We start from the raw sequence: 53,417 nt of genomic DNA, 5'->3' as shown, positions 1-53,417 counted from the left end.
TCGAGGCTGAGCTCCAGCCCCTGCAGCAGCGGCTCCACCTCCGCCGCCACAGCTGGATTGGCCCCATGGCGCAGTACCCACCAGGTCACAGCCCTGTACATGGCTCCGGTGTCGAGGTAGATGAGGCCGAGGCGACGGGCCAGGTCCCGGGTGACCGTGCTCTTGCCAGCCCCGGCGGGGCCATCGATGGCGACGATCGGAGGGCGGTTCATGAGTACGAGGTGATCGATCAGGCGGCTGGGGCCACAGCGGACGGCGGCAGCCAGCAGCAGCGGCCCCTGAGGCAGGGCGGAAGAATTCAGCGGGCGCAGCCGCCGGGCTTCCACCATCTCCACATACTCCACCGCCAGATCGGCCTGTTCCAGCTCGGCCTGAACCAACCGCTCCAGCCGGGCGGGATCACGCTCACCGCTCTGCCAGGCCCGCCGCCCAATGGCCAGGGCAGCGGGCAGACCGGCCGCCTGCTCTCGCTCAATCTTCGAGAGATAGCGGTTGCGGGAGCTGGCCGCCAGACCATCGCTCTCCCGCCAGGTGGCGCATCCCTGGACCCGCACTGGCAGGGCCAGATCCGCCACGATCCTCCGCAGAATCACGAGCTGCTGCCAGTCCTTTTCGCCGAGCAGCAGGCGATCAGGTTGCACCAGGGCCAGGAGCCTGGCCACCACCGTGGCGACCCCTTCGAAATGGCCCACTCGGGTGCGGGCACAGAGCCCCTGAAGCAGAGAGGGCGGAGGCAGGACCCGGGTCAGCTCGGCGTCGCCGCCGGGGAACAACTCCTCGACAGACGGAGCGAACAGGGCAGTGGCCCCTGCCGCGGCAGCGAGAGTGCCATCAGCAAGGGGATCACGCGGGTAGCGCTCGAAATCCTCCCCGGGGCCGAACTGGAGCGGATTGACGAACACGCTCACCAGCACCCGCGGCGGCGGCCCTGAGGAAGAGAAGGAGGCTGAAGCCCGCTCGATCAGGCTGCGGTGGCCCTGATGCAGTGCACCCATGGTGGGCACGAAGTGAAGGGGCGTGGCCCGCCTGCCAGCGGCGGGCCTGCACCAGCGCCGCAACTCATCACAGGTATGCAGCAACTGCATGGAAGCGACAGAGGAAAGCCCATCCGGCAGATTGCCGGATGGGCCACTCAAGGAGATGGGGTGAATGCCCTCAGGTCTTACTGAACCACTTCCAGACGGACCTGAGCGACGCCACTGGACACCAAGCCGAGGTTCTGGGCAGCTCCATGGGCCAGGTCGATGATGCGGTTGCCGTGGAAAGGACCGCGGTCGTTGATGCGCACAATCGCGCTGCGGCCATTCCAGAGGTTGGTGACCTTCACTTTCGTGCCGAAGGGGAGGGTGCGGTGAGCCGCCGTCATGGTGCCTGGGCGGAAAACCTCGCCGTTGGCTGTGCGGTTGCCGAAGAAACCAGGGCCGTACCAGCTGGCCTCACCGGTGCCGGCCAGCTTGAAGCGGCGAGGAGTGGGGGCCGGAGCAGTGGGAGCGGAAGGAGCATCCACGGCCGGAGTCCCACCGTCTTGCTGGCGAATGGCGACGGGTTGGGAAGGCTGAACCGGCGCCGAAGACTCTGGAGCAGGTGCAAGAGCGGCAGGTCTGGCCATGGCAATGCGTGAATCAGACTCCGTGCGGGCCGAATTGGCGAGCACAGGAACAGCAACTCCGCTACCAGAAAGCAGGAGGGCAAGGGCCCCCAGGGGGAAAGTGCGACGCATAACATTCGAAACCCACCACGAGTAGGCAACGGTCTTCGGATTGAAGGGTCGTTACTTGATGAATCGCGCTGACGATTGGAAAAGCTGAAAGCGCGAAATCAGTGGCGGAATCCCTGAAGAAAAATCACGACCTCGGAAACTTACAGGAACTCCGAGGAAGTGCGATGAGGAGTTTGGGCGCAGGAATTGATCAGAAATAGTCATCGACGCCGAAATCCCTGTCAGCAACAGTGCACAGAAGCGGCTGAAGCATCGATATTGATCAGCGAAGCCAATCAGAGCCATCAGCAGGGCTGATCAAATCTTGTGACAATCGGACAGGCGGCCCAGGCCGGACCGCTGGCATCGGAGGATCAACGGCTGTGAGGATCTGCCCAGCAGGAGCAACGCCATGGATTACCGCACGGCCGGAGTGGATGTGGCCGCCGGCAGGGCCTTTGTCGAGCGGATCCGCTCCAGTGTCGAGAGCACCCGCCGGCCAGAGGTGCTTGGTGGTCTGGGGGGATTCGGTGGGCTGTGCCGTCTGCCAGAGGGGTTGCGGCGCCCACTGCTCGTTGCCGGCAGCGACGGAGTGGGGACAAAGCTGGAGCTGGCCCAGGCCTACGGGCGTCACCACGCCGTGGGCATCGATCTGGTGGCGATGTGCGTCAACGACGTGATCACCAGTGGAGCCGAACCCCTTTTCTTCCTGGATTACATCGCCACCGGCAAGCTCGCGCCCGAGGCCATGGCCCTGGTTGTCGAAGGGATCGCCGACGGCTGCCGCCAGAGCGGCTGCGCCCTGCTGGGGGGCGAGACGGCGGAAATGCCGGGCTTCTATGGCCCTGGCCGCTACGACCTGGCCGGCTTCTGCGTGGCCGTGGTGGAGGAGGAGGAGCTGATCGATGGCCGGCAGGTGCAACCTGGAGACCGGATCCTGGCGGTGGCCAGCAGTGGGGTCCACAGCAATGGTTTCAGCCTGGTGAGGCGGGTTCTCGCGAATAGCGGCACCACAGAGAGCACCCGACTGGGGGGCGAGGACCGGCGGGTGATCGAGGCGCTGCTGGAGCCCACCCGTCTCTACGGCTCCCTGGTGAAGGCACTGCTCCAGCACGCTGTTCCCCTACATGCGATGGCCCATATCACCGGCGGTGGATTGCCAGAAAACCTGCCACGATGCCTGCCGGAAGGAACCCACAGCCGGATCGAGGCCAACAGCTGGGAGCGGCCAGCACTGTTCCGCTGGCTGCAAGACGAAGGCGAGGTGCCGGAAGCCGATCTGTGGAACACGTTCAACCTGGGGGTCGGCTTCTGCCTGGTGGTGCCGGAGCCTGCCGTCTCCCGGGCCCTGGAGGTGTGCACGCTGCTGGGACATCAGGCCTGGCCCCTTGGGGTGGTGGAGGCCGGAGCCCCCGGCGCGGAGTCCCTGGTGGGTTTGCCGTACTGAACGCCCCTTCCCCGCTGCTGGCAGATTGCAACAGGTTTCGCCGACCTTGATCGCTGGCGGCGCATCCGGTAATTCATACGTCCTTAACCATGCACAGCTCCAGTACTCGCATCACCCGACGGCGCAGCTCAGCGGGTCCCGAGCCGACGGCACCACCGCGGCGGCTGAGCACTCCTCCCCAGGGACGAAGCGTGAGTCGGCCCACTTATCTCACCCTGCGCGACCACGGCAAGGTGTTCGTGGCCGACCTGCCCCGTCTCTCCGAGGGACAGCTCTCGCGTGTGGCCTCGGAAGCTCAGGAGGTGCTGGAAAGTCTCAACAGGCGCCTGGAAGAGCTGGAACAGCTGCCCAGTCTCCAGCCAGCTGAGCAGGAGACCCAGATCAGGGCCAGTACCAAGAGGGGCGTCACCGAGCGCTTCCTGCATGCCATTGAGGACGAGCAGAACGAGCGCCGCAACAACCCGGCCCTGCGCGCTGCGGCAGGGGAGTCGCTGGCGAGAGCCTTCCTGGAAATCTCCCGCCACCGCCTGCCCGGGGCCACGTTCGATTCCCTGCTGCAGGAGGCTCTCAGCGCCTGCGACGAGCACAAGCCTGAAGTGGACAGCGGCGACACGACTTCCGGATCAAGCTCCGGGACAGGCTCCAGTCCGGGAGTGAAAACCAGGACCACTGCAGCCCTGAGTGGTGCAACCGCAGAGGTGGTGAGAATCCCCAGGCCTGGCGCCCTTCCGGTGGTGCTCTCCCCCGACCCCACCAGCACCTCTGCAGCGACGGAATCTGCCTGAACCTCCATCCCGTCTGAGTCTTCAGTGGCTGTTCAATCACTGAGGAAGGGGTTGGCCGGCATCCGCACAGGCAGGGCCAGAGCCTGCCGATCAAGGGCGAGGCGTTCCTGCCCGTCCATCTGCCAGGCCAGTGCCGCCGCAGCCGCTTCAGCCTGCTCGGGAGTCCGCAGGCCAGGGATCGGCATGGCTCCGTGGGCCCTGCACCAGTTCAGGGCCACCTCAGACACCCTGGCGCCGTGCTCAGCCGCGATGTCCCGCATCAGGGCCAGCAGCGGCTCGATCCTCGGCCGAAGCCGCCGGAACAGCAGCCCCCGGGGGCCCTTGAGTGCGCCTGGCCCGGCGCCGGGCCGGTCACACAACAGACCCAGGGCCAGGGGGCTGTAAGCGATCAGATCCACCCCCAACTCCCGGCAACAGGCCACCAGCTCCCCGCCGGTCACCGCCTCAGGGGCCAGGAGTGACACCTGAACCTGAAGGCTGACCAGGCGCACCCCCCGCTCGGCCAGCCTCCGCTGCACCTCCCGCAGACGCCGGGGTCCCATGTTCGAGACCCCCAGGCTCTCCACCTCACCCGCGATCACGCGATCCGCCAGCCCCTCCAGCAGTGGCCACTCCTGCCAGGGGGCGTAGCGGGCGGTGCTCCAGTGCAGCTGCACCCGGTCGAGTCGGCCGCCCAGCCGCTGGCGGGAGGCCTGGAGAGCTCGGTCGTAGCCCCGGCGGCCCAGGCGCCAGGGGAAGGGGGCCAGCTTGGTGGCCACACACAGATCGTTGCGCAGCTGGGGGGGCAGGGCCTGGAGGAACCCACCCAGCAACTGCTCACTGCGACCGGTGAAGCGGCCGGTGCCATAGGAGTCGGCAGTATCGAAGAAGTGAAGCCCCAGTGCAACCGCCCGTTTGAACGTGGCCTCCAGGGCGAGGTCATGGAGATCGGGCCGATAGCCCCAGAGGAACTGATTGCCCCAGGCCCAGGTGCCCACGCCGATCGAAACGGACTGCGCCATGGGGTCTCCGGGCTGCAAGCGACCTCGCCATGATCGGAGCATGACGTCTCCACCCACCCAGAGCCCGTGGGCACCGCCTGTGCCGCGGTCAGCAGCAGTGGCGCAGCAGGCCCAGCAGCTGCAGCCAAGCGAACCGGTGCTGTGCAACCACTGCGGCCGCACTGCCACTAATGGCATCCGCTGCGAGGGCTACTGCGTGGCCGATTCGGAGTACTGAGGTCCACTTCCTTCGCCCGTGCGCTACTGGGGCCAGGTGGTTCCACAATGGAATTCCTGAGCGTGGGTTCCCCTTGTCCGTCGGCACCACTCCCAACCCATCCAAAAGCCTCTTCTGTGTGGGGCCAGGCATTCGCCCCGCAGGCCTGCTGCTGGCTGGGGCTCTGGTCAGTCTGCTGATCCCCGGACCAGTCCTGCGGGCGGGTGAACAGCAGCCCACCGACTTCGGGCGGGTGCAACGCGCCACCCGCAGCTGCGAGCGCAACCTGGCCGCGGCCAGCCCTGGCCCGTGCTCGGAGTTGCGCTTCGAGCAGAACCAGCAGGGACTGCTGAACATCCGCTTTGTTGGCAGCGGCAGCGGCGAGATCGCCACCAACCTCGTCACCTTCGTGGGGGTGGTCAAGCAGGGCGGCGCAGGAATGAGCTGCCGCGAAGGACGCTGCCGCCTGGAGGGCCCCCTCAGCACCGAGATCACCAGCGTGAGTGAACTGGGCTTCGACCAGCGGGGGCTGCCCACCAGCCTGCCCAGCGCCTGGCCCGCCGATGGCACCTGCACGGTTGAGAAGCACGACGTGCGCTGCGAAGCCAGAGCCCTCTCAGGCGAGCGTTGGACGGCCACAGCCGAGCTGTGAACGAGCCCACCGGCAGCCCACCGGCAGTAGGGAAATCAGAGGCGGCACCCAGATTCGAACTGGGGGTAAAGGATTTGCAATCCTCTGCCTTACCACTTGGCCATGCCGCCATTTCGGGGGCGAACCCCCTTGCTGCGGATCGTATCAGCCGTCCACGGCAGCCCTGGCTGCTGCTGCTCAGCAATGGCCATGGGGAAGATCTGATCGGTCTGCGCATCCTGCTGGCGCTGCACCAACGGCGCCCGGAATTGCAGCTGCGTGTCCTGCCGCTGGTGGGGGAGGGTGAGACCTTCCGGGAGGCGGAACAGGAAGGCTGGCTGCGGCGGGTAGGCCCCCGCCAGCCGCTGCCCAGCGGGGGCTTCAGCAACCAGAGCCTCTCCGCGCTTTTGCGCGACCTGGGGGCGGGGCTACCTGGCCTCAGCTGGCGTCAGTGGCAACTCGTGCGCCGCTGGGGTGCCAGTGGCGAGCCGATCCTGGCGGTGGGGGATCTGCTGCCCCTGCTGCTGGCCTGGGCCAGCGGCGCGCCCTACGGCTTCCTGGGCACACCCAAAAGCGATTACACCTGGAGGAGCGGACCCGGCAGCAACCCCTTCGCCGACCGGTACCACCGCTGCAAAGGCAGCGAATGGGATCCGTGGGAGTGGGCCCTGATGGCGGATCACCGCGCCCGGCTGGTGGCGGTGCGCGATGGCCTGACAGCCCGGGGGCTGAGGCGCAGGGGGGTGGCGGCGCTGGCGCCACGCAACCCGATGATGGATCAGCTCGATCGGTTGCCCCCGCCCGAGCCACTCAGGCAGCGAAGACGAATCGTGCTGCTCTGCGGTAGCCGTCTGCCGGAAGCCCTCGCCAACGCCAGGCTGCTGCTGGCAAGCCTGGCCTGCCTGCCTGCACGAGAGCCGCAGGTGGTGCTCTGCCCCACCGGCTCCCGCCCCAGCCGCCAGGATCTGGAGCCGATCCTGGCGGCCCATGGCTACCGCGAGGTTGCCCTGCCGCAGGGTTGCGGCGGCGCGGCGGCCTGGCAACTCCAGCAGCGGCTGCTGCTGCTGGGGCCGGGCTGCTTCGAGCGCTGGGCCGGCTGGGGGGAGGTGGGCCTGGCCACCGCCGGCACCGCCACCGAACAACTGGTGGGGCTTGGGGTGCCAGTGCTCTCGCTGCCAGGGCCGGGTCCGCAGTTCAAGCTCGGTTTCGCGCGGCGGCAAAGCCGACTGCTGGGGGGGGCGGTGCGGCCCTGCGGATCAGCGCAGGAGCTGGCCGTCGAACTGGAGCAGCTGCTTGGGGATGCCCAGCTGCGCCAGCACCTAGGCGCCATCGGCAGGCGGCGGATGGGGGACGCGGGAGGCAGCGAGCGGCTGGCAGCCCTGGTGGACCGGCAGCTGCTGGCCCAGCCCCAGGGATGATGGGATCTCACCTCACCCAGGCGCGCCCCCGATGCCAGCACCGATCGACCGGGCCTACGCCACCGTCACCGGTCAGCTGGCCACCCTGCTGGGAGTGAGCATCGCCGCGGCCCGGCGCCGGGTCGACCAGCAGGCTGCCCGGGAAGGAACCCGCTCGCCGGACGAGCGCATCACCATTGCCGAGCGCATGATCCAGGAGGCCCAGGGAGGGGCCAGGGCCCAGGGTCAACTGCTGGATGCGCTTCTGGTCGCCGAAGACGACGAAAGCGGCTTCATGGTCGAGGACTGAGCTCCGGATCCCTCAGCGGGACTGGGAGGCATGCTCGAACACCGAGCCGAAGCGGCTGCGGTCGAGCTCGGCGAAAACCGGCAGGCACTCGAAGCAACGGCGGGCCAGATCGAGGCGTTCCTCCCGTTCAAGGATGGCGGCCAAGGCGTGGCGAGCGGCCAGCAGATAGCGCACGTCGTTGGCGGCATACACCAGCTGGGCTTCGCCGAGGTCCTCGACCCGGCCCCAGTCGCTGCTCTGCGACTGCTTGTCGAGTTCCACCCCCACCAACTCCTGCACCACCTCCTTGAGCCCGTGGCGGGAGCTGTAGGTGCGGGCCAGGCGGCTGGCCACCTTGGTGCAGAAAACCGGCGCCACGGTGATGCCGAGGCCTTCCCCCAGGGCTGCCAGATCGAAGCGGGCGAAGTGGAACACCTTCTCGATCGTCTGACTCTCCATCAGCTCGCACAGACGCGGCGCCTGCTGCTGGCCCCTGGCAATGCGGATGCAGCAGACGTTGTCGAGGTGGTCGGCGATCTGGACCAGGCAGAGGCGGTCGCGGCCATGGACCAGCCCCATCGCCTCGGTGTCGACCGCAAGGGCCGGAGCCTGGGCCAGCAGGCTGAGCCATTCGGCGTCGAGATCCCCCTCGAAGACCGCAAAGCGATGGGGGGTTGAGTCAAGGACCGAGGGCATGAGCGCGGGAGCAACCAACGCCATCGTGCCGAAAGGGGGAGAATGGGTTGCTTCCGCCCTGGATCGCCCGCGTGCCATCGCCCCTGTCCCCCGCCCTGGGCTCAACCCTGCTGCTCACTCTGCTGCTGGCCATCGGCCTGGTTTTCTTCCTGCGGGCGGCCAGCAAGGACCGCACCACGGTGGTGGATGTGCAGTCGCCGCGGCCGGCCCTGGAAGTCTTGGACGGACTCAGCCAGTGGCTGAGGCAGCGGGGCTGGCAGGCGGAAGCAGGGGATCCCGAACGACGGGTGCTGCGCTTCCGCGGCCAGGTGGGAGCCAGCGGCACCCTGGCACTGCTGCTCTCCCTGCTGGGAACGGTCGGCGCGGCCTGCCTGGGCCTGGTGCTGCGCCAGCTGCTGCCGGTGCTGGGCTGGTGGCCGCTGCTGCTCGCCCTGCTCGGTCCACTTGCGGGGCTGATCTACCGGCGGAGAGCCGCTCGCCAGGAACTGGTGGAACTGCGCCTGATCAGCGACGATGACGCTCCCCTCAGCCAGCTGCGACTGCGGGCACACCGCGACGAGCTGATTGCCCTGGAACTTGAGCTGGGGCCCCTGCTGCAACTGGCCAGTGACGGCACCCTGCTGAGTTCCCCCATCTGAACAACCTTAGGAAGATGCGTCAGCTTCACCCGGCCCATACCTCACGCCGCCGCTGGGCACGCCCAAGCCCCCCCAGATGGGCCCTGCTTGCCCTGGCCCTGGTGCTGGTCCTGGGCAGCGCCGCCAAAGCGCCGGCCATGTTCTCCATCGATCCGCTCACCGGCCCGCGCGCGCCACTGAACAAGGACTGGATCGGCCGTAGGTCGCTGGCAGCCGGAACCCCGATTCTGGTGATGGCCGGTCACGCCGATTCCCAGGGCATGGCCGGCGCCGGCACCAGCGGTGAAGCGGTGGATCGCTTCGGAGCCCAGCCGATGGTGGCCGGCATCCGCGATGAGCTCTACTGGAACTGGCTCACCGCCGAGCGGGTCGTGGCCCTGGGACGCCAGCGCGGCCTGCCGATCAGCCTCTACATACCGCCGGAGCGCAGCATCGCCGATGGCGAAGATCCCCGCACCAACTGGAGCGTGGGCAAGGAGCACGTGCGCCGGGGGGGCTACGCCATGGAGATTCACTACGACGCCTATGGACCCGACGGCTTTGGCTCAGGACTGATTCCGCCAATGCACCAGGTCCCCAGCCTGCTCGACGAAAGCCTGGCCGCCGCCTTCGGGGCCTTCCCCTTCCAGTTCCGGGGCGGACTGGGCGCGCCGCGCCGGGGTATCGCGATCCTCGAGATCGGCAAGCTGGAGAGTCCGCTGGAGACGGCGCTGAGAGATCCCAGCAGCCGGGATGCAGCGCTCAACGCGATCGCCGAGCGGGTGGTTCTGGCCCTGGAGCAAGGTCTCAGCCCCCGCTCCAGAAACCTGCCGACCACTTCCTTGGCCAATCCGGCAACCCCCCCCTGAGCAAATAAGGCCCCAGAGTGAGGGGGCAGGGTTCAGTCGTAAGCACCCCGGGCCCGGCAGAGCTCTTCCAGCGCAGCATCACCGAACCAGTCCTGGGGCTTGGTGAACACCTCGGTGACCAGAGCTTCACGACTGCCAGGCTCGGGGCCGTAGCCGTATTCCCAGCGCACAAGCGGTGGCAGCGACATCAGGATTGATTCCGTGCGTCCGTTGGTCTGCAGGCCGAAAATCGTGCCGCGATCGAACACCAGGTTGAACTCCACGTAGCGGCCACGGCGGTAGAGCTGGAATTGGCGCTCCCGCTCCCCGTAGGCGGTGCCATGGCGCTTCTCCACGATCGGCACGTAGCTGGGCAGGAAGGCGTTACCGCAGGCACTCGCCAGCTGGAACAGCTGCTCCCAGCTGCGGGGCGCCGCGCCTGTGGCAGCCGCCACGGCCGCTGCCGGGCCGCTGGGGTCCTGACCTTTGTACAGCACTCCGGAGGGATCCTGGTAGTCGTAGAAGATGCCTCCCACCCCCCTGGTTTCGCCGCGATGCTTCAGGAAGAAGTATTCATCGCACCAGGGCTTGAACACCGGATACAGCGTCGGGTCGACGCTGTCACAGCCTGCCTTGAGGATGCGGTGGAAGTGACGGGCATCCGCCAGGAAGGGGTAGTAGGGGGTGAGGTCGGCGCCACCGCCGAACCACCAGACCGGACCCGCCTCGAAGTAGCGGTAGTTGAGGTGCACCGTGGGCACATAGGGATTGCGGGGGTGGAGCACCATCGATGTGCCGGTGGCGAACCAGCGCTGGCCGGCGGCCTCTGGCCGCTGACTGAGGATTGATGGGGGCAGCTGATCGCCCTCGACCTCGGAAAAATTCACCCCGCCCTGCTCGAAGATCCGGCCGGCCTTCATCACCCGCGAGCGGCCGCCGCCGCCCTCCGGCCGCTCCCAGCTCTCCTCCTGGAACACCCCTTCGCCATCGAGGGCCTGCAGACCGGCACAGATGCTGTCCTGGAGGCCCATCAGCAGGGCGCGAGCACGGGCACGGGAGTCGACAGGCGGACACTCATGCGGTTGAGGCCCTACCTGGCCCTTCTCCCCATCGGCCACGCCCGTCTGTCCCTGCTCCACCACTGACGATCACGCCCCGCCGGACGTCCGAAACCCCTCCACCATTCCAGCCCGTCGAGCCGCTGCACAACCCTTCGAGAGCCTCTGTCATGGGGGCGGCCCCTAGGATCGACCCCAATGACGGCTCCTCTGGATGGCCACCGCTGAACAGGCTCTCGCCGCCCTTGAGCCCCTCTGCGACGCCGGCACCGGCCGCAGTCTGCTCGAAATGGGCTGGATTCAGCAGGTGCGTCCCCAGGGCAGCCGCGTGGTCTTCAGCCTGGCCTTGCCGGGGTACGCCACCAGCCAGCGGGAGCGAATCGCCGCCGAAGCCCGCGCGGCGCTGATGGCCCTTGAAAGCATCGATGAGGTACAGATCGAGCTGGCTCAGCCCAGCGGTGGAGGGCGGCCCGAGGGATCACCGATCGGCGGCGCGGGCCACGGCCCCGGAGGCGGCGGCAACCTGCCCGAGCGCCAGGGCATCCCAGGCGTGGGCCGGATCATCGCCGTCAGCAGCGGCAAGGGCGGCGTGGGCAAGAGCACCGTGGCGGTGAACCTGGCCTGTGCCCTGGCCCAGAGCGGACTGCGGGTCGGCCTGCTGGATGCCGACATCTACGGCCCTAACGCCCCGACCATGCTGGGTGTGGCCGACCGCACCCCGGAGGTGCGCGGCAACGGCAACGAGCAGGTACTGGTGCCGATCGAGACCTGCGGCATCGGCATGGTTTCGATGGGGCTGCTCATCCAGGAGAACCAACCGGTGGTGTGGCGGGGACCGATGCTCAATGGCATCATCCGCCAGTTCCTGTACCAGGCCGACTGGGGTGAACGCGACGTGCTGGTGGTGGACCTGCCGCCCGGCACCGGCGATGCCCAGCTCACCCTGGCCCAGGCGGTGCCGATGGCCGGCGTGGTCATCGTGACCACACCCCAGCGGGTCTCGCTGCAGGACGCCCGCCGCGGCCTGGCGATGTTCCTGCAGATGGGGGTACCCGTGCTCGGCGTTGTCGAAAACATGAGCGTCTTCATCCCCCCCGACCGGCCCGAAGCCAGTTACGCCATCTTCGGCAGTGGCGGCGGGGCCACCCTGGCCGCCGAAGCTGACGTGCCCCTGCTGGCCGAGCTGCCTCTGGAGATGGCGGTGGTGGATGGGGGAGACAGTGGTCAGCCGGTGGTGATCGCCAGACCCGAGTCGGCCACAGCCCGCGCCTTCCAGGCCCTGGCGCAGCGGATCGCGAGCCTCAGTCTGGCCGCAGCCTGATCAAGATGGCCTTGCTGGGCACCCGGCGCAGCATGTTCTCGGCGGCGCGGCCAGCCCGTCGGCGGCCCCTTGAGGGGGTGGATCTGGTGCTGTGGGGCATTCCCCTGGCCATGGTGGCTGTAGCCGGCATCCTGATCGCCAGCACCCAGCGCCAGGCCCCCTATGCGGTCTGGTACCAGCACTGGATCATTGCGGCTGTGGGGATGGGCATCGCCCTGGTCTTGGCCCGGATTCCCCTGGAGCGCTACCAGCCGTTCCGCTGGCTGATCTACGGGGCCATGGTGGCCAGCCTTGTGGCTGTGCGCGTGGTGGGGGTCAGTGCCCTCGGAGCCCAGAGCTGGATCAACATCGCCGGCTTCCACGTGCAGCCTTCGGAGTTCGCCAAGGTGGCGGCGATCCTGCTGCTGGCCGGTGTGCTCGCGCGGTATCCGGTGGAGCGACCGGTGGACCTGATCAGGCCCCTGGCCATGATCAGCTTGCCCTGGCTGCTGGTGTTCGTGCAGCCGGATCTGGGCACCTCGCTTGTGTTCGGTGCAGTGCTGCTGGTGATGATGTTCTGGTCGGGGATGCCAGGCGCCTGGCTGCTGCTGCTGCTCTCGCCGCTGTTCACCGCGATTCTGGCGGGCACCATTCCCTGGGCCCTGGTGGCCTGGGTTCCGGCCATGGGGGTGCTCGCCTGGCGCTCCCTGCCCTGGAAGGCCCTGGCCGCTGCCCTCAGCCTGACGATTCAGGGGTTGTTCGCCCTCGGCACCCCCTGGCTCTGGGCCCATGGTCTGAAAGAGCACCAGCGGGCCAGGCTCACCATGTTTCTCGATCCTTCCCAGGATCCGCTCGGCGGGGGGTATCACCTGCTGCAGAGCACGGTGGGAATCGGTTCAGGAGGGCTCTGGGGCACCGGGCTGATGCAGGGCCACCTCACCCTGTTGCGCTTCATCCCAGAGCAGCACACCGATTTCATCTTCAGCGCACTGGGGGAGGAAACCGGCTTCATCGGCTCCACCCTGGTCGTGGTGGGCTTCGTTCTGCTGATGTGGCGTCTGCTCCAGATCGCCGGGCGGGCCCGCAGCGATTACGAATCCCTGGTGGTGGTGGGGATCGGCGTGATGCTGATGTTTCAGGTGGTGGTGAACATCAACATGACCATCGGGCTGGGCCCGATCACCGGCATTCCCCTGCCCTGGCTGAGCTACGGCCGCTCGGCGATGCTCGTGAATTTCATCGCGCTGGGGCTTTGCGCCTCGGTGTCTCGCCACGGCCGCCCGCCCCAGCGGCGATGGTGAGCCTGGCCGACGTGCGGGCAAGGCTGGCCCAGGGGGTCCCAGCTGGCCGCTGCGACGAAGACTCCGTGAGACGGCAGTGGTGGGGGGCGCTGGCCACACTCCAGGATGATTTCCTGCCGCCACTGCAACCGCTGCGGGGGATCTGGCTGGCCTCGCCGCTGCCGGCGCTTTACGAGCCAGAGCTGCTGAAACCATTGCAAGGCTGGGTCTGGGCACCGCCGCAGATCACCGGCGACCTCAGCCCCTCGGGTCCCCTGCTGCCAGGAGTGGGCTCAGCCAGGACAAGCGATTCCACTGGAGCGGCCAGCCCCTACGAACGCCTGGCCCTTGAGTCCGAAGACGGCACCGACCCCCTGCTGGTCCTGATCACGCCCAAGCTGCAGCTGGCCATGGCCCTGGAGGGCAGTCCACAGCAGCGGCAGCTGGTGCTGCGCTTCGATCCCACCACTCTCTCGGAAACCCTGGCTCTGGTGGACGAGCGACTGCGCACCACGGCCCCCCAGGCCGCCCTGCGCTTGCGCCAGGCCCTGCATGCGCTCGGTCCACTGCGCAGCGAGGAGAACATGGCGCTGCGATTCTGGCCGAGGCTGGCGGAACGGCTTGCGGCGATGGCGCCGAGCCTGACCCTGCAGCCACTGGTCCACGGCCGTGAGGACGACCGGTCGGAGAGCAGCGGCGAACTGGCTCTGCTCGAGGCCCTCACCCACGAGGTGCGCACTCCCCTGGCCACGATCCGCACCCTGATCCGCTCGTTACTGCGGCGCGTTGACCTCCCAGCGGTGGTGCGTCAGCGGCTGGAGCAGATTGATGGGGAGTGCAGCGAACAGATCGACCGTTTCGGTCTGATCTTCCATGCGGCCGAACTGCAGCGGCAGCCGCGGCCCCGCCAGACCCTGGCCCGCACCGACCTGGCCAAGCTGCTCCAGGGCTTTGAGGAGCTCTGGCAACGGCAGCTGGAACGCCGTGGTCTGAAGCTGAAGCTGGAGATCAGCTCTCAGCTGCCGCCGGTACTGAGCGACCCGAACAGGCTGGAGACGATGCTGGGTGGCCTGGTGGATCGCTTCAGCCGCAGCCTGCCATCGGGCAGCACGGTGCTGATCCGGCTGCTGCCGGCAGGTTCACGCCTGAAGCTGCAACTGCGCTGCGCCGAGCTGCCCGGAGGCGAAGCAGCGCTTCCCAGCACCCCTGAGGAAGACGCTGCCGCAGATGTGGGCCCCGTGCTGCGCTGGAATCCGCTAACGGGCAGCCTGCAGCTGAGCCGTCAGGCCACCCAGCGCCTGTTCCACAGCCTGGGTGGACGTTTCACGGAACGGGCCGGGCAAGGACTGACCGTATTCTTTCCCGTGGCAGGCCACGCAACCGACTCCGACACGGACGTTTGTTGACTGGTGTGAAGAGAGCTGCTCCCCTGGGAAGACCCCCCAGATTGCAGTGCTAACTTCCAGCCGACATGGTCCGCCGACTCACTGATGGGTCCGCCGACTCACCATCCCCAACAGCCATGACAGCAACGGCGCTGAGCGGTCAACTTCCCAAGTCCATCGGCAGCACGGGCGGTCTGCTCAACTCCGCCGAAACCGAGGAGAAGTACGCCATCACCTGGACCAGTGCCAAGGATCAGGTGTTCGAGCTTCCCACCGGTGGAGCTGCAGAGATGAATCAAGGTGAGAACATCATGTACTTCTCCCGCAAGGAGCAGTGCCTGGCCCTCGGCACCCAACTGCGCACCAAGTTCAAGCCTCGTATCGAGGATTACAAGATCTACCGCATCTTCCCCGGTGGCGACACTGAATACCTGCACCCGAAAGATGGTGTATTCCCCGAGAAAGTGAACGAAGGCCGCCCGATAGTGGGCCATAACCCCCGCAGCATCGGCCAGAACCCCGATCCTTCAACCCTCAAGTTCTCCGGACGCAACACCTTCGATTCCTGAGTTCAGCTCCTGGGTTCCACCTGGGGCAAGCCTGGAGTTTTCTGCGGGAATCGGCTCCAGGGCGTGATTCCTCCAACCTTTAGAAAGGCGGGGCAGGGTGCCCCGTTTTTTTTGCCTGCCGGTTGCCGTGATGCCCTTTCCCGATCGCGACGCATTCCTCGCCCAGGTGGAGGAGGGCAGCACCTTCATCCCGCTCTGGAAGCGCTGGCCCGCTGATCTGGAGACCCCACTCACCACCTGGCTGAAGGTGGGGGCCGCCAGCAGTCATGGCGTGCTGCTGGAGTCGGTGGAGGGGGGCGAGCGGCTGGGGCGCTGGAGCTTCGTGGTGGCCGATCCTGCCTGGACCCTCACGGTGCGCGGGGAGGACGGCGTGCAGTGCTGGCGTGATGGCCGTCGAGCCCAGTTGCAGGGCAACCCCTTCGAGTTACTGACCAGATGCCTGGCCTCACTTCAGCCCAGCACCATTCCAGACCTGCCGCCTCTGGGGCAACTCTTCGGCTTCTGGGGCTACGAACTGATCCGCTGGATCGAGCCGAGCGTGCCCATCCACCCCAGCGACCCCGGGGGGCCGCCCGACGGTTGCTGGATGTTGGCTGACAGCCTGCTGGTCTTCGATCAGGTGAAGCGGCAGATCACGGCTGTGGCCTATGCCGACCTCAGCGGCGGTGGAGATCCCCTCAGCGCCTACGCCGAGGCCACAGCCCGGATCCAGTCTCTGGAGGAGCGCATGCACGGCCCGCTGCCGGCTGGGGTCACCCCCCTGCGCTGGGACCCTGACCCCAGCATGGAGCTGGAGACCCGCAGCAACCGCAGCCAGGCTGATTTCGAAGCGGCGGTCGTGGCGGCCCGTGAGCACATCGCCGCCGGTGACGTCTTCCAGCTGGTGCTCAGCCAGCGGCTGGAGACCCGCATCCAACGAGATCCCTTTGAGCTGTACCGCAGCCTGCGGATGGTGAATCCATCTCCATACATGGCCTTCTTCAACTTCGGTGGCTGGTATCTGATCGGCTCCAGTCCGGAGGTGATGGTGAAGGCCGAGCCCGTAGCCGGTGGCATACGGGCCTCCCTGCGCCCGATCGCCGGCACTCGCCCACGTGGGACTGATGAAGCCCACGACCTGGCCCTGGAGCAGGAGCTGCTGGCCGATCCCAAGGAACGCGCCGAACACGTGATGCTGGTGGATCTGGGCCGCAACGACCTGGGCCGGGTCTGCCAGCCGGGCACGGTCGAAGTGACCGAGCTGATGGTGGTCGAGCGCTACTCCCACGTGATGCACATCGTCAGTCAGGTGGAGGGCCTGCTTGATGACTCACACGACGTCTGGGATCTGCTCAAGGCCTCCTTCCCGGCCGGCACGGTCAGCGGCGCGCCCAAGATCCGGGCGATGCAGCTGATCCACGACTACGAGCCCGATGCCCGTGGCCCCTATTCCGGCGTTTATGGGGCTGTGGATCTGGCCGGCGCCCTCAACACCGCAATCACGATCCGCACCATGGTGGTGCTCCCCGATGGCGAGGGAGGCTGGCGGGTGCAGGTGCAGGCCGGCGCGGGCCTGGTGGCTGACTCCCAGCCAGCCGCCGAATACCAGGAAACTCTCAACAAAGCCCGCGGTCTGCTCAAGGCCCTGGCCTGCCTGCAAGGGAGCGACAAGTGACCGATCGCCTCCTGCTCAAAGGCTTCGAGGTTGAGCTGTTCACTGGCCGGTCCGATGGCACCGTGGTGGGGGTGGCGGAGCAGGCCGCGGCCCAGCTCCAGGATTTCGTCACCGAACCAGACCATCGCAATCTGGAGTACATCACCCCGCCTGATGCCGACTACTCCCAACAGCTGGAGATGCTGCTCGAGCCGAGACGGCGCCTTCGCCGCTGGCTGGGCGAACGGAGCCTGACCCTGCTCCCGGGCAGCACCCTGAGTCTTGGGGACAGTCGCCGCTTCGAGCGCTCCGACCCCTCGAATCCGTACCACGGCTTCATCGAGGCCACTTATGGCACCAGGGTCGTGACCGCCAGCGTGCACATCAACCTCGGGGTCACTGAGATGGGTGCCCTGTTCGCCGGCTGCCGGCTGTTGCGCTGCGAGGGCGCCCTGCTGCTGGCCCTGAGCGCCAGTTCTCCCTTCCTCGATGGGGTCGCCACGGGAGCCCACTCCCAGCGCTGGCTGCAGTTCCCGCTCACCCCGCCCAGGGTGCCTTTGTTTCTCGATCATCAGCACTACATCCAATGGATGGAGGCCCAGCTGGCGGCGGGAGCCATGCGCAACGTGCGCCATCTCTGGACCTCCGTGCGGCCCAACGGGGAGAAGCGGCCCCACGACCTCAACCGGCTTGAAATCAGGATCTGCGACCTGATCAGCAATCCACGCCAACTTCTGGCCGTCACGGTGTTCGCGGAATTGCGCCTGCTGCAGCTCCTGGAAGACCCGCAGAGTCATGATCCCCTGCTGGCCAGCCGGCTGGGGCATGATCAACTTGCCGAGCTGGCCGACCGCAACGACCGCTCCGCCGCCCGCCAGAGCCTGCGGGCCATGCTCAGCGACTGGCGTACGGGGGAGGAGATCGAGGCCGGTGCCTGGATTCAGCGCGAGTTGGAGCAGGTGGCGCCTCTCGCCGCCAGGCTCGGCCTGAGCCCCTGGCTGGAGCCGCTCCACGCCATCCTGAGCCACGGAAATGAAGCGATGCGCTGGCTGGAGCTGCACGCCGCCGGAGTGCCGCTGCGCGAGATCCTCGCCCAAGGAGCCACGGCCATGCAGCTGGCTGAAGTGGAACCAGCACCACGAAACACAGCGGCTTCGCACCCTTTGGGATGATCATGGAGCCTTCCTCGCCTGCGCCGGCCCCCATGCGGCAGCCCCTGTCCGCCCCATCCGCCGTACTGGCCCAGGCCGCCCAGGCAGTTTCCACGGCTCCAGCCCCCCGTGTCACCCGGCTGCTCGGAGAGCGGCTGGAACTGGTGGAAGATCTCTGGCAAACGGTCCTGCTCAGCGAGTGTCCGCCCGATCAGGCCGAGCGGCTGCTGCGACTCAAGCAGCTGAGCGACCCTTCGGAAGCTGCCGACGGAACGGTCGACACCACGGCCTCCATCGTGCAGCTGATCCGGGAAATGGACCTCTCGGAGGCGATCGCCGCGGCCCGCGCCTTTTCCCTCTACTTCCAGCTGGTGAACATCCTCGAGCAGCACATCGAGGAAGACAGCTACCTGGCCAGTCTGCAGGAGGCGTCCACTCCCTCCAGGCCCGACCCCTTCGCCCCACCGCTGGCCAGCCAGACCGATCCGGCCACCTTCCGGGAGCTGTTCACCCGCCTGCGCGGACTGAACGTTCCACCTGCCCAGATCGAAAACCTGCTGCGGGAACTCGATATCCGGCTGGTGTTCACGGCCCACCCCACGGAGATCGTGCGCCACACCGTGCGCCACAAACAGCGGCGGGTGGCAGCACTGATCCACCGCCTGCAGCAGGACAGCCCATCAGAACTGCATGACGAGCGCAGCCTGCGGCTGCAGCTGGAAGAGGAGATCCGGCTGTGGTGGCGCACCGACGAGCTGCACCAGTTCAAGCCCTCTGTGCTCGATGAGGTCGATTACGCCCTCCACTACTTCCAGCAGGTTCTCTTTGACGCGATGCCGCTGCTGCGCCAGCGCATCCTCAATGCCCTCGCCGCCAGTTACCCGGATGTGGAGGCCCCACGTGACGCCTTCTGCACCTTCGGTTCCTGGGTGGGCTCCGACCGCGATGGCAACCCTTCCGTCACTCCCGACATCACCTGGCGCACCGCCTGCTATCAGCGCCAGCTGATGATCGAGCGCTACATCACGGCGGTGCAGGGCCTGCGCGACCAGCTCAGCATCTCGATGCAGTGGTCCCAGGTGAGCGCCCCCCTGCTGGAGTCCCTGGAGATGGACCGGCTGCGGTTCCCGGAGATCTACGAGGAGCGGGCCGCCCGTTACCGGCTCGAGCCCTACCGCCTCAAGCTCAGCTACATCGTCGAACGGTTGCGCCTCACCCACCAGCGCAACAAGCAGCTGGCAGAAGCCGGCTGGGAATCCCCCTGCGACAGCGCCGGCCCGGCGGTGTTGAGCACGGGCACCGGGCCCATGGCCGCTGCCCCGCCCGAACTGCACTACGGCTCGGTGAACGAGCTTCGCCAAGACCTGGAGCTGCTGCGCGACAGCCTCGAAACCACAGGCCTCAGCTGTGAACCACTGCAGACCCTGCTCAGCCAGGTCCACATCTTCGCCTTCAGTCTGGCCAGCCTCGACATCCGCCAGGAGAGCACCCGACACAGCGATGCCCTCGACGAACTGACCCGCTACCTGCAACTGCCCATTCCCTACGGGGAGATGGAGGAGGAACAGCGGGTTGAGTGGCTGCTGCAGGAACTGCAGACCCGCCGCCCCCTGCTCCCGCCCGCGACCCGATGGAGCCCGGCCACCGACGAAACCTTCGCGGTGTTCCGCATGCTGCAGCGGCTTCAGCAGGAATTCGGTCCCCGCATCTGCCGCACATACATCATCTCGATGGCCCACACGGTCTCCGACCTGCTGGAGGTGATGCTGCTCGCCAAGGAGGCCGGTCTGGTGGACCCCAAGGCGGTGCAGACCCAGTTACTGGTGGTGCCCCTGTTCGAAACGGTGGAGGATCTGCAGCGGGCTCCGGCGGTGATGCAGCGCGTCTTCTCGGAGCCCTTCTACAGGGCGCTGCTGGCCAGCAGCGCCGAATCCGACAAGCCCCTGCAGGAGGTGATGCTCGGCTACTCCGACAGCAACAAGGATTCGGGCTTCCTCTCCAGCAACTGGGAAATTCACAAGGCCCAGATCGCATTGCAGCGACTGGCCTCAGAGCACGATGTGGCCCTGTGCATCTTCCACGGCCGGGGCGGCTCGGTGGGACGGGGCGGGGGCCCTGCTTACCAGGCGATCCTGGCCCAGCCCAGTGGCACCCTCAACGGCCGCATCAAGATCACCGAGCAGGGTGAGGTGCTGGCCTCGAAGTACTCCTTGCCTGAGCTGGCGCTCTACAACCTCGAAACGGTGACCACCGCGGTGCTGCAGAACAGCCTGGTGAGCACCAACGTCGATGACACCCCCACCACGAACGAACTGATGGGCCGCCTGGCAGCCCGCTCCCGGGTGCACTACCGGCGCCTGGTTCATGAAAATCCAGATCTGGTGGCCTTCTTCCAGCAGGTCACACCGATCGAGGAGATCAGCAAACTGCAGATCTCCAGCCGCCCAGCCCGCCGCAAGAGTGGAGCCAAGGATCTCTCCAGCCTGCGGGCGATCCCCTGGGTGTTCGGCTGGACCCAGAGCCGCTTCCTTCTGCCCAGCTGGTTCGGTGTGGGGGCAGCCCTGCAGGAGGAACTCGACGATGATCCCGGCCAGCTGGAGTTGCTGCGTCTGCTCTACCAGCGCTGGCCCTTCTTCCGCATGCTGATCTCCAAAGTGGAGATGACCCTCTCGAAGGTGGATCTCGACCTGGCTCATCACTATGTGCAGGCCCTGGGTCGCCCCAGCCACCGCGAAGCCTTTGAGGAGATCTTCCAGGTGATCGCGGCCGAGTTCGAACTCACTCGGGATCTGGTGCTGATGATCTCCGGTCACGGCCGCCTGCTGGATGGCGATCCAGCCCTGCAGCTCTCGGTCGACCTGCGCAACCAGACGATCGTGCCGCTCGGCTATCTGCAGGTGGCCCTGTTGCGGCGACTGCGCGACCAGAACCGGCAACCGCCGATGAGCGAAGCCAGCAGCGGCGATGGCCAGGATGGCCGCACCTACAGCCGCAGCGAACTGCTGCGCGGCGCCCTGCTCACCATCAACGGCATCGCCGCGGGCATGCGCAACACCGGTTGAACCGCGTTTGATTCCCTTCCGCAGCCAACCGCCCGCCCCACGACTGCCCGAGGGCTATCGAACGGAGGCAGAGCCCCCCCAGCCCGGGGAGTTGAACAGCTTGCTGATGGCCTGCGGCGAGTCGCAGCGTGATGAGCAGCGGCTGGCCCTGGTGCTGGAGCGCAGCGCCTGGCAACTCTGTGTGCGGGATCCGCAGGGACGGTTGGTGGGCTTCGTGCGGGCCACCAGCGATCAGGCCCTCAATGCCAACCTCTGGGATCTCTCGGCCTGGCCGGCGGATCCCCATCGGTCCACGGTGCTGGCGGTGCTGGTGCACGGCGCCCTCAGCCGCCTGCGCCGCGAACTGAGTGGTTGCAGCATTTCAGTGGCAGCTCCACCTGAGGCTCTCTCAGCCCTTCAACAGCATGGCTTCATGGTCGACCCAGGTGGGATCCGCGCCATGGGTCTGGTGCTCACCACAGCCGAGGGTGACACCCAGGGAGCCGAATGAAACGAGCATGGAGGGACTCGAACCCCCGACATTCAGAACCGGAATCTGACGCTCTATCCAACTGAGCTACATGCCCGAGCGGGGAGGTCATCCCTGGCCCGGTGGTCGTAGCTTACCCGCACGCCGCTCCTGACCCATTCGGCTGCATCGCCTGGAGCTGCTCGATTTTCGTAACTACGCCCAGCTCTCCCTTGAGCTCTGCCAGCCACGTCTGCTGGTCATCGGCGCCAACGGGGAGGGCAAGTCGAACCTGCTTGAGGCGGTGGAGCTTCTCGGCAGCCTGCGCTCCCATCGCAGCGGCCACGACCGCGACCTGATCCGCCATGGTCAGAGCCGGGCGCTGGTGCGTGGCTGGTGCGGCGAAGGCGACACCCCTTCAGCACCATTGCCAGCGCCTGGGCTGAATCAACTTGAGCTCGAACTGGAGGTGAGGCGCCAGGGTGGGCGCCAGGCCCGCCGCAATGGCAAGGTCCTGGAGCGCCAGCTTGATCTGGTGGGCCCCCTGCGCTGCGTTGGCTTCAGTGCACTCGACCTGGAGCTGGTGCGGGGGGAGCCCGCCCTGCGGCGCCAGTGGCTCGATCGGGTGGTGCTGCAACTGGAGCCGGTCTACGGGGAACTACTGGCTCGCTATGGCCGATTGCTGCGCCAGCGCAGCCAGTTACTACGCCGCGGCCTGAGCCAGGGGGAACAGCAGCTGCACTCGCTCCTCGACGCCTTCGATCAGCAGATGGCCCTGATCGGTACACGCCTGCACCGCCGCCGACGCCGTGCCCTGGCTCGCCTGCAACCCCTGGCCGCAGCCTGGCAGGTCCAGCTCAGTGGCGGTCGTGAGCGTCTTGAGTTGCGCTATCAGGCTGGCAGCCAGCTGGAGGGGGAGGAAGCGGAGCTCCCCTGGCGGGAGGCCCTGCTGGAGCAACTACGGCGGCAGCGCCCGGAAGAGCGCCGACTGGGAGCCTGCCAGGTGGGCCCACACCGCGATGAGGTGGCGATGCTGCTGGGGGACGAGCCTGCCCGCCGGTTCGGATCCGCCGGCCAGCAGCGCACCCTTGTGCTGGCCCTGAAACTGGCGGAACTGGAGCTGGTGCAGCAGCTCTGGGGTGAGCCGCCCCTGCTGCTGCTCGACGACGTGCTGGCAGAACTCGACCCGCGCCGCCAGGAGTTGCTTCTGGAGGTGGTTGGCACAGGACACCAGTGCCTGGTGAGCGCCACCCACCTGACGTCGTTCAGCGCCAACTGGCAGGGGGGCGACTCCCAGGTGGTGCAGATCTGCGGGGGGGAGATTGTCGATTCGGCCGGGCAACCGTAAGAAACCTGAAGGGATGCGTAGGATGATCTCTTGCTTGCACGCATTCGATGACCCAGAGCCTGCCCTGCCTCCACCCCAACCCGGGATGGAGTGGAGCCCAAAGCACCCCGAGCTTTCAAAGCCAACCCCCCACGACCAGCGACATGGTGGGGAAACATTGCATCCTTGAGCTTTACAACTGCGATTCAAAAAAGCTCAACGACGAAGCTTTTCTCAGAGACGCCATCACGACTGCAGCGAAACGTGCCGGCGCCACTTTGCTCAATCTGATCACCCACCGCTTTGAACCGCAGGGTGTCACAGGTCTGGCCCTGCTGGCTGAATCTCACATCTCAATCCACACCTGGCCTGAGTCGGGCTATGCAGCGGTGGACGTGTTCACCTGCGGTGACCACACCATGCCCGAGCGTGCTTGTCAGGTGCTTGCTGATGAGCTTGAGGCGGCCAGCCGCAATCTCAAGAGTTTCCGCCGGGAAACTCCTGACTCGATCAGCGAGCAGATCAGGGAACCTCTGGATCTGGCTGCCTGAGGCCGGTTGAAGCCAGTGGCCCCGGAGCTGCTGGCTTCATGCTCGCCTCACGGTTGAGCTTGCCGCTGATCAATCCCTCAAGATCCAGGCTGACAGCGGCGAAACCAAGCGATCTGAACGCCTCCACCAGGTCCTGGCGCGGCAACCAGCTGAGCAGACAGTCAAGTTGGTCGGCGGGAACCTCCACACGGGCAGTCGCCCCCTGACAGCGCACCCGCAGCTGCTGAACTCCTCGCTGGCGCAGCCAGTCTTCTGCAGCGGCAACACGCTGCAGGCGCGAGGCCGTGACCGGCTCGCCGTAGGGAAAACGGGAGGCCAGGCAGGGTTGGGCCGGTTTGTCCCACCAGGGGAAGCCCAGGGCCCTGGAAATCTGACGCACGGCTGCCTTGTCGAGGCCGTGTTCGGCCAGGGGCGAGCGCACACCCCGCTCGCGGGCAGCACGGATACCTGGCCTGTGATCGCCGAGATCGTCGCGGTTCACCCCATCCAGCACCTGGATGGCGCCGCCCGAGAGAGAGGCCAGAAGGCCATGCAACTCGCGCTTGCAGGCATAGCAGCGGTCGGTGGGATTGCTGCTGTAGGCGGGATCCTCCAGTTCACCGGTGGCCACTTCCCGATGCCGGATTCCCATCCAGGCCGCCTGGGAGCGGGCTTCCCGCAACAGATGGGGCGCCAGGGCAGGCGAGACCCCCGTAGCCGCCTCGGCGGCATCGCCCAGTTGCTCGGAGGCGATCGCCGCCACCAGGGCACTGTCGACACCACCGGAATAGGCCACAAGTACGGAGCCCAGCTCCCTGACGCTCTGACGCAGCTTGCCGAGGGCCTGCTCCAGCGGCAGTGGCAGAAATTCCACCAGCGGATGGAGGGCCGGGGAGGTCATGGCCTCGGTCAGGGGTCGTTAGGATCCAACCGTAGAAGGCCAGGACATGGCACCGACCTCCAGCGCGGCCTCCGGTGCGTCGTCCCGCGCAATCGGCATCCGCACGGCCTCCGGGAGCCACGAGCGCAGCCATGGTCAGTTGCACGTCTACGACGGCGACGGCAAGGGCAAGAGTCAGGCGGCCCTTGGAGTGGTCTTGCGGACCATCGGCCTTGGGATCTGCGAGCGCAAGCGCACCAGGGTCCTGCTGCTGCGCTTCCTCAAGGGGCCCGGTCGCGCCTACGACGAAGACGCGGCGATCGAGGCCCTGCAGCAGGGCTTCCCCCACCTGATCGATCAGGTGCGCACTGGCCGCGGCGACTATTTCAGCGCCCAGGAGGCCACCCGCTTCGATCGCCAGGAGGCCCAGCGCGGCTGGGACATCGCCCGGGGTGCCATCGCCAGCGCCCTCTATTCGGTGGTGGTGCTGGATGAACTCAGCCCGGTGCTCGACCTCGGCCTGCTGGAGGTGGACGAGGTGGTGCGCACCCTGGCGGCCAAGCCGGCGGGCATGGAGGTGATCGTCACCGGCCGGGGCGCGCCGCGGTCACTGGTGCAGCTCGCCGACCTGCACTCCGAAATGCGGGCTCACCGGCGCGAGGCCAACGACAGCGCCGGCATCGCCGGCATCGAGATCTACACCGGCGAAGGCAAGGGAAAATCCACCAGTGCCCTGGGCAAGGCCCTGCAGGCGATCGGCCGGGGCATCAGCCAGGACAAGAGCCATCGTGTGCTGATCCTGCAGTGGCTCAAGGGCGGCAGCGGTTACACCGAAGATGCGGCAATCGCGGCCCTCCGCGAAAGCTACCCACACCTGGTGGATCATCTCCGCTCCGGCCGCGATGCCATCGTCTGGAGGGGCCAACAGCAGCCCATTGATTATGTGGAGGCTGAGCGTGCCTGGGAAATCGCCCGGGCGGCCATCTCCAGTGGGCTCTACAAGACCGTGATCCTCGATGAGCTCAATCCCACCGTTGATCTGGAACTGCTGCCGGTTGAACCGATCATGCAGACCCTGCTGCGCAAACCAGCGGAAACGGAGGTGATCATCACTGGACGCTGCAAAAATCCCCCCGCCTATTTCGATCTGGCCAGCGTGCATTCCGAGATGGTATGCCACAAGCATTACGCCGAGCGGGGCGTCGACCTCAAGCGGGGGGTGGACTACTGAGCGGGCTGACCATTCAGCCCGCAGCGTGGAATGGAGTCCCAGAAACTCAATAGATCGGCACGGCAGGGTCAACTTGCTCACTCCAAGCCTGAATGCCACCACTCACGTTCACCCCTTCGATGCCATGGCGACCAAGGGCCAGCAGGGCCTTGGCGCTGCGGCCACCAAGCTTGCAGTGAACATATAGACGTTTTCCCTGGGCCAGCCGGCGCACATCCTCGATCGCCTCACCGCTCTCGATCCGATCAAGGGGCATCAGCACCGATCCAGGGATCACGGCGATGTCGGCTTCAGGGGCGTTGCGCACATCCAGCAGCAGGATGTCTTCCAGCTGGCCGTCGATCACGGTCTTGAGTTCGGCCACGGTGATGCTGGGCACACTGCCGGCCTCCTCCTGGCCCGGCGCCGTGCCGCCCACACCGCAGAACTCCTGATAGTCGATGAGCTTGTCGATCACCGGCCGCTCGGGGTTGGGCCGCAGCTTCAGTTCCCTGAACTTCATGGCCAGCGCATCGAAGAGCAGCAGGCGGCCACTGAGAGTGGTGCCGATGCCGGTGATGATCTTCACGGCCTCGGTGGCCTGGATCACGCCGATGATGCCTGGCAGTACCCCCACCACACCGCCCTCGGCGCAGGAGGGCACCATTCCCGGTGGCGGTGGCTCAGGGAAGAGATCGCGGTAGTTGGGACTTTCGGTATCCAGGTTGAACACCGTGGCCTGGCCCTCGAAGCGGAAGATCGAGCCGTACACATTGGGCTTGCCCAGCAACACGCAGGCGTCGTTGACCAGGTAGCGCGTGGGGAAGTTGTCGGTGCCGTCGCAGACCAGGTCGTAGGGCTCGATGATCTCGAGCGCGTTCTCGCTGGTGAGCGCAGTCTCGTAGAGATCCACCTGGCAGTGGGGGTTGATCTCGAGGATGCGCGCCTTGGCCGATTCGATCTTGGGCTTGCCCACCCAGCTGGTGCCGTGGATCACCTGGCGCTGCAGGTTGGAGTGATCCACCACGTCGAAGTCGACGATGCCCAGGCGGCCCACGCCGGCGGCGGCCAGGTACAGCAGAAGCGGGGAGCCAAGCCCCCCGGTGCCCACGCAGAGCACGGAAGCGGCCTTGAGGCGCTTCTGCCCGGCCATGCCAACTTCCGGCAGGATCAGATGGCGGGAAAAACGCGCCACCTCGTCGGGACTGAGCTGGACGCCGCTGATGTCGGGGGGAAGCATGGGCAAGAAGGCCGTGGGCCGCAGAAGGGACCGCGTGCGGCGGCCCTCTACCTACTCTCCCAAATCCTCGCCCCCCGCTGATGGCCTGAGCGCCGATAGGACCAGCGCCAGTTCCCGCGCAGCCGGCAGGACGGAGGAATCACCGGGCAAGTCCGCGATCCACCAGGCGCGCAGTTCCCCTGAGGCGCCGAGTATCAGCATCAATGCCGGAGCGAAGGCCCAGGCGCAATCGGTGAGGGAGGGAATCGCCGCCGAGCTGGGATGGCTATGGGCCGTGCCCAGCACTTGCCAGCCGCGCTGCCGTCCCCACTTCTGGGCCATCAACTGCTCGCGGGGGTCGATGGCGAAACGCTCACAGCGCTGCTCGCACTGCGGCCAAACGTTCAGGCAAGGCCAGGTGAACCGAAGACTGGCAGCGGCAGGGGCTCCCGGGCACGCGCCAGCGGGGTGACCCAGCAGCAAGGCGCAGCCCTCCTGGGGGGCCACGGCAGCCAGCACGGCCCGCAGAACGGTCAGCTGATGCGAATCAACCACAAGCCGGTCTGGCCAGTCGCTGCCCATGCCGATACCTTGAGCCCTTGACTCTCACACCATCGCCACCCCATTGATGAGCGACGCAACCACCGAACAGGAGCCGAAGACCAGCGAGGCAGGCACATCATGGGCGGAGAGCGAAGCTGGCGCCAACTTCAGCGAGCGCTACGGCGAGATCCTCTCCAAGGTCAATCAGACCCTGGATCAGGTGGACTGGTCGCAGATCAGCCGGATCGGCAAGGGTGTCGGCATCCTGCTTGCTGTGATCGTGGCCCAGGTGCTGATCAAAGGGGTGCTCGACACCATCAACCTGCTGCCGGTGGTGCCAGGCCTGCTGGAGCTCCTCGGCCTGGTGGTGGTCGGCCAATGGAGCTGGAAGAACCTCAGCACCAGCGAGAAGCGCGCTGGCGTGATGTCCCGCTTTCAGACCCTGCGCCAGGAATACCTGGGCTGAAGCGGCTATCGCCAGAACCACTCTGTCGGAACCTCACGGCCAGGAACCCGGCTTTCAGTCCAAAAGCCCGGCGATCAGGGATTGGGCCTGCCCCCAGTAGCCACCACCGAACAGGTTGGCGTGGTTCAGCAAGTGGTAGAGGTTGTAAAGACGGCACCTCAGGGAATGGCCAGCGGGCCTGGGCCATTCCCCGTCGTAGCCGCTGAAGAAAACCGGCGGGAATCCTCCGAAGAGTTGGGCCATGGCCAGGTCCACTTCCCGGTCCCCCCAGTAGACGGCGGGATCAAACAGGGCCACCCCGGCTGAGCCCGGGGTGATTGAACTGGGGGCCATCCGGGCGGCATTTCCTCCCCAGAGATCGCCATGCACCAGGCAGGGAACGGCCCCATGGCCATTCAGCCACTCTGGAGTGAGCTCCAGCAACCTCCGGCTTCCCCTCAGCAAACGGCCCGAGCGCTCGGCGAGCTTCAACTGCGGGCCCAGGCGCTGCTCGCTGAAAAAGTTTCCCCAGTCCTGGCTCCAGCGATTGCGCTGAGTGGCGCTGCCGATGAAGTTGTCACGCTGCCATCCGAAGCCGGGCGAGCCGGAGGCGGAACTGCGGCGATGCAACCGTGCCAGTGCAGCCCCAGCCGACTCCCAGGCCAGGGCGGCCTCGGCAGTACCGGCTCCGGTAACTCCCAATCCTGGTCCACCAGAGGTCAGGTCCAACCAATCCATCACCAGCAGTGCCTCGGAGCCCGCCAGGGCACAGTGCATGGGCCTGGGCACCACCAGCTCAGCTCCGGCTGCCGAGGCCAGCGCCAGGAGACCCTCCATCTCCGCCTCCAGTACGGGCAGCTGATTGGCCAGGTTCGTCTTGGCAAACAGCCGGCCGCCACCGGCGAGCTCCAGGGCCCAGGCACGGTGACTGCAGCCGCCAGCCACGGGCCGGCAGCGCTCCACCTCCTGGCCGAGGGTCTCCTCCAGCCAACTCACCCAGGGTTCGCGCATCGCAGGCCATGCCACGCCTGCCAGCATGCCCGCCGTTCCTGCCGCCCAGCACTTGGCCGTCAGTCCCTCCCCCGCTGATTCCCGAGCCAGGGATTCCTCCTCCACGGATGCACCGCTGCTGGATGTGACGGTCATCGGCGGCGGCATCGCGGGGCTGACCGCTGCAGCGCTGCTGGCCCGGGAGGGACTCTCGGTGCGGCTGCTGGAGGCCCACAGTCAGACGGGGGGCTGTGCAGGCACCTTTCGCCGCAGTGGATATGTCTTTGATGTGGGGGCCACCCAGGTGGCGGGGCTGGAACCTGGCGGCATCCACGAGCGCTTGTTCCAACATCTGGGGGTCGAGACGCCTGCGGCCAGTCCACTCGACCCAGGCTGTGTGGTGGATCTCTGTGACGGCCAGCCGCCAATCCAGCTGTGGCGGGATCCCGAGCGCTGGCGCCAGGAGCGCCAGCGGCAGTTCCCCGGCAGTGAGCGCTTCTGGAGCCTGTGCGCAGTCCTGCATGAGGCCAACTGGTCATTCGCCCGGCGCGATCCGGTGCTGCCACCCCGCACCCTCTGGGACCTGGGGCAGTTGCTGGGGGCACTGAGACCAGCCAATCTCGCCTGCGGGACCCTGATCCTCGCAAGCGTGTCCGACCTGCTGTGCCTGAGCGGTTGCGGCAGCGATCAGCGCCTGCGGCGCTTCCTGGATCTGCAGCTGCGCCTTTACTCGCAGGAACCGGCCGAGGGCACCGCTGCCCTCTACGGCGCCAGCGTGCTGTCCATGGCCCAGGCACCGTTGGGCCTGTGGCACCTCCAGGGCTCGATGCAGGCCCTGAGTGAAAGGCTCGAAACCGCCCTGGCGGCCCAGGGCGGCCAATTACTGCTCAGCCATCGGGTGACGAGCCTGAAAGCGGCGGGACCCAAAGTCTGGTGGGTGCGTGGGACGCAGGCAGGCGGGCGCCCCTTCTCGAGCTGCAGCCGTGATGTGGTGGTGTCACTGCCCCCCCAGGCCCTGGCTGATCTGCTGGGGGAGGCGATGCCTGCGGCCTACCGCCAGCGCATCAGCAGCTTCCCCGACCCCAGCGGGGCACTGGTGTTCTATGGCGCCGTCGAGCGGGCCCTGCTGCCAGCGGAGTGTCCAGCCCATCTGCAGATCGACTGCAGCGATCCCGGTTCGTTGTTCGTTTCGGTGAGCCGTGAGGGGGATGGGCGAGCGCCGGCGGGGCAGGCCACGGTGATTGCCAGCGTGTTCACCCCGGCACGCCACTGGATGCATATGGAGAGAGAGGCCTATGCGGAGGCCAAGCGTCAGGCCATGACCCAGATCCAGGCCAGCCTGGAGCGGAACCTGGGGCTGGACGCCACGGCCTGGCGCCACGGGGAACTGGCAACGCCGCGGGGATTTGCCCGCTGGACCGGGCGGCCCTTCGGCTTCGTGGGCGGGCTGGGACAGCACCCATCCCGCTTCGGACCCTTCGGTCTGGCCAGTCGCACCCCCCTGCCGGGGCTCTGGCTGTGCGGCGACAGCATCCACCCGGGAGAGGGCACCGCAGGAGTGACCCTCTCGGCGTTGATGGCCAGCAGACAACTGCTGCAGGCTCGGGGCAGAAACCTGGAACTGCCCTGAACTCCAGCAGCCATGGCCCCAGGCCAGGGGGTCAGAGAAACTCAGGCCGCAGGTCCCGGCAGGCCTCCAGTTCCCGCCCCAGTCCGTCCCAGTCGTGCTGCTCAAGAAGACCTTCAAGGCCGTCGAGGGCCTGGCGGTAGTAGCCAAGCGCCTCGGCCAAGGCGGCGCGGTTGCTCTGCGCCATCAAGGTGCCCAGCTCCGGATTGCCGCCGCCCACCCTGGTCGTGTCGGCGAAGCCGCTGGAGGCCAGGGCACGCACCAGTTGGGGCAAAGCCGCCTTGGACGACGCCTCTGCCCCATGCTCCGCCGCCCGCAGCAGGGCGGCGCCCACGAGCACCGGCAGGTGGGAGATCAGGGCCACGGCCCGGTCGTGGTCCTGGGCGTCGCACACCAGCCACTGGGCCCCGAGGGCAACTGCCATGGCGCGAACCTGCTCCAGCGCTGCGGGGTCGGTCTGAAGCGTTGGGGTAGCCACCCAGGGCCGGCCGCGAAACAGGTTCGGCAGACCAGCCTCCACCCCGGCCGCGATCGTGCCGGCCATCGGGTGGGTAGCCACGAAGTGGGGAACGAGCGACTCCCAGGCCGCCAGCACCGGTGCCTTCACCGAGGCCAGATCGGCGATCACCGCCCCCTTCGGCAGGGCCGCCAGCAGATCAGGCGAGGGCTCCAGCAACTGATCGAGCGGCAGAGCCAGCAGCACCATCGCGCAGCCCTTGAGCACCGCCGGATCCGTACTCACCTGGCTGGCCAGGCCCCGCTGCCGTGCTCGCTCCGCCGTGGCCGGGCGATGAACCAGGCCGCGCACCTCAACGCCCAGTGCCATCAGGTCAAGGCCGATCGAGCCGCCGATCAGGCCCAGGCCCACCACTCCCACCGGTCGTTCATGCCAGAGGGTTGTCATCGCTGGTACGGCCCACTGGCTCCACCTTCCTACGATTCCTCGATGTTGGAAGCCCGCGCCCACCAGCAGCTCAAGCAGCTCCTGCGCCAGGAGGGCGGCATCCGCTGGCCGCACCACCTGACCATGAGCCGGCTTGTGGCCCGCAGCCTGCGGCGCGCCGATCACACACTTGTGCGGCTGGCCCCGGGCAGCGACCCCGACTGGCTGGTGGGCCTGCTTGTGCCCCTGGCACTGGGGGAAGCCGCGATCGCCCTAGTGGTCAGCGACCCCCTGCGCCGACGCCTGCAGCAGGTGGAAATGCCCAGGCTGAAGACCGTGGGCCTGCAACTGCCCTGCTGGGAAGGATCCGCGGGCGCCCCCGGGGTGGCTCCCCTCTGGCTTCTGAACCACGCTGAGCTGGAGCTGGCCTGGCGCCAGGGCCAGCTAGCGGAGCGGCAACTGGTCGTACCTGAGGCCGAGCAGCTGCACCAGCAACTGCGCCTGGCCCTGGACCGTCCGATCGACAACGGCGACTGGGAGCGGCTGCGTCGGGTTCTGCCCAGCGCCGAACCCAGCCTGCTGGCGCTGCATGAGCGCATGAGTCGTCGAATCTTCGCCCATCCCCCCACACCCTCGGGCCTGGTCCCGATCAGTCCCGAGGAGGAAGCTCCTCTGCGGCACCTGCTGGCGCTGCTGGGGCCCCTACCGGAGGCCTGGCAACTCTGGCGGTCCGCTGTTGGACCCGGCTGGACCAGCTGGGCCAGCGTCGACCGGCAGCTGCTGCAGTGGCGTCTGCACCGCCAGCCGCTCGAACCTCTGGAGGCCATGGAGGGCCTGCTCCACAATCGCGGCGTCGTGCTGGTCGGTCAGTTCGGGCGGAGTGCCGCTTTGACCGGCATCAATCCCCAGGTGAATGTGAACCTCTCGGATCCACCACTCTCCGATCCGCTGCCGCTCTATGCCCCCCTGGGCCAACCCTTCCCGAACAGCCCGCACTTCGGCACCCATCTGCTCGATCACTGCCGGCGACTGGTGTTGGGCCAGAGCGGCCTGACGATCGTGCTGGTGGATGAGCATTCCCAGCGGCTCAGCCTCGCCAGCGCCCTGGCGGCGGAGTTCGGCCGGCGGGTAGGACATGAAACCACCGCACCCGAGAGCAACGGAGTGATCTGCTGCGGCTGGCAGTGGTGGCTGGACCACCAGGGGCGGCTGCCGATGCCGCGCCAGGTGATCGTCGGGCCACTGCCCATCGCCAGCCTCGAAGACCCACTCACGGCAGCACGGGTCAACCGGCTGCGCCAGGCTGGCCGCGATTGGTTCCGAGAACTGCTGCTGCCGGAGGCCATGACCCGTCTCCAGCTGGCGCTGGCGGGGCTGCGCCGGGGCGGCGGGCGGCTGGCGGTGCTGGACGGTCGCCTGCGCAGCCGCAGCTGGGGGCACCAGGTGCTCAGCGCCCTGGAGCCATGGGTGGCACTGAACAGATTGTTACCGCTCTGAACACGACAGGATCAAGTGACCCCAGCGATGCCCGTAGCCTGGTGCCAGCCAGGATGTCGCCGGGAAGCATGGGAGAGGCCAAACGCCGCTCGGAACAGGGTTTACCGCCCCGGGGGCCGCAGAAGAACCCCAGCTCCGCCAAGGACACCTCCCCGCGGCTGGCCCCTTGGCTGCCATTGACCCGCCGCCAGGCAGACCGCTTTGTTCAGGTCTCCACCCAGGGGGCTTGGGTGGGCATTGCAGCCCTGGTGCTGTTCTGGGTCACAGTCCGCTTCATCGGACCATCTGTCGGCTGGTGGACCCTCTCCGATTGAGCGGGTGCGCCTTTGCCCACACCAGCCTTCAGCCGTGGCAGAAAGTGGAAGAAAACCTTAGGATCACCCCAATTCCTGAGCTGACCGATGTTTCCCCGCCTCGCTGAGCAATACCGCTCCGTAGTGCTCGACCTGGTGATGAGCCTGCAGGCCCTGGCCAGCAGCCTGCAGCGCAAAGGACTGGTAGCCACCTGCTACGTCTGCGGTGATGGCCGAGATGGCCATGGTGCCTCATTCGTGGCCGACCTCGGAGACGCTCACATGGTGCGCTTTCTCGTCTCCGATTTCGGGATCAGCTGGGTGGAATCTCGCAACGGCTGCGAACTTGTGAAGCTCGAAGGCGCCGAGGCCATCCAGGAACTGCAGCGGGTTGCCACCTTCCTGCAGGACTCTCAACCGTCCGCCCCAACTCCTGCGGCCACCGGGCAAGATCCCGAGGCCAGCAGGCTTGAGGTTCCGCTGATCTGAGCTGTGCTTCGCCTGCCTGATCTCAGCTGACAGCAGGCTCCAGAGCATCAGCACCGTGCTCCATGGCTGATTCGGTGGATTCCGAGACAGACGAAGCGCTCGAGCTCGTGGCGGCGAGCTTGGCGGCCGCCGCTGCCAGTGGCTTGAGCGAATTGGCGGTCACATCAGCACCATCGGTGAGCTTCCGCCGGACCTCGGCCTCGATCAGCTCCTTCTGCTCCGGGTTCTGCTCCAACCAGGTGATGGTGTTGTCGCGGCCCTGACCGATGTTGTCACCGCCGTAGCTGTACCAGGCACCCTTGCGGACCACCACACCGGTTTCCTCGGCCAGGTCAAGCACACAGCCCAGGGTGCTGATGCCACGGCCGAAGAGAATGTCGAACTCGGCGATTCGGAACGGGGGCGCCACCTTGTTCTTGGCCACCTTCACCTTGGCGCGGATGCCGTATTCCTCCGTGCCGCGCTTGAGGGTCTGGATGCGACGGATATCGAGCCGCACCGAGGCATAGAACTTGAGGGCGTTGCCGCCGGTGGTGGTTTCAGGGTTGCCGTAGGTGACGCCGATCTTCTGGCGCAGCTGGTTGAGAAAGATCACCGTGCAACCCGACTTGCCGATGTTGCCGGTGATCTTGCGCATCGCCTGGCTCATCAGGCGGGCCTGGCTGCCGACGGCAAGATCACCCATTTCACCCTCAATCTCAGCCCGCGGAGTGAGAGCAGCCACCGAGTCGACAACAACGATATCGACGGCGGCGGAGCGCACCAGCTGATCGACGATCTCCAGTGCCATTTCACCCGTATCGGGCTGGGACACCAGCAGATTTTCAATATCAACACCCAGGGCAGCGGCATAAACCGGGTCGAGCGCATGCTCCGCATCCACAAAGGCGGCCACCCCGCCACGGCGCTGCGCTTCGGCGATGGCATGGAGGGTGAGGGTGGTCTTGCCGGAACTCTCTGGCCCATAGACCTCCACCACCCGGCCCTTGGGATACCCGCCGCCCAGGGCAAGATCGAGAGTGAGGGCACCGGTGGACATCGTTTCAACCCGCATCCGGGAGGCATCCCCCAGGCGCATGATCGAGCCCTTGCCGAAGTTGCGCTCGATCTGGCCGAGCACCAGGTTGAGGGCCTTGTCGCGCTCAGCTGCGCCGGCCGCTGACGCGCTTGAGGAGCGGGGCTGGGCCGACCTGAGGTCGGTGCTCTTGGGGTCGACAGGCATGGTCAGAAGAAAACGAAGGAACGGGCCGGAAAGGGACGGACCCTGGGGGATGTCGCCGTGCGGCCTCACAGCTACAGGTGCCACCAAAGCCGATGGATGTATCAAGGCGGTGGCAAAACAGCGGCAGCAGGCCCCTGACGCCGGGTAACTCAAATTAGTACAGGCGTACGCTAGCGGATCAGGGCCACGTAGCCAAGGGGGCCGCGAAGGCCGCAGGCTCCAGCACCGCCAGCCCCTCGGGCAAAGCAATCAGATCGTGGGGCCCCAGGTAACCCCAGCTCACCAGGAAGCAGCGCACCGCCTCCAGTCCAGCGGTGGAGCGCACCGCCTCGAGCGTGGACCGGCGGTCCTCGATGAACCAGAGCGGCCGCTGCAGCGTGCGCAGGCGCAGCAGCACCTCGGGCTTGCTGCCGTCCTCGTGGCCGAAGGTGTACAGGGGAACGAGGTCGTGGGCCGTCAGCAGCTCCCGGGCGAAGGCGCCGCCCTTGGTGGTGAGCACGGCCCAGTCGGCCGCCTCCGCCGCCAGGGCCCGCAGCCGCTGCGGCACTCCGGGGTAGGGCCGGTGCAGCGCCAGCCAATGAAGACGATCGGCCTCAATGGCCTGCCGGCGCACCTCTTCGAGGGCCGTCTGCAAGATCTCGGGGCTCCAGCCCCAGTGGGCCAGCGCTGGAGCCAGGGCCTGGTCGTAGGCCGCACCCGGGGCGGTGAGGTCGCTGGAGCTGCGGGACAGCTCCGCGGCCACCAGCACCATCTCCCAGCCCTTGTGGATCAGCGGGCGCAGCCGGGCGAAGGCAACGGGAGCCTGCTCGGGAAGGGTGAGGTCCGGCCGCAGCCTCAGGGCCGCCTGGCGAGCTGCCCACCAGTACTCCGCCATGCCGTCGACGAGGACGCCATCGAAATCGAACACCAGCAGCGGGCCGGGGGTCACGCAGGGATCTCTCAGAACTGGGCCGCTAGGATTCGAACCTAGGAATGGCGGGACCAAAACCCGCTGCCTTACCACTTGGCGACGGCCCAAAGCTCCAGTGGCGGCCTTCCAATCCAATCGATCCATGTGGATGGATACAGGTTGGTCGGTCGCTTTACCGGTTGCCCTGTTAGTTACCCACAGCGGGCCGTCCTTCGTCAATCTCTGAATGCCGGCGGCGAACCTGCCTACCGCAGCCCGGCCGTTTCATGGAGGGAAGACCCGCAGCCGCCGCAGGTCGCCGCTGCCGAATTCGGCACTGCGCAGGCCGTAACCATTCACCTGATCGGCCTGGATGAGGCGCACTGAAGGACTTCGGGGCAACAGCTCCACCGGCCGGCCATGGGGAAGCACCACCTGCTCCACCGCCAGACGGCATTCCTCCATGGCGCCATGGGCGTCATCAGGGGCGCTGGCAGGGCTCGTCGATGCTGCCGCCCCGTCTCCGCCGCGACGGCGCAACAGCCTCTCCACACCGCGTTGGATCTGGGGAAGGGTGTCGGCCTTGATCACCAGGATCGGCACATGACGCTCAAGGGCCTGGCTGCGTACCTGGGGTTCGCGACCCAGCTGCTGGCGCAGGCTGAGCACCGCATCGGCATCCTCCACCTGGCTGACGCGCTGCACGGGCAACTGACGGCTGCGCACCACCTGCTCCAGCAACTGAGGGCTGACCCCGCAGCAGTAGAGGCGCAGGGGAGGGGACGCAGGGGAGGGTGGTGTCGAGCGGCGATGGGGCGGGAGCAGCTCCGGATCGGGCAGGGGCACGGGTGCCAGGGATGGACTTGGGGCTGCGCGGTCCCCAGCCAGAAGCGGGCCACGCCGCGGCATCCGGGGGGGAGAGCGAAGACCGGGATCGGGATCATCGAGGCGCAGCAGGCCGTCGCTGCCCAGCTCACGAACCTGGGGACGGACCGGCTGCCCACGCAGCTGCTGGTCAACGGTGCGGGCCACGTCGCGGTGTACCAGCCAGCGGCTGCGGCTGTGCATCTCCACCGCCAGGGGGAAGGTGGGGTCGGCGCAGCGCTCGAGCACCGTCTTCTGGGAACCACGCCGGCGGGCCTCCTCATCCCCCAGGGTGACCGACTGAATGCCCCCGATCAGATCGGCCAGGGTGGGGTTCTTGATCAGGTTGGCCAGCTCGTTGCCGTGGGCTGTGGCCACCAGCATCACGCCACGCTCGGCAATGGTGCGGGCAGCCTGGGCCTCGAGTTCTGTGCCGATCTCATCGATCACGATCACCTCGGGCATGTGGTTTTCCACCGCCTCGATCATCACCTGATGCTGTTGCTCAGGCCTCGCCACCTGCATGCGTCTGGCCCGGCCGATGGCGGGATGGGGAATGTCTCCGTCGCCGGCGATCTCATTGCTGGTGTCGATCACCACCACCCGCCGCTCCAGGTCGTCGGCCAGCACCCGGGCGATCTCCCGCAGGGCCGTGGTCTTGCCCACACCGGGCCGTCCCATCAGCAGCAACGACTGGCCACTGTCCAGCAGGTCGCGCACCATCGCCACCGTGCCGAACACAGCCCGGCCCACCCGGCAGGTGAGCCCGACCACCTCCCCACCCCGGTTGCGGATCGCACTGATTCGATGCAGGGTGCGCTCGATACCGGCCCGGTTGTCGCCACCGAAGGACCCGAGCCGCTGCACCACCGCCGCAAGATCGGACCGCTCGATCGGCCGATGATCCAGCAGCTGGGCTCGGCCCGGATAGCGAGCTTCGGGTACACGGCCCAGGTCGAGCACCACCTCCAGCAACTGATCACGGCTGATCGGGCTCGCCAGCGCTTCAGCGACACGCTCGGGCAACACCTCCAGCAGGCGGTCGAGATCGTCAGTGATCCGCTGCGGGGTGATTGGCCGGGCAGCCGCGGCAATGGCAGCAACGCTTGGACTGGGCATGGACACGGCCCATCTGAATCGACGTTCTAGCCATCGGCGGCCAGCCAGGGGGAGACAAGCTCCTGCGCCAGCTCCAGGGCCTGGGGCCAGAGGGCAGGCTCATCGAGCAGACGCCGGCCACGGCGCTCCGCCTCCAGTACCAGCGGAGAGAGCAGCCGGCGGGCCAGACCACCGAAGGCCACCCCGGCGGCGGCAGTCCGGGCGGCCTGAGCGCCACCGCTGCGCTGGCGCAGCAGGGGCAGGCTGCGGCCGTTGGTTCCGCCCGCGAGCTGCAGAGGCCCCGGGGGCGCCAGCCGGCGCAGGGCGAGCAGCAGGTTGACGGCGGCATGGGCCGTGCCATCGCCCACATCGCCACTCATCGGGCGGCCATCGAGTTGCCAGAGGGGCTTGAAGCGATGGCGTCGCAGCAGGCCGAACCGCTGCCAGAGCTCGCTGGCCAGGGTCGCCGGGCTGGCGTCAGGGGGGGCGCCAGTGGCAGCCGCACCGGCCTCAAGACCACAACTCACGGCCAGCCGCCGCAAGGGCAGGCCCGAGGCCGCCACCTGCTCCAGGCGCCGGGCGAAGGCCTCTCCCCGGCCCAGGCAGGTGTGGATCTCCACCGCATCCGGGCGCAGGCGAGCCAGGAGCTCCGGCACTGCCGATGCTTCGAGCCCATGACTCTGGGCCTCGATCAGTCCGTGGGGACAGGCGGGCAAGCAGCGGCCACAGCCGTAGCAGCGCTCCCTGGTCACACCGGCCCCGGTCGGGATCGCCTCTGCCGGGCAGACACGGGCGCAGGGCCTGGGGCAGTCGGTCGGACAACGGCTGGGATCGAACCATGCCTTGCGGAAGTGGGGATCGTCGCCGTCGCTGAGGCTGAGCATCAGCCAGGGGGTACTCAGCTCAGGCCGCTGCTCACGAGCCCAGCGCAGGCCCCGGCGGGCGGCAGCCACCACGGCTTCATCAGCGGCCACGTCAATGCAGTGAACCCCAGCAAGGGCGTAGAGCCCGCAGAGGTCTTCGATGGAAGCGAGATCCTGATTGCTGGCCCCGCAGATCAACTTGACCCAGCGACCGCAGGCCAGAGCCTGCTCAGGCGGCAACCATCTCCTCCAGGGGCGTCCAGCGCAGACTGCGGGAGCCGCCCAGCTCCGCCACGATCTTCAGCCGGGGCTCGCGCCGGGTAAGCGCACAGAGCGACTGCAGCTCCGCCGAGGAGAGCACTTGAGCCTCCAGCAACCACAACACCATGGGCTTGATGCCCTCCAGCAAGGCCCCCAACTGGGGCATCACCCGCTGCACCTCACCCACGGCGGCCCCGCGGCCAACGCTTTGATGACCGAGGTGGGGCGGCCGAACCCCATGACTCTGGAACAGGAAGACCTCGGGGTCGCCCAGGCCCCGGGCCGAAGTGATCTGAGCGCCGTAGCCTGCTGCGCGCAGGCGGCGAAGCAGTCGGGTTTCAGCACCTCCTTCCAGGGGTGCATAAAGGGCGAGGGCGCCGGCCTTCTCCAGGTCCTGACGGAAGCGGCGACCTGAGAGCAGCAGAGGCATGGGGCAGCTTCAGAACTGTTAGCGGAAGTCTGACAGGGGAGAGAAGGCTCTGGCCTCGAGCCATGCAGTATGGTGTTCGCTTGTGCATCTGATCTGCGCCCGACCGCTAGCCGGGCCTCCGGATCTGTGCGCGGGATCGTCGCTGGCGACGATCTCTTCTGGCCAGTGCGGCCAGGCTTGCCGGTTTGCTCCGCGCAATGCCTGACCGCCGGGATACTGCCGCCTTGCCCAGCAGGCGCGGACAAGTCCCAGCCAACTGTTTCGCCAACCGCTAGCCCAGCCGAAACCGCCCCGGATCTCCCGCTTCCCAGCGGCTCAGGGTCCAGGTTTCTGGCCAAGCGCGACTGCACGATTCAGTACCAAGTGGTTCGCACCTGTGCGCGCCACTGTCCTGCTGGCGTTTCTCCCTCCTATGTCCTTCGGCATCCTTGGGAAGAAACTGGGCATGTCTCAGTTTTTCGACCCCAACGGCAAATCCATCCCGGTCACCGTGATCGAGGCTGGTCCTTGCCGCATCACCCAACTCAAAACTCTTGCCACCGACGGCTACAGCGCCGCTCAGATCGGTTTTGGTGAGATCCGCGAGAAGCTCGTCAACAAACCTGCGGCCGGTCACCTGGCCAAGTCAGGCGACGAGCTGCTGCGTCACCTGCAGGAATACCGGCTGGAGTCCCTTGACGGCCTCGAGCTTGGCGCCTCCATCACAGTCGAGGCCTTCGAAGCCGGACAGAAGGTGGACGTCAGCGGCGACACGGTCGGCCGGGGCTTTTCCGGTTACCAGAAACGCCATGGCTTCAGTCGGGGTCCGATGAGCCACGGCTCCAAGAACCATCGCGAACCCGGATCCACCGGCGCCGGCACCACGCCGGGTCGGGTTTATCCGGGCAAACGCATGGCGGGCCGCTACGGCGGCAAGCAGATCACCACCCGCGGCCTCACCATTCTCAAGGTGGACCATGAGCGCAACCTGCTGGTGGTGAAGGGTTCGGTGCCCGGCAAGCCCGGCGCCCTGCTCAGCATCCGTCCCGCCCTGCGGGTCGGCGCTAAGGCCGCGAACTGAGGAGAAATCAGATGGTGAATTGTGTTATTCGCGACTGGCAGGGAAAGGAGGCCGGCGAGGCCAGCCTTGATCTGAAAGTCGCCAAGAAATCATCCGCAGCCGACCTGGTGCACAGGGCGGTGGTCAGGCAGCTGGCCAATGCCCGTCAGGGCACCGCCAGCACCCTCACCAGGGCGGAGGTCCGTGGTGGTGGACGCAAGCCCTATAAGCAGAAGGGCACGGGCCGGGCCAGGCAGGGCTCGATTCGCACCCCCCTGCGCCCTGGTGGTGGTGTGATCTTCGGGCCCAAGCCACGTAGCTACACCCTGGCGATGAACCGCAAGGAACGTCGTCTGGCTCTGCGCACGGCCCTGATCAGCCGCGCCGCAGACATCCTGGTGGTCAAAGGCTTCGCTGCCGATCTTGAGGTTCCCAAAACCAAGGAGATCGTGGCGGCCCTGGAGCGCTGGCAGGTGCCGGCGGGCAGCAAGGTGCTGCTCGTGATCGATGCCCCCAGCGACGTGGTTCGCCGCTCGGTGCGCAACCTTGAGAAGGTGAAGCTGATCGCCGCTGATCAGCTCAACGTGTTCGACCTGCTCCACGCCAATGTGCTGGTGTTGAGCGAAGAGGCACTGGCGAAGATTCAGGAGATCTACGGCGATGACTGAACGTTTCAATGGCCGGCTGGCGGATGTGATCCGCAAGCCGCTGATCACCGAAAAAGCCACCCGTGCCCTGGAACTCAACCAGTACACATTTGAGGTGGATCCCCGGGCCGCCAAGCCCGACATCAAGGCTGCCGTCGAACATCTCTTTGATGTGCACGTGGTCGGGGTGAGCACCATGAATCCCCCTCGCCGCAGCCGGCGGGTCGGGCGCTTCGCCGGCAAGCGTGCCCAGGTGAAGAAAGCCGTGGTGCGCCTCGCCCCTGGCGATGCCATCCAGTTGTTCCCAGAGGCCTGAGGGGTCTGAATCGTTATGGCAATCCGCAATTACCGCCCCTACACCCCCGGCACCCGCGGCCGCTCCTCCAGCGACTTCAGCGAAGTCACTGAGCGGCGTCCCGAGCGTTCGCTCGTGGTGGCCAAACACCGCCAGAAAGGTCGCAACAACCGCGGTGTGATCACCTGTCGCCATCGGGGTGGCGGCCACAAGCGCCTCTACCGCCTCGTTGACTTCCGCCGTGACAAAACCGGCGTGGTCGCCCGGGTGGCCGCCATCCACTACGACCCCCACCGCAACGCGCGGCTGGCGCTGCTCTTCTACACCGACGGTGAGAAGCGATACATCCTGGCTCCCGCCGGAATATCAGTGGGCCAGACGGTCGTATCGGGCCCCGAAGCCCCGATCGAAGTGGGCAACGCCCTGCCGCTCTCGGCCATTCCTCTCGGATCCAGCGTCCACAACGTCGAGCTCTATGCAGGGCGTGGCGGTCAGATGGTGCGTACCGCCGGTGCCAGCGCCCAGGTGATGGCAAAGGAAGGCGACTACGTCGCCCTCAAGCTGCCCTCCACCGAGGTTCGGCTGGTTCGCCGTGAGTGCTTCGCCACTCTTGGCGAAGTGGGCAACGCTGAAGTGCGCAACACCAGCCTCGGCAAGGCCGGTCGCACCCGCTGGCTCGGGCGCCGTCCCCAGGTGCGCGGCAGTGTGATGAACCCGTGCGATCACCCCCACGGTGGTGGTGAAGGCCGGGCTCCGATCGGCCGCTCCGGTCCTGTCACACCCTGGGGCAAACCTGCCCTGGGCCTGAAAACCCGCAAACGCAACAAGCCCAGCAATCGGTTTGTGCTGCGGAAGCGTCGCCGCACCTCCAAGCGGAGCCGTGGCGGACGGGATTCCTGATGCTCAACACCGCACTGCTGTCTGCCTGATTCGCTATGGGACGTTCACTCAAAAAAGGCCCTTTCGTCGCCGACCATCTGCTGCGCAAGGTCGAAGCGCAGAACAGCGCTGGCGACAAGACCGTGATCAAGACCTGGTCACGGGCCTCCACCATCCTGCCGATGATGATCGGCCACACCATTGCCGTCCACAACGGCAAAAGCCATGTGCCGGTCTACGTGACCGAGCAGATGGTGGGCCACAAGCTGGGGGAATTCGCCCCCACCCGCACCTTCCGGGGCCACATCAAAGATAAAAAAGGTGCCCGTTAAGGAGCGAATCACCATGGCCAACACCACCACCCCCAGTCAAGAAGCCCGCGCCCACGGCCGCTACATCCGCGGTTCCGTGTCCAAGGTGCGCCGGGTGCTCGATCAGATCCGCGGCCGCACCTACCGCGAAGCGCTGATCCTGCTCGAGTTCATGCCCTACCGCTCCACCGGACCGATCACCAAGGTGCTCCGTTCTGCCGTGGCCAACGCCGAGCACAACATGGGGCTCGATCCGGCCTCGCTCGTGATCAGCACCGCCATCGCCGATATGGGTCCCTCCCTGAAGCGCTTCCGGCCACGGGCCCAGGGCCGTGCTTACGCCATCAAAAAGCAAACCTGCCACATCAGCATTGCTGTGGCTCCTTCCGCCTGACCCCCGAGGACACCGCCCGATGGGACACAAGATCCATCCAACCGGCCTGCGCCTGGGGATCACCCAGGACCACCGCTCCCGTTGGTACGCCCCCAGCAAGACCTACCCGATCCTCCTCCAGGAAGATGACCGGATCCGCTGCTTCATTCATAAGAAGTACGCCTCAGCCGGAATCAGCGATGTGCTGATCGCCCGCAAGGCCGATCAGCTGGAGGTCGAGCTCAAGACAGCCCGGCCTGGTGTGCTGGTGGGACGCCAGGGCAGCGGCATCGAAGAACTGCGCGCCGGCATCCAGAAAACCGTCGGTGATCGCAACCGCCAGGTGCGCATCAACGTGGTGGAAGTGGAGCGGGTTGACGCCGATGCTTTCCTGCTGGCCGAATACATCGCCCAGCAACTGGAGAAGCGGGTTGCGTTCCGCCGGGTCATGCGCATGACCGTGCAGCGTGCCCAACGGGCAGGCGTGCTCGGCCTCAAAATCCAGGTGAGCGGACGCCTCAACGGCGCCGAAATCGCCAGGACCGAATGGACCCGGGAAGGCCGGGTTCCGCTGCATACCCTCCGCGCCGACATCGACTACGCCACCAAGGTGGCCTCCACCACCTATGGGGTGCTGGGAATCAAGGTGTGGGTGTTCAAAGGAGAAGTGCTTCCTGGTCAACAGGAAAAACTCCCCGTCGGGGCAGCACCACGGCGCCGCGCCAATCGCCGGCCCCAACAGTTCGAAGACCGCTCCAACGAGGAGTGAGCAGGAAGCCTGAACCATGCTGAGTCCACGTCGCGTCAAATTCCGCAAACAACAGCGAGGCCGCATGTGCGGTGTCGCCAGCCGGGGCAACACCATTGCCTTCGGTCAGTTTGCGCTGCAGGCCCAGGAATGCGGGTGGATCACCTCCCGACAGATTGAGGCCAGCCGCCGGGCCATGACCCGCTACGTCAAGCGGGGCGGAAAGATCTGGATCCGGATCTTCCCTGACAAGCCCGTCACCATGCGCCCTGCTGAAACCCGAATGGGTTCTGGTAAGGGCAACCCCGAGTTCTGGGTGGCTGTCATCAAGCCAGGTCGCATTCTCTTTGAAATGGGCGGTCCCGAAATCACCGAAGCCATTGCCAAGGAGGCCATGCGCCTGGCTCAGTACAAGCTCCCCATCAAGACCAAGTTCCTGGCCCTTGAGGAGCAGGCGAGCGCGGTCGAACCGGAGACCACCGTTCCTGTGGAGTCCTGAACCCATGGCCCGTCCTGACATCGCCGAGGTGCGCAAACTCACCGACGCCGAAATCAGCGAACAGATCAATGGCTGCCGCCGCGATCTATTCGATCTGCGCTTCCAGCAGGCCACCCGCCGTCTGGAACAACCCCACCGCTTCAAGGAAAGCCGCATCAAGCTGGCCCACCTGCTGACGGTGCAGAAGGAGCGTCAGAGCTCCGCCCCCTCCGCCTCCTGATCCCCCCCACACCACCCATGGCACTCAAGGAAAGGGTCGGCGTCGTCGTCAGCGACAAGATGGACAAAACTGTGGTGGTGGCGGTTGAAAACCGCTTCCCCCATCCCATCTACCAGAAGACCGTCAGCCGCACCACCCGTTACAAAGCCCACGACGAGGACAATCGTTGTCGCGTGGGGGATCGGGTCCGCATCACCGAAACTCGCCCCCTCAGCCGTACCAAGCGCTGGGCAGTAGCCGAAGTTTTCACCACATCCGGCGCGAGCTGAGAAGATCCCACCATGATTCAGCAGGAAACTTATCTCAACGTCGCTGACAACAGCGGTGCGAAGCGTATCCAGTGCATTCGGGTGCTGGGCACCAATCGTCGCTATGCCCACGTGGGCGATGTGATCGTGGCCGCCGTCAAAGATGCGATGCCCAACATGGGCGTCAAGAAGTCGGATGTGGTCAAGGCCGTGGTGGTTCGCACCAGGGCCACCCTGCGCCGGGACACCGGCAATGCGATTCGCTTCGACGACAATGCCGCCGTGATCCTGGGCACCGACAACAACCCCAAAGGCACCCGGGTGTTCGGACCCGTGGCCCGGGAACTGCGGGAGCGCAACTTCACCAAAATCGTGTCTCTCGCCCCGGAGGTGATCTGAGATGGCCACAGCCACCCCAAAACCCAGGCCCGTTCACAGGGTCAAGATGCGCATCCGCAAGGGTGACACAGTCAAGATCATTGCCGGCAAGGACAAGGGCAAGACCGGTGAGGTCCTGCGCACCCTTCCCGATGAGAACCGTGTGGTCGTGCAGGGCATCAACCTGCGCACCCGCCACATGAAGCCCACTCAAGAAGGCGAATCAGGCCGCATCCTCACCGAGGAGGCCTCCATCCACGCGTCCAACGTGATGGTGTTTTCAACCGCCAACAACGTCCCCAGCCGGGTGGAGCTAGTCGTCGATACCGACGGCACCAAGAAGCGCCGCCTCAAGAAGACGGGTGAAGTTCTTGCCTGAGTGCAAGGACGACCGCTCCCACCGCTGAACGCAACCCCGTCCGCTTTCTGACAAAGCCCAGAAGCGCATTCCCCTACCCCCGCCATGTCACTCAAACAGCGCTATCGGGAGACGATCCAGCCCAAGTTGCTCAAGGATCTGACCCTCTCGAACATCCATGAAGTCCCCAAGGTGGTGAAGGTCACCGTCAACAGGGGTCTTGGCGAAGCCGCCCAGAACGCCAAGGCTCTTGAAGCCTCGATCAGCGAGCTGGCCACGATCACCGGACAGAAGGTGGTGGTGACGCGCGCAAAGAAAGCCATCGCCGGCTTCAAGATTCGCCAGGGCATGCCGATCGGCGTGGTTGTCACCCTGCGGGGAGACCGGATGTATGCCTTCCTGGAGCGCCTGATCAGCCTGGCCCTGCCGCGCATCCGCGACTTTCGCGGGGTCAGCCCCAAGAGCTTCGACGGGCGGGGAAATTACACCCTGGGGGTGCGGGAGCAGATCATCTTCCCCGAAATTTCCTACGACAAGATCGACGCCATTCGTGGCATGGACATCACCATCGTGACCAGCGCCCGCAACGACGAAGAGGGCCGGGCCCTCCTCCGCGAGATGGGAATGCCGTTCCGCAGCAACTGAGCCCTCCTCGGATCCCAACCATGGCCAATCACGACCCGATTTCCGACATGCTCACCCGCATCCGCAATGCGAGTGAAAAGAAGCACCAGACCACCAAGGTGCCCGCTTCACGCCTTTCCCACAGCATCGCCAAGGTGCTGCAGCATGAAGGCTTCATCGCTCAGATCAGCGAGGAGGGAGAAGGCGTCGAACGCTTCCTCGTTCTCGAGCTGAAGTACAGCGGCAAGCATCGTCAGCCCACAATCCGCTCGGTGCAGCGGGTCAGCAAGCCTGGCCTGCGCATCTACAAGAACACCCGTCAGCTTCCCAAGGTCCTCGGCGGCCTCGGCGTGGCGATCATCTCCACTTCAAAAGGGGTGATGAGCGACCGTGATGCCCGCAAGCAGGGCGTTGGCGGTGAAGTGCTTTGCTACATCTATTGATCTGGGAGTTGATCCATGTCACGTATTGGTAAAGCGCCGATCCCCATCCCCGACAAGGTGAACATCACCTTGGCTGGTCTGGCGGTCACGGTCAAAGGCCCCAAGGGTGAGCTCAGCCGCACCCTCCCCGATGGTGTGGCGGTCAGCCAGCAGGAGAACACCCTGGTGGTCACCCCTTCCAACGGAAGCCGCCGCTCCCGGGAGCGTCACGGCCTCTGCCGCACCCTCGTCGCCAACATGGTCGAGGGCGTCAGTCAGGGCTTCACCCGCAAGCTCGAGATCATCGGCGTGGGCTACCGCGCCCAGGTCCAGGGCCGAAAGCTTGTGGTCAGCGCCGGCTACAGCCATCCTGTGGAGGTCAACCCCCCCGAAGGCGTGAGCTTCACGGTCGAAGGCACCACCCAGGTGATGGTGTCCGGGGCCGACAAGGAGCTGGTGGGCAACGAAGCCGCCAAGATCCGAGCCATCCGGCCGCCTGAGCCCTACAAGGGCAAGGGCATCAAGTACGCGGGAGAGCGCATCCTGCGCAAGGCCGGCAAGACCGGTAAGAAATGAGGCCTGCCTGAGCGTTCCCACCCTGTACTGCCATGTCCACCCTTTCCAGAAAACAGCAGACCCAGAAGCGTCATCGCCGTCTGCGTCGCCATCTCAACGGAACCTCCGACCGTCCGCGGTTGGCGGTGTTCCGCTCCAACAATCACATCTACGCCCAGGTCATCGACGACGCTGCCCAGACCACCCTCTGTGCGGCATCGACCCTCGACAAGGATCTGCGCAGCAGCCTCGAGTCCAGCGCCTCCTGTGACGCCTCCGTCGCCGTAGGTCAGCTGCTGGCCACCCGTGCCATCGCCAAGGGCATCCAGCAGGTGGTCTTCGACCGCGGTGGCAATCTGTACCACGGCCGGGTCAAGGCCCTCGCCGATGCCGCCCGGGAAGCGGGCCTTCAGTTCTGAACCGCCTCCAACCATGACCGAAACCAACGAACAGACCAGATCCAGCGACGTGCCCTCCGCGGCCGTCGGCGTTCCTGCCGCCACTGAAGGCCAGCAGGAGCGTCGCGGCGGCGGCAACCGCGGCGGCGGCGGTGGTGATCGCCGTGGCGGCGGTGGCGGCGGACGCCGAGGCGACAACCGCCGCGGCCAGGAGCGCGACTCCGAATGGCAGGAGCGGGTGGTACAGATCCGCCGGGTCTCCAAGACCGTCAAAGGCGGCAAGAAGATGAGCTTCCGCGCCATCGTCGTGGTCGGCAATGAGCGCGGCCAGGTCGGTGTGGGCGTTGGCAAGGCCGGTGATGTGATCGGCGCCGTGCGCAAGGGCGTTGCCGATGGGAAGAAGCATCTGGTCAAGGTGCCCCTGACCCGCACCAGCTCAATCCCCACCGACGGCCGTGGTGTCGACGGCGCCGCCAGCATCCTGATGAGGCCCGCGGCCCCGGGTACCGGTGTGATCGCGGGGGGCTCGATCCGCACGGTGCTCGAGCTGGCCGGTATCAAGAACGTCCTGGCCAAGCGCCTCGGCAGTAAAACTCCCCTCAACAACGCCCGCGCCACCATCCAGGCGCTGCAGTCTCTCCGCACCCACAAAGAGACGGCCAAGGAAAGGGGCATCTCCCTCGAGCAGATCTACTCCTGAGACCCATGACCCTCTCTCTCAGCACCCTCACTCCCCAGACCGGTGCCCGCCGCCGCAAACTGCGCAAAGGCCGGGGCATCGCCGCCGGCCAGGGCGCCAGCTGCGGTTTCGGCATGCGCGGCCAGAAGTCCCGCTCGGGCCGTCCGACCCGCCCTGGCTTCGAGGGCGGTCAGATGCCCCTTTACCGGCGCCTCCCCAAGCTCAAGCATTTCCCGCTTGTGAACCCCAAGCACTTCACCGTGCTGAACGTGGGCAAACTGGCCGATCTTGAGGCTGGCAGCACAGTCACCCTCGATTCCCTGGAGGCCGCTGGCCTGGTCACAAGCCCCAAGCACCCTCTGAAGATCCTCGGCAGTGGTGAGCTGGGCGTCAAGCTCAAGGTCGAAGCCACCGCCTTCACAGCCTCGGCTCGCGCCAAGATCGAGGCAGCCGGTGGAACCTGCGAGCTGATCCCCTGATCGGCCAATACCCGACCCCTGATCGTCAGGGGTCCGCCAGGCAACCAGCCGTCTGCCGCCGTTGATCGGACAGGCAGGCGGCTTTGCCATCGTTGCCCCTGTTCCGCCAGTACGTCCCTCGTCCCTTCTCGCCATGCTCGTCAGCCGGGGCCGCAACCCCAGTGCCGCGGAAATCATCACCCAGGTGATCCAGTCCAAGGGACTGAGGGATCGGGTTCTCACCACCCTGGGCCTGTTGTTGCTCGTGCGTCTGGGGATATACATCCCCGTCCCGGGCATCGATCGAGTGGCCTTCCAGCAGTTCATCCAGCAGGGCGGCCAACTGCTCGGCTTCCTCGACATCTTCACCGGCGGTGGCATCTCCACCCTGGGAGTGTTCGCCCTGGGAATCCTGCCGTTCATCAACGCCTCGATCATCCTGCAGCTGCTGACCGCGGCCCTGCCCCAGCTGGAAGACCTCCAGAAGAACGAAGGAGAGGCCGGCAGGCGCAAGATCGCCCAGATCACCCGCTATGTGGCCCTGGGCTGGGGCTTGCTGCAAAGCACCGTATTCGCGCTGATCCTGCGCCAGTACGCCCTACCTGGCATTCCCGTCCCGGTGTTCGTGATCCAGACCACCCTGGCGTTGGTCACCGGCGCGATGGTGGTGATGTGGATCAGCGAGGTGATCACCGAACGGGGGATCGGCCAAGGCGCCTCGCTGGTGATCTTCGTGAACATCGTGGCCACCCTTCCGAGGGCGCTCGGCTCCACGGTGAAGCTGGCTGAAAGCGGCGATCGGGCCACCATCGGGGGAATCGTGATCCTGGTGCTGATCTTCCTGGTCACGATCGTGGGCATCATCTTCGTGCAGGAGGGCAGCCGGCGCATCCCGATCGTGAGCGCCAAGCGCCAGGTGGGTCAGGCCAGTCTCGCCAGCCGCCAGAGCTACCTGCCGCTGAAGCTGAACGCCGGCGGGGTGATGCCGATCATCTTCGCGTCGGCGGTGGTCTTCCTGCCCCTGACGATTGCCAACATCACCAGGGCCCCCTGGCTGATCCAGCTGGCCGGCTACCTCAATCCCAACAGCAGCACCCCCTGGCTCTACGCCCTGATCTTCTTCGCGCTGATCTGTGGCTTCTCTCTCTTCTACGCATCGCTAACGATCAATCCGATCGACATCGCCACCAACCTCAAGCGGGGGGGGGTGGCCATTCCCGGTGTACGGCCCGGCTCGGCCACAGCCCAGTACCTGAGCGGCGTGCAGAACCGGCTCACCCTGCTGGGGGGGCTGTTCCTCGGAGCGGTGGCGATCATTCCCTCCGCGGTTGAAGGGGCGACCCAGGTGCGCACCTTCCAGGGCCTGGGCGCCACCTCCCTGCTGATCCTGGTTGGCGTCGCCATCGACACCGCCAAGCAGGTTCAGACCTACGTGATCTCTCAGCGCTACGAAGGACTGGTGCGGGAGTGATCCACCCCAGCCCAAAGCCACCTTTCCATTCCAGTCACCCCTCCCGCCATGTCCAACCGCCTTCTTTTCCTCGGCCCCCCAGGAGCCGGCAAAGGCACCCAGGCCCAACTGCTGGCCGCTGAACGCGATCTTCTCCATCTATCCACCGGCGAGCTGTTGCGGGCCGAAGTTGAGGCAGGTACGGAGCTGGGTGCGGAAGCCCAGGCCGTCATGGCTCGGGGCGAACTGGTGAGCGACGCCTTGGTGCTGGCGATCGTGCGGGACCGCCTGATCAGCCATGAGGGCGGCTGGTTGCTGGATGGCTTCCCCCGCAACCTCGCCCAGGCAGAAGCACTCAGTGAGCTGCTCGAGGAGCTGAACCAGCCGATCGAGTGTGTCGTGCTTCTTCAGCTCGACGACGGCATCCTGCTGCAGAGGCTGCTCAGCCGCGGGCGGGACGACGACAACGAAGCGGTGATCCGCAACCGCCTGGAGGTCTACCGCGAGCAGACAGCACCCCTGATCGCCTTCTACCGACAGCTGGGCCTGATCCGGGAAGTGGAAGCGGAGGGAGCTGTGGAAACGGTGGCTAAACGGATCGTGGATGGACTTGGTTGACTCATGTGATAGGTTAGCTGTTTGCAAAATGGAGAGCCACCGCCCATGAAGGTGCGTGCCTCAGTCAAGAAGATGTGCGACAAGTGCCGCGTGATTCGTCGCCACGGCCGGGTGATGGTCATCTGCACCAATCCCAAGCACAAGCAACGCCAGGGCTGACCTGCGCCGCGTTCTTCCTTCCCAAGTGCCCTTCGGGGCGCACCGCCCTGCCCTTGCCGGCCGGGCTCCCTCTGCCCAACTGAATCGTTTTTTCGTGGCTCGGATTGCCGGTGTCGATATCCCTCGCGACAAGAGGGTTGAGATTTCTCTCACGTACGTCTACGGGATCGGGCTCAACCGCGCCCAGAAGATCCTGTCCAAGGCCGGCGTCAATCCCAACATCCGCGTCAAGGACCTCGACGACGGTGATGTCCAGAAATTGCGGGCAGCTGCCGAAACCTTCACCCTCGAGGGTGATCTGCGCCGTCAGGAGGGCATGGCCCTCAAGCGCCTGCAGGACATCGGCTGTCTCAGAGGCCGCCGCCATCGCATGGGTCTTCCCGTGCGCGGTCAACGCACCCGCACCAATGCCCGTACCCGCCGCGGCGCCCGCAAGACCGTGGCTGGCAAGAAGAAGTAACCCGTCCGTCTGACCACGGCTCCGCCGCTCAGTCTCACCACCCCATCACCCCACCAGGCCCCCGTCCATGGCGAAGCCAGCCAAGAAATCCGGCGCGAAAAAAACCAAGCGCAATGTGCCCAACGGTGTTGCGCACATTCAGAGCACCTTCAACAACACCATCGTGTCAATCACCGACACGGCCGGCGAGGTGATTTCTTGGTCGTCGGCCGGCGCGAGCGGCTTCAAGGGAGCTCGCAAGGGCACCCCTTTCGCCGCCCAGACTGCCGCTGAGGCCGCCGGCCGCCGGGCCCTGGAGCAGGGGATGCGTCAGATCGAGGTGCTGGTGCGCGGCCCGGGCTCCGGGCGCGAAACCGCCATCCGAGCTCTGCAGGTGGCCGGCCTCGAGATCACCCTGATCCGGGATGTCACACCCTTGCCCCACAACGGCTGCCGCCGCTCCAAGCGCCGCCGGGTCTGAACATCCGCTCCCAGCCGCTCTTCGGCGTTCCTCTTCACCACCATCAGGCCGTGCATCAGTATCAGATCGATCGGGTCGAGCATCACATTGCCGACGACCGCTCCCAGACCGGTGTGTTCGTGATCGGGCCCCTGGACCGCGGTCAGGCCATCACCCTCGGCAATGCCCTGCGTCGGGTGCTGATGGGCGGCATGGAGGGCAGTGCCATCACCGCCGTGCGCATCGCCGGCGTCAACCATGAATACGCCACCATTCCCGGGGTGCGCGAAGACGTGCTCGACATCCTGCTGAACTGCAAGGAAGTCGTCGTCAACAGCCGCAATCGCGATCAGGAAATCGGACGACTGATCGTAAACGGCCCCGCCAGCGTCACAGCTGCCGACCTGCAGTTCTCCTCCCAGGTTCAGGTGATCGATTTCGATCGCCCGATCGCCACCGTGGCTGAAGGTCACTCCCTGGAGCTTGAAGTTCACGTCGAGCGGGGCGTCGGCTACCGGCCGGTGGATCGTCATCACGAGGACACCAGCGCGATCGATCTGCTCCAGATCGATGCGGTGTTCATGCCAGTGCGACGGGTGAACTACACGGTCGATGAAACGGCCGTCGGCGAAGGCGGTTCAGCCCGTGAGCGGCTTCGCCTGGAGATCGTCACCAGTGGCTCGATCACACCCGACGACGCCATGGCCCAGGCCGCCAATCAGCTGATCCAGCTCTTCCAGCCCCTGGCCACTCTGACCATGGTCGAGGAGCCTGGCCTGGAACCCGAGCCCTCGGCCGAGAGCCAGATCCCCCTGGAGGAGCTGAACCTGTCGGTTCGGGCCTACAACTGCCTGAAGCGGGCCCAGGTCAATTCGGTCTCCGACCTGATGGGCTTCAGCTACGAGGATCTCCTCGAGATCAAGAACTTCGGCTCGAAGTCAGCTGATGAGGTGATCGAAGCTCTCGAGAGGATCGGCATCTCTCTGCCCCAGAGTCGCACCACAGCCTGAGCGGCACCGTTTCCTCCCTTCCCCTTTCTCATCCCCCGGAACCATGCGACACCAGTGCCGCGTCCCTCTGCTCGGACGACCCGCCGACCAACGCAAGGCCCTCCTGCGTGGTCTCACCACTCAGTTGATCCGCGAAGGCCGCGTCACCACCACCAAGGCCCGTGCCAAGGCCCTGCGTGATGAAGCCGAGCGGATGATCACCCTTGCCAAGGACGGCAGCCTGGCCGCCCGCCGTCGAGCCATCGGCTACATCTTCGACAAGCAGCTGGTTCACTCCCTGTTCGACAAGGCACAGGAGCGATACGGCGAGCGCAGCGGGGGATATACCAGGATTATCCGCACCGTCCCACGCCGGGGTGACAACGCCGAAATGGCCATCATCGAGCTGGTCTGACACTCCAAGCCAAAGCGATCTTGCCTTCGTCCCCAGACCAGAGACCGGTCCAGCGGATCGCCCTCTGCCTGCAGTACGAAGGCTCCTCATTCTGTGGCTGGCAACGCCAGCCACATCAGCCCAGTGTTCAGCAGACTCTGGAGCAGGCCATCGCCACGCTCGATCCTCATCGCCCCCTTCGGGCCACGGCCGCAGGGCGTACGGACAGCGGTGTTCACGCGGCGGGCCAGGTGGTGCATTTCGAGGCCAGCGGTCCGATTCCCGCCCAACGCTGGGCTGCTGCCCTCAACGGCCGCCTGCCGGCCTCAATCCGGGTCAGGGCCGCTGCCTCGGTGCCCTCCAGCTGGCATGCCTGCTTCACCGCAAGCTACCGCCGCTACCGCTACACGCTGTACAACGGCCGCAAGCCCAACCTGTTTCTCTCCCCCTGGAGCTGGCACCGCTACCGGCAGCGCCTCGATGAGCGCGCCATGGCGGCCGCCCTGCGCGGATTACTGGGATTCCATGATTTCAGCGCCTTCCAAAGGGCAGGCAGCCGACGCGCCCATGCCCGCACCAAGGTGCAGGCCGTGAGTCTGGAGCGTCACGGCGACCTGGTCGTGGCCGAGATCCAGGCGAGCGGCTTTCTCTACGGGATGGTTCGCCTGATCATGGGTCAGCTGGTGGCTGTGGGGGAAGGCCAGCTGAGCCTGGCCGGCTTTGAG

At 66.4% G+C, this 53,417-nt stretch carries 65 protein-coding genes and 3 tRNA genes (2 of these 68 only partly in view); 50 read left to right on the top strand and 18 right to left on the bottom strand.

The window, feature by feature from the left end; genetic code table 11:
* Both KBY77_RS07450 and KBY77_RS07445 read right to left on the bottom strand, forming a co-directional pair.
* Positions 1-1,085 carry the 5' portion of a bifunctional pantoate--beta-alanine ligase/(d)CMP kinase gene (locus KBY77_RS07450; RefSeq protein WP_255102896.1) on the bottom strand. It extends 508 nt beyond the left edge of the window, so the window shows 1,085 of its 1,593 coding nt (coding positions 1-1,085); it begins with the start codon at positions 1,083-1,085; its stop codon lies beyond the left edge, outside the window.
* Between the two features lie 77 nt (positions 1,086-1,162).
* Positions 1,163-1,720 carry a septal ring lytic transglycosylase RlpA family protein gene (locus KBY77_RS07445; protein WP_255102895.1) on the bottom strand — a complete coding sequence of 186 codons (558 nt, stop codon included), beginning with the start codon at positions 1,718-1,720 and terminating at the stop codon, positions 1,163-1,165.
* A gap of 391 nt (positions 1,721-2,111) precedes the next feature.
* On the opposite strand from KBY77_RS07445, the gene purM reads away from it, so the two are divergent.
* The gene (purM, locus tag KBY77_RS07440) at positions 2,112-3,146 is read left to right on the top strand and encodes a phosphoribosylformylglycinamidine cyclo-ligase (RefSeq protein WP_255102894.1); all 1,035 of its coding nucleotides are present in this window, start codon (positions 2,112-2,114) and stop codon (positions 3,144-3,146) included.
* Between the two features lie 89 nt (positions 3,147-3,235).
* Entirely contained in the window at positions 3,236-3,931 is a 696-nt protein-coding gene (locus KBY77_RS07435) for a hypothetical protein (RefSeq protein ID WP_255102893.1), read from the top strand.
* A 32-nt stretch (positions 3,932-3,963) separates the two neighbouring features.
* Here KBY77_RS07435 and KBY77_RS07430 read toward each other — a convergent pair whose 3' ends face one another.
* Entirely contained in the window at positions 3,964-4,932 is a 969-nt protein-coding gene (locus KBY77_RS07430) for an aldo/keto reductase (protein WP_255102892.1), read from the bottom strand.
* Positions 4,933-4,972: 40 nt separating this feature from the next.
* Here KBY77_RS07430 and KBY77_RS07425 point away from each other — a divergent pair, with 40 nt between their 5' ends.
* Positions 4,973-5,149 (top strand): hypothetical protein, encoded by a 177-nt coding sequence (locus KBY77_RS07425; RefSeq protein WP_255102891.1) that lies wholly within the window; start codon positions 4,973-4,975, stop codon positions 5,147-5,149.
* Between the two features lie 73 nt (positions 5,150-5,222).
* Positions 5,223-5,780, top strand: coding sequence for a hypothetical protein (locus tag KBY77_RS07420; protein WP_255102890.1), 558 nt, complete (start codon positions 5,223-5,225; stop codon positions 5,778-5,780).
* A 39-nt stretch (positions 5,781-5,819) separates the two neighbouring features.
* On the opposite strand, the gene KBY77_RS07415 is transcribed toward KBY77_RS07420, so the two are convergent.
* A tRNA-Cys gene (locus KBY77_RS07415) sits at positions 5,820-5,890 on the bottom strand.
* Between KBY77_RS07415 and KBY77_RS07410 the strand changes: the two genes are divergently transcribed.
* Positions 5,855-7,177, top strand: coding sequence for a lipid-A-disaccharide synthase-related protein (locus tag KBY77_RS07410; protein ID WP_255102918.1), 1,323 nt, complete (start codon positions 5,855-5,857; stop codon positions 7,175-7,177). The genes KBY77_RS07415 and KBY77_RS07410 overlap by 36 nt on opposite strands.
* A gap of 31 nt (positions 7,178-7,208) precedes the next feature.
* On the top strand, positions 7,209-7,466 hold the full coding sequence (locus tag KBY77_RS07405) for a hypothetical protein (RefSeq protein WP_094555073.1): 258 nt from the start codon (positions 7,209-7,211) through the stop codon (positions 7,464-7,466).
* 12 nt (positions 7,467-7,478) lie between these two features.
* Here KBY77_RS07405 and KBY77_RS07400 read toward each other — a convergent pair whose 3' ends face one another.
* Entirely contained in the window at positions 7,479-8,141 is a 663-nt protein-coding gene (locus tag KBY77_RS07400; protein ID WP_255102889.1) for a ribonuclease D, read from the bottom strand.
* Positions 8,142-8,212: 71 nt separating this feature from the next.
* Between KBY77_RS07400 and KBY77_RS07395 the strand changes: the two genes are divergently transcribed.
* Both KBY77_RS07395 and KBY77_RS07390 read left to right on the top strand, forming a co-directional pair.
* Positions 8,213-8,779: a cofactor assembly of complex C subunit B gene (locus KBY77_RS07395; RefSeq protein ID WP_255102888.1), complete on the top strand. Its 567-nt coding sequence runs from the start codon at positions 8,213-8,215 to the stop codon at positions 8,777-8,779.
* 14 nt (positions 8,780-8,793) lie between these two features.
* Entirely contained in the window at positions 8,794-9,627 is an 834-nt protein-coding gene (locus tag KBY77_RS07390; protein ID WP_255102887.1) for a dehydrogenase, read from the top strand.
* Positions 9,628-9,659: 32 nt separating this feature from the next.
* On the opposite strand, the gene hemF is transcribed toward KBY77_RS07390, so the two are convergent.
* Positions 9,660-10,745 carry an oxygen-dependent coproporphyrinogen oxidase gene (hemF, locus tag KBY77_RS07385; RefSeq protein ID WP_255102886.1) on the bottom strand — a complete coding sequence of 362 codons (1,086 nt, stop codon included), beginning with the start codon at positions 10,743-10,745 and terminating at the stop codon, positions 9,660-9,662.
* A gap of 133 nt (positions 10,746-10,878) precedes the next feature.
* On the opposite strand from hemF, the gene KBY77_RS07380 reads away from it, so the two are divergent.
* The 8 genes from KBY77_RS07380 (at position 10,879) to KBY77_RS07345 (ending at position 21,534) form a co-directional block, all read left to right on the top strand.
* The gene (locus KBY77_RS07380; RefSeq protein ID WP_255102885.1) at positions 10,879-11,985 is read left to right on the top strand and encodes an Mrp/NBP35 family ATP-binding protein; all 1,107 of its coding nucleotides are present in this window, start codon (positions 10,879-10,881) and stop codon (positions 11,983-11,985) included.
* A gap of 5 nt (positions 11,986-11,990) precedes the next feature.
* Positions 11,991-13,265, top strand: a complete 1,275-nt coding sequence (gene rodA, locus KBY77_RS07375) for a rod shape-determining protein RodA (protein WP_255102884.1) — start codon at positions 11,991-11,993, stop codon at positions 13,263-13,265.
* Entirely contained in the window at positions 13,217-14,650 is a 1,434-nt protein-coding gene (locus tag KBY77_RS07370; protein WP_399212431.1) for a sensor histidine kinase, read from the top strand. Before rodA ends, KBY77_RS07370 begins: the two co-directional genes overlap by 49 nt.
* Before the next feature lie 116 nt (positions 14,651-14,766).
* Positions 14,767-15,198: a photosystem I reaction center subunit II PsaD gene (locus tag KBY77_RS07365; RefSeq protein ID WP_255102883.1), complete on the top strand. Its 432-nt coding sequence runs from the start codon at positions 14,767-14,769 to the stop codon at positions 15,196-15,198.
* Positions 15,199-15,328: 130 nt separating this feature from the next.
* Positions 15,329-16,852, top strand: coding sequence for an anthranilate synthase component I family protein (locus tag KBY77_RS07360; RefSeq protein ID WP_255102916.1), 1,524 nt, complete (start codon positions 15,329-15,331; stop codon positions 16,850-16,852).
* Positions 16,849-18,003 carry a glutamate--cysteine ligase gene (gene gshA / locus KBY77_RS07355; RefSeq protein ID WP_255102882.1) on the top strand — a complete coding sequence of 385 codons (1,155 nt, stop codon included), beginning with the start codon at positions 16,849-16,851 and terminating at the stop codon, positions 18,001-18,003. The genes KBY77_RS07360 and gshA overlap by 4 nt, the downstream gene beginning before the upstream one ends.
* 32 nt (positions 18,004-18,035) lie before the next feature.
* A complete protein-coding gene (gene ppc / locus KBY77_RS07350) occupies positions 18,036-21,044 on the top strand; it encodes a phosphoenolpyruvate carboxylase (protein WP_255102881.1) in 3,009 nt (1,002 codons plus the stop codon).
* A 91-nt stretch (positions 21,045-21,135) separates the two neighbouring features.
* Positions 21,136-21,534, top strand: a complete 399-nt coding sequence (locus KBY77_RS07345) for an N-acetyltransferase (RefSeq protein ID WP_315856468.1) — start codon at positions 21,136-21,138, stop codon at positions 21,532-21,534.
* A 2-nt stretch (positions 21,535-21,536) separates the two neighbouring features.
* Here the strand turns inward: KBY77_RS07345 and KBY77_RS07340 are convergent.
* Positions 21,537-21,610: transfer RNA gene (locus tag KBY77_RS07340), tRNA-Arg, on the bottom strand.
* An 81-nt stretch (positions 21,611-21,691) separates the two neighbouring features.
* Here KBY77_RS07340 and recF point away from each other — a divergent pair.
* Complete coding sequence (gene recF, locus KBY77_RS07335) at positions 21,692-22,840, top strand: DNA replication/repair protein RecF (protein WP_399212442.1); 1,149 nt, start codon at positions 21,692-21,694, stop codon at positions 22,838-22,840.
* A 47-nt stretch (positions 22,841-22,887) separates the two neighbouring features.
* A complete protein-coding gene (speD, locus tag KBY77_RS07330; RefSeq protein ID WP_255102879.1) occupies positions 22,888-23,370 on the top strand; it encodes an adenosylmethionine decarboxylase in 483 nt (160 codons plus the stop codon).
* On the opposite strand, the gene larE is transcribed toward speD, so the two are convergent.
* Positions 23,342-24,250: an ATP-dependent sacrificial sulfur transferase LarE gene (gene larE, locus KBY77_RS07325; protein WP_255102878.1), complete on the bottom strand. Its 909-nt coding sequence runs from the start codon at positions 24,248-24,250 to the stop codon at positions 23,342-23,344. The genes speD and larE overlap by 29 nt on opposite strands.
* A gap of 46 nt (positions 24,251-24,296) precedes the next feature.
* On the opposite strand from larE, the gene KBY77_RS07320 reads away from it, so the two are divergent.
* Positions 24,297-25,460, top strand: coding sequence for a cob(I)yrinic acid a,c-diamide adenosyltransferase (locus tag KBY77_RS07320; protein WP_255092198.1), 1,164 nt, complete (start codon positions 24,297-24,299; stop codon positions 25,458-25,460).
* A 46-nt stretch (positions 25,461-25,506) separates the two neighbouring features.
* Here KBY77_RS07320 and moeB read toward each other — a convergent pair whose 3' ends face one another.
* Together moeB and KBY77_RS07310 are read right to left on the bottom strand one after the other, a co-directional pair.
* Positions 25,507-26,679: a molybdopterin-synthase adenylyltransferase MoeB gene (gene moeB / locus KBY77_RS07315; RefSeq protein ID WP_255102914.1), complete on the bottom strand. Its 1,173-nt coding sequence runs from the start codon at positions 26,677-26,679 to the stop codon at positions 25,507-25,509.
* Between the two features lie 51 nt (positions 26,680-26,730).
* Entirely contained in the window at positions 26,731-27,240 is a 510-nt protein-coding gene (locus KBY77_RS07310) for a M67 family metallopeptidase (protein ID WP_255102877.1), read from the bottom strand.
* Between the two features lie 46 nt (positions 27,241-27,286).
* Here KBY77_RS07310 and KBY77_RS07305 point away from each other — a divergent pair, with 46 nt between their 5' ends.
* Positions 27,287-27,667: a CAAD domain-containing protein gene (locus KBY77_RS07305; RefSeq protein ID WP_255102876.1), complete on the top strand. Its 381-nt coding sequence runs from the start codon at positions 27,287-27,289 to the stop codon at positions 27,665-27,667.
* A 54-nt stretch (positions 27,668-27,721) separates the two neighbouring features.
* On the opposite strand, the gene KBY77_RS07300 is transcribed toward KBY77_RS07305, so the two are convergent.
* Positions 27,722-28,657: a fructosamine kinase family protein gene (locus KBY77_RS07300; RefSeq protein WP_255102875.1), complete on the bottom strand. Its 936-nt coding sequence runs from the start codon at positions 28,655-28,657 to the stop codon at positions 27,722-27,724.
* A 25-nt stretch (positions 28,658-28,682) separates the two neighbouring features.
* Between KBY77_RS07300 and crtD the strand changes: the two genes are divergently transcribed.
* The gene (gene crtD, locus KBY77_RS07295; RefSeq protein WP_255102874.1) at positions 28,683-30,266 is read left to right on the top strand and encodes a C-3',4' desaturase CrtD; all 1,584 of its coding nucleotides are present in this window, start codon (positions 28,683-28,685) and stop codon (positions 30,264-30,266) included.
* A gap of 31 nt (positions 30,267-30,297) precedes the next feature.
* Here the strand turns inward: crtD and KBY77_RS07290 are convergent, their stop codons facing one another.
* Positions 30,298-31,167, bottom strand: coding sequence for a prephenate/arogenate dehydrogenase (locus tag KBY77_RS07290; protein WP_255102873.1), 870 nt, complete (start codon positions 31,165-31,167; stop codon positions 30,298-30,300).
* Positions 31,168-31,209: 42 nt separating this feature from the next.
* Between KBY77_RS07290 and KBY77_RS07285 the strand changes: the two genes are divergently transcribed.
* From KBY77_RS07285 to KBY77_RS07275, 3 genes are all read left to right on the top strand, one after another.
* A complete protein-coding gene (locus tag KBY77_RS07285; protein WP_255102872.1) occupies positions 31,210-32,643 on the top strand; it encodes a helicase in 1,434 nt (477 codons plus the stop codon).
* A gap of 68 nt (positions 32,644-32,711) precedes the next feature.
* Entirely contained in the window at positions 32,712-32,957 is a 246-nt protein-coding gene (locus KBY77_RS07280) for a DUF2839 domain-containing protein (protein WP_255092413.1), read from the top strand.
* Positions 32,958-33,044: 87 nt separating this feature from the next.
* Positions 33,045-33,425, top strand: a complete 381-nt coding sequence (locus KBY77_RS07275) for a DUF1815 family protein (protein ID WP_255102871.1) — start codon at positions 33,045-33,047, stop codon at positions 33,423-33,425.
* Positions 33,426-33,447: 22 nt separating this feature from the next.
* Here KBY77_RS07275 and recA read toward each other — a convergent pair whose 3' ends face one another.
* The 6 genes from recA to KBY77_RS07245 form a co-directional block, all read right to left on the bottom strand.
* Positions 33,448-34,647, bottom strand: a complete 1,200-nt coding sequence (gene recA, locus KBY77_RS07270) for a recombinase RecA (RefSeq protein WP_255102870.1) — start codon at positions 34,645-34,647, stop codon at positions 33,448-33,450.
* Positions 34,648-34,825: 178 nt separating this feature from the next.
* Positions 34,826-35,575 carry an HAD family hydrolase gene (locus KBY77_RS07265; protein ID WP_255102869.1) on the bottom strand — a complete coding sequence of 250 codons (750 nt, stop codon included), beginning with the start codon at positions 35,573-35,575 and terminating at the stop codon, positions 34,826-34,828.
* Positions 35,576-35,592: 17 nt separating this feature from the next.
* Positions 35,593-35,664, bottom strand: a tRNA-Gln gene (locus tag KBY77_RS07260).
* 157 nt (positions 35,665-35,821) lie between these two features.
* Positions 35,822-37,519 carry an AAA family ATPase gene (locus KBY77_RS07255; RefSeq protein ID WP_255102868.1) on the bottom strand — a complete coding sequence of 566 codons (1,698 nt, stop codon included), beginning with the start codon at positions 37,517-37,519 and terminating at the stop codon, positions 35,822-35,824.
* 26 nt (positions 37,520-37,545) lie between these two features.
* Positions 37,546-38,601: an LdpA C-terminal domain-containing domain gene (locus KBY77_RS07250; protein ID WP_255102867.1), complete on the bottom strand. Its 1,056-nt coding sequence runs from the start codon at positions 38,599-38,601 to the stop codon at positions 37,546-37,548.
* On the bottom strand, positions 38,591-39,052 hold the full coding sequence (locus KBY77_RS07245) for an NAD(P)H-quinone oxidoreductase subunit N (protein ID WP_255102866.1): 462 nt from the start codon (positions 39,050-39,052) through the stop codon (positions 38,591-38,593). Before KBY77_RS07245 ends, KBY77_RS07250 begins: the two co-directional genes overlap by 11 nt.
* A gap of 412 nt (positions 39,053-39,464) precedes the next feature.
* Between KBY77_RS07245 and rplC the strand changes: the two genes are divergently transcribed.
* The 26 genes from rplC to truA all read left to right on the top strand — a co-directional run.
* A complete protein-coding gene (rplC, locus tag KBY77_RS07240) occupies positions 39,465-40,112 on the top strand; it encodes a 50S ribosomal protein L3 (protein WP_255102913.1) in 648 nt (215 codons plus the stop codon).
* Positions 40,113-40,123: 11 nt separating this feature from the next.
* Positions 40,124-40,759, top strand: a complete 636-nt coding sequence (rplD, locus tag KBY77_RS07235; protein ID WP_255092212.1) for a 50S ribosomal protein L4 — start codon at positions 40,124-40,126, stop codon at positions 40,757-40,759.
* Positions 40,752-41,054, top strand: a complete 303-nt coding sequence (locus KBY77_RS07230) for a 50S ribosomal protein L23 (RefSeq protein WP_094555099.1) — start codon at positions 40,752-40,754, stop codon at positions 41,052-41,054. The genes rplD and KBY77_RS07230 overlap by 8 nt, the downstream gene beginning before the upstream one ends.
* A 15-nt stretch (positions 41,055-41,069) precedes the next feature.
* Positions 41,070-41,933: a 50S ribosomal protein L2 gene (gene rplB, locus KBY77_RS07225; RefSeq protein WP_255102865.1), complete on the top strand. Its 864-nt coding sequence runs from the start codon at positions 41,070-41,072 to the stop codon at positions 41,931-41,933.
* A 35-nt stretch (positions 41,934-41,968) separates the two neighbouring features.
* Positions 41,969-42,244, top strand: coding sequence for a 30S ribosomal protein S19 (gene rpsS, locus KBY77_RS07220; protein ID WP_006173352.1), 276 nt, complete (start codon positions 41,969-41,971; stop codon positions 42,242-42,244).
* A 13-nt stretch (positions 42,245-42,257) separates the two neighbouring features.
* Positions 42,258-42,617, top strand: a complete 360-nt coding sequence (gene rplV, locus KBY77_RS07215) for a 50S ribosomal protein L22 (RefSeq protein WP_255092215.1) — start codon at positions 42,258-42,260, stop codon at positions 42,615-42,617.
* Positions 42,618-42,636: 19 nt separating this feature from the next.
* Positions 42,637-43,365, top strand: a complete 729-nt coding sequence (gene rpsC / locus KBY77_RS07210; RefSeq protein ID WP_255092216.1) for a 30S ribosomal protein S3 — start codon at positions 42,637-42,639, stop codon at positions 43,363-43,365.
* A gap of 16 nt (positions 43,366-43,381) precedes the next feature.
* Positions 43,382-43,843, top strand: a complete 462-nt coding sequence (rplP, locus tag KBY77_RS07205) for a 50S ribosomal protein L16 (RefSeq protein WP_255102864.1) — start codon at positions 43,382-43,384, stop codon at positions 43,841-43,843.
* Between the two features lie 4 nt (positions 43,844-43,847).
* Entirely contained in the window at positions 43,848-44,063 is a 216-nt protein-coding gene (gene rpmC / locus KBY77_RS07200) for a 50S ribosomal protein L29 (protein WP_094555103.1), read from the top strand.
* A 17-nt stretch (positions 44,064-44,080) separates the two neighbouring features.
* A complete protein-coding gene (gene rpsQ / locus KBY77_RS07195; RefSeq protein WP_006173347.1) occupies positions 44,081-44,332 on the top strand; it encodes a 30S ribosomal protein S17 in 252 nt (83 codons plus the stop codon).
* A 12-nt stretch (positions 44,333-44,344) separates the two neighbouring features.
* The gene (gene rplN, locus KBY77_RS07190) at positions 44,345-44,710 is read left to right on the top strand and encodes a 50S ribosomal protein L14 (protein WP_094555104.1); all 366 of its coding nucleotides are present in this window, start codon (positions 44,345-44,347) and stop codon (positions 44,708-44,710) included.
* Between the two features lies 1 nt (position 44,711).
* The gene (rplX, locus tag KBY77_RS07185; RefSeq protein WP_255102863.1) at positions 44,712-45,068 is read left to right on the top strand and encodes a 50S ribosomal protein L24; all 357 of its coding nucleotides are present in this window, start codon (positions 44,712-44,714) and stop codon (positions 45,066-45,068) included.
* Positions 45,069-45,152: 84 nt separating this feature from the next.
* Positions 45,153-45,692 (top strand): 50S ribosomal protein L5, encoded by a 540-nt coding sequence (gene rplE, locus KBY77_RS07180; RefSeq protein ID WP_255102862.1) that lies wholly within the window; start codon positions 45,153-45,155, stop codon positions 45,690-45,692.
* A gap of 20 nt (positions 45,693-45,712) precedes the next feature.
* Positions 45,713-46,114: a 30S ribosomal protein S8 gene (gene rpsH / locus KBY77_RS07175; protein WP_006173343.1), complete on the top strand. Its 402-nt coding sequence runs from the start codon at positions 45,713-45,715 to the stop codon at positions 46,112-46,114.
* 15 nt (positions 46,115-46,129) lie between these two features.
* Entirely contained in the window at positions 46,130-46,669 is a 540-nt protein-coding gene (gene rplF, locus KBY77_RS07170) for a 50S ribosomal protein L6 (RefSeq protein WP_255102861.1), read from the top strand.
* Between the two features lie 32 nt (positions 46,670-46,701).
* Positions 46,702-47,067: a 50S ribosomal protein L18 gene (gene rplR, locus KBY77_RS07165; protein WP_094555108.1), complete on the top strand. Its 366-nt coding sequence runs from the start codon at positions 46,702-46,704 to the stop codon at positions 47,065-47,067.
* Positions 47,068-47,080: 13 nt separating this feature from the next.
* Positions 47,081-47,746: a 30S ribosomal protein S5 gene (rpsE, locus tag KBY77_RS07160; protein ID WP_255102860.1), complete on the top strand. Its 666-nt coding sequence runs from the start codon at positions 47,081-47,083 to the stop codon at positions 47,744-47,746.
* Between the two features lie 5 nt (positions 47,747-47,751).
* Positions 47,752-48,204 carry a 50S ribosomal protein L15 gene (gene rplO, locus KBY77_RS07155; protein WP_255102859.1) on the top strand — a complete coding sequence of 151 codons (453 nt, stop codon included), beginning with the start codon at positions 47,752-47,754 and terminating at the stop codon, positions 48,202-48,204.
* A 133-nt stretch (positions 48,205-48,337) separates the two neighbouring features.
* Positions 48,338-49,654, top strand: a complete 1,317-nt coding sequence (gene secY / locus KBY77_RS07150) for a preprotein translocase subunit SecY (protein WP_255102858.1) — start codon at positions 48,338-48,340, stop codon at positions 49,652-49,654.
* A 48-nt stretch (positions 49,655-49,702) separates the two neighbouring features.
* Positions 49,703-50,251 (top strand): adenylate kinase, encoded by a 549-nt coding sequence (locus KBY77_RS07145; protein WP_255102857.1) that lies wholly within the window; start codon positions 49,703-49,705, stop codon positions 50,249-50,251.
* 45 nt (positions 50,252-50,296) lie between these two features.
* Positions 50,297-50,410: a 50S ribosomal protein L36 gene (rpmJ, locus tag KBY77_RS07140; RefSeq protein WP_006173336.1), complete on the top strand. Its 114-nt coding sequence runs from the start codon at positions 50,297-50,299 to the stop codon at positions 50,408-50,410.
* Between the two features lie 94 nt (positions 50,411-50,504).
* A complete protein-coding gene (rpsM, locus tag KBY77_RS07135; protein ID WP_255102856.1) occupies positions 50,505-50,870 on the top strand; it encodes a 30S ribosomal protein S13 in 366 nt (121 codons plus the stop codon).
* Between the two features lie 67 nt (positions 50,871-50,937).
* A complete protein-coding gene (gene rpsK / locus KBY77_RS07130; RefSeq protein ID WP_094555114.1) occupies positions 50,938-51,330 on the top strand; it encodes a 30S ribosomal protein S11 in 393 nt (130 codons plus the stop codon).
* Between the two features lie 50 nt (positions 51,331-51,380).
* A complete protein-coding gene (locus KBY77_RS07125) occupies positions 51,381-52,319 on the top strand; it encodes a DNA-directed RNA polymerase subunit alpha (RefSeq protein WP_255092226.1) in 939 nt (312 codons plus the stop codon).
* 43 nt (positions 52,320-52,362) lie between these two features.
* The gene (rplQ, locus tag KBY77_RS07120; RefSeq protein WP_185464197.1) at positions 52,363-52,713 is read left to right on the top strand and encodes a 50S ribosomal protein L17; all 351 of its coding nucleotides are present in this window, start codon (positions 52,363-52,365) and stop codon (positions 52,711-52,713) included.
* Between the two features lie 20 nt (positions 52,714-52,733).
* On the top strand, positions 52,734-53,417 hold the 5' portion of the coding sequence (gene truA / locus KBY77_RS07115) for a tRNA pseudouridine(38-40) synthase TruA (protein WP_261351975.1). Its footprint extends 267 nt past the window's final position; only the first 684 of its 951 coding nucleotides appear in the window; its start codon is at positions 52,734-52,736; its stop codon lies off the right edge, out of view.

This window comes from Synechococcus sp. Cruz-7E5 (assembly GCF_024345995.1).
Taxonomy (GTDB): domain Bacteria; phylum Cyanobacteriota; class Cyanobacteriia; order PCC-6307; family Cyanobiaceae; genus Regnicoccus_A.
This window is presented reverse-complemented; position numbering and strand designations above follow the sequence as displayed.

Coding starts and splice junctions, on each gene's coding strand:
- KBY77_RS07445 (WP_255102895.1), bottom strand. CDS start 1,720: ATGCGTCGCACTTTCCCCCTGGGGGCCCTTGCCCTCCTGCTTTCTGGT.
- purM (WP_255102894.1), top strand. CDS start 2,112: ATGGATTACCGCACGGCCGGAGTGGATGTGGCCGCCGGCAGGGCCTTT.
- KBY77_RS07435 (WP_255102893.1), top strand. CDS start 3,236: ATGCACAGCTCCAGTACTCGCATCACCCGACGGCGCAGCTCAGCGGGT.
- KBY77_RS07430 (WP_255102892.1), bottom strand. CDS start 4,932: ATGGCGCAGTCCGTTTCGATCGGCGTGGGCACCTGGGCCTGGGGCAAT.
- KBY77_RS07425 (WP_255102891.1), top strand. CDS start 4,973: ATGACGTCTCCACCCACCCAGAGCCCGTGGGCACCGCCTGTGCCGCGG.
- KBY77_RS07405 (WP_094555073.1), top strand. CDS start 7,209: ATGCCAGCACCGATCGACCGGGCCTACGCCACCGTCACCGGTCAGCTG.
- KBY77_RS07400 (WP_255102889.1), bottom strand. CDS start 8,141: ATGCCCTCGGTCCTTGACTCAACCCCCCATCGCTTTGCGGTCTTCGAG.
- KBY77_RS07390 (WP_255102887.1), top strand. CDS start 8,794: ATGCGTCAGCTTCACCCGGCCCATACCTCACGCCGCCGCTGGGCACGC.
- KBY77_RS07380 (WP_255102885.1), top strand. CDS start 10,879: ATGGCCACCGCTGAACAGGCTCTCGCCGCCCTTGAGCCCCTCTGCGAC.
- rodA (WP_255102884.1), top strand. CDS start 11,991: ATGGCCTTGCTGGGCACCCGGCGCAGCATGTTCTCGGCGGCGCGGCCA.
- KBY77_RS07365 (WP_255102883.1), top strand. CDS start 14,767: ATGACAGCAACGGCGCTGAGCGGTCAACTTCCCAAGTCCATCGGCAGC.
- KBY77_RS07360 (WP_255102916.1), top strand. CDS start 15,329: ATGCCCTTTCCCGATCGCGACGCATTCCTCGCCCAGGTGGAGGAGGGC.
- ppc (WP_255102881.1), top strand. CDS start 18,036: ATGCGGCAGCCCCTGTCCGCCCCATCCGCCGTACTGGCCCAGGCCGCC.
- speD (WP_255102879.1), top strand. CDS start 22,888: ATGACCCAGAGCCTGCCCTGCCTCCACCCCAACCCGGGATGGAGTGGA.
- larE (WP_255102878.1), bottom strand. CDS start 24,250: ATGACCTCCCCGGCCCTCCATCCGCTGGTGGAATTTCTGCCACTGCCG.
- KBY77_RS07320 (WP_255092198.1), top strand. CDS start 24,297: ATGGCACCGACCTCCAGCGCGGCCTCCGGTGCGTCGTCCCGCGCAATC.
- moeB (WP_255102914.1), bottom strand. CDS start 26,679: ATGCTTCCCCCCGACATCAGCGGCGTCCAGCTCAGTCCCGACGAGGTG.
- KBY77_RS07310 (WP_255102877.1), bottom strand. CDS start 27,240: ATGGGCAGCGACTGGCCAGACCGGCTTGTGGTTGATTCGCATCAGCTG.
- KBY77_RS07305 (WP_255102876.1), top strand. CDS start 27,287: ATGAGCGACGCAACCACCGAACAGGAGCCGAAGACCAGCGAGGCAGGC.
- KBY77_RS07300 (WP_255102875.1), bottom strand. CDS start 28,657: ATGCGCGAACCCTGGGTGAGTTGGCTGGAGGAGACCCTCGGCCAGGAG.
- crtD (WP_255102874.1), top strand. CDS start 28,683: ATGCCCGCCGTTCCTGCCGCCCAGCACTTGGCCGTCAGTCCCTCCCCC.
- KBY77_RS07290 (WP_255102873.1), bottom strand. CDS start 31,167: ATGACAACCCTCTGGCATGAACGACCGGTGGGAGTGGTGGGCCTGGGC.
- KBY77_RS07285 (WP_255102872.1), top strand. CDS start 31,210: ATGTTGGAAGCCCGCGCCCACCAGCAGCTCAAGCAGCTCCTGCGCCAG.
- KBY77_RS07280 (WP_255092413.1), top strand. CDS start 32,712: ATGGGAGAGGCCAAACGCCGCTCGGAACAGGGTTTACCGCCCCGGGGG.
- KBY77_RS07275 (WP_255102871.1), top strand. CDS start 33,045: ATGTTTCCCCGCCTCGCTGAGCAATACCGCTCCGTAGTGCTCGACCTG.
- recA (WP_255102870.1), bottom strand. CDS start 34,647: ATGCCTGTCGACCCCAAGAGCACCGACCTCAGGTCGGCCCAGCCCCGC.
- KBY77_RS07255 (WP_255102868.1), bottom strand. CDS start 37,519: ATGCCCAGTCCAAGCGTTGCTGCCATTGCCGCGGCTGCCCGGCCAATC.
- KBY77_RS07245 (WP_255102866.1), bottom strand. CDS start 39,052: ATGCCTCTGCTGCTCTCAGGTCGCCGCTTCCGTCAGGACCTGGAGAAG.
- rplC (WP_255102913.1), top strand. CDS start 39,465: ATGTCCTTCGGCATCCTTGGGAAGAAACTGGGCATGTCTCAGTTTTTC.
- rplD (WP_255092212.1), top strand. CDS start 40,124: ATGGTGAATTGTGTTATTCGCGACTGGCAGGGAAAGGAGGCCGGCGAG.
- KBY77_RS07230 (WP_094555099.1), top strand. CDS start 40,752: ATGACTGAACGTTTCAATGGCCGGCTGGCGGATGTGATCCGCAAGCCG.
- rplB (WP_255102865.1), top strand. CDS start 41,070: ATGGCAATCCGCAATTACCGCCCCTACACCCCCGGCACCCGCGGCCGC.
- rpsS (WP_006173352.1), top strand. CDS start 41,969: ATGGGACGTTCACTCAAAAAAGGCCCTTTCGTCGCCGACCATCTGCTG.
- rplV (WP_255092215.1), top strand. CDS start 42,258: ATGGCCAACACCACCACCCCCAGTCAAGAAGCCCGCGCCCACGGCCGC.
- rpsC (WP_255092216.1), top strand. CDS start 42,637: ATGGGACACAAGATCCATCCAACCGGCCTGCGCCTGGGGATCACCCAG.
- rplP (WP_255102864.1), top strand. CDS start 43,382: ATGCTGAGTCCACGTCGCGTCAAATTCCGCAAACAACAGCGAGGCCGC.
- rpmC (WP_094555103.1), top strand. CDS start 43,848: ATGGCCCGTCCTGACATCGCCGAGGTGCGCAAACTCACCGACGCCGAA.
- rpsQ (WP_006173347.1), top strand. CDS start 44,081: ATGGCACTCAAGGAAAGGGTCGGCGTCGTCGTCAGCGACAAGATGGAC.
- rplN (WP_094555104.1), top strand. CDS start 44,345: ATGATTCAGCAGGAAACTTATCTCAACGTCGCTGACAACAGCGGTGCG.
- rplX (WP_255102863.1), top strand. CDS start 44,712: ATGGCCACAGCCACCCCAAAACCCAGGCCCGTTCACAGGGTCAAGATG.
- rplE (WP_255102862.1), top strand. CDS start 45,153: ATGTCACTCAAACAGCGCTATCGGGAGACGATCCAGCCCAAGTTGCTC.
- rpsH (WP_006173343.1), top strand. CDS start 45,713: ATGGCCAATCACGACCCGATTTCCGACATGCTCACCCGCATCCGCAAT.
- rplF (WP_255102861.1), top strand. CDS start 46,130: ATGTCACGTATTGGTAAAGCGCCGATCCCCATCCCCGACAAGGTGAAC.
- rplR (WP_094555108.1), top strand. CDS start 46,702: ATGTCCACCCTTTCCAGAAAACAGCAGACCCAGAAGCGTCATCGCCGT.
- rpsE (WP_255102860.1), top strand. CDS start 47,081: ATGACCGAAACCAACGAACAGACCAGATCCAGCGACGTGCCCTCCGCG.
- rplO (WP_255102859.1), top strand. CDS start 47,752: ATGACCCTCTCTCTCAGCACCCTCACTCCCCAGACCGGTGCCCGCCGC.
- secY (WP_255102858.1), top strand. CDS start 48,338: ATGCTCGTCAGCCGGGGCCGCAACCCCAGTGCCGCGGAAATCATCACC.
- KBY77_RS07145 (WP_255102857.1), top strand. CDS start 49,703: ATGTCCAACCGCCTTCTTTTCCTCGGCCCCCCAGGAGCCGGCAAAGGC.
- rpmJ (WP_006173336.1), top strand. CDS start 50,297: ATGAAGGTGCGTGCCTCAGTCAAGAAGATGTGCGACAAGTGCCGCGTG.
- rpsK (WP_094555114.1), top strand. CDS start 50,938: ATGGCGAAGCCAGCCAAGAAATCCGGCGCGAAAAAAACCAAGCGCAAT.
- rplQ (WP_185464197.1), top strand. CDS start 52,363: ATGCGACACCAGTGCCGCGTCCCTCTGCTCGGACGACCCGCCGACCAA.